Raw genomic sequence first — 57671 nt, forward strand, 5'->3', positions numbered from 1 at the left:
CGGTGAGGTTTTTTTATGTCTGTAAAACAGAATTGTGGCGGAAACCGGTAAACTATGAATATAATTTGCTCATTATTTAAGGAGTAAGTTATGTCTCAGAATATTTATGATAATCCGGATTTTTTTGCTGGTTATGCCACACTGCCCCGCTCAGCAGAAGGGCTGGACGGTGCGCCTGAGTGGGCCGCCATGCAGGCATTGCTGCCGCCTCTGGCCGGAAAATCAGTGATCGACCTGGGTTGCGGCTATGGCTGGTTCTGCCGCTGGGCAAAAGAGCAGGGTGCTGCCCGGGTGACCGGTTTTGATCTGTCAGAGAAAATGCTGGCGAAAGCCGCATCGATGACTACGGATCCGGATATTACCTGGCTGCGCGCCGATCTTGAGACACTGCAGATACCGGCAGCACAAAGCGATGTGATTTACAGCTCGCTGGCACTGCACTATATACGTGATATTCCGGCTCTCTTTGCCACATTGTATCAGGCGCTGGTCGCGGGCGGCAGTCTGGTTTTTTCCGCAGAACACCCGATCTATACGGCTCCTGTCATTCAGAACTGGTGTACGGACAGTGCGGGTAATAAAGCCTGGCCGGTCAATCAATATCAGCAGGAAGGCGTCAGGATCAGCAACTGGTTTACCGATGGTGTGGAAAAGCAGCACCGGAAATTATCCACCTGGATAAATGCGCTGATCACAGCCGGTTTTGACATCACCGCCATCGATGAGTGGGGGCCGTCAGCAGCACAGATTGCCGCCAATCCGGCGCTGGATGAAGAAAAAGAACGACCGATGATCTTTCTGCTCAGCGCCCGCAAGCCGGAATAATGGCTGACGGGCGGGTTTGCTCCGCAGTTTACAGCGTTAATTTATGCTTTCTTATCAGCACAAACAGACCGGCAACCGCCGCGAGGATAAGGAACCAGGCAAGATAAGTATGCAGCGGCAGGGCAAGGATTGCCGCGCTGACAAAATACCCCGCAGATACAATAATACTTCCCCATATGGCCCCGCCGAGAATATTCAGTACAAAAAATTTCAGCGGATTAATACCGGCGGCGCCGATAATAACGGGGCCGATAGTTCTTAATCCGTAAGCGAAACGTATTCCGATAATAATCAGGCTTTCACGGCGGTGAATAATCTGCTGCAGGCGGGCTATTTTATCAGTATGTTTATGAATACGGGGCAGGATCCGGTTTCCGGCAAAATAACCGGTAAAAAACAGAATATTGTCACTGATAATTCCGCCGAGGGCGGCCACCAGCATCACTTTCGGGTAGGATAATAACTGATGGTGTGCGGCAATGCCGGATAAAAATGCAGCGGTTTCCCCTTCTATCATGGTGCCGAAGAAGGTTGCCCAATAGCCGTATTCTGCAATCCAGTGTGTCAGTAATGCTTCCATCAGCCACTCCGTTTAAAATAAACCGGCAGAAATATTAATGCATAATCCCAGTATCGCCATATTAAAAATAAAAGAGACGACGGATTGCATTAATACGGCGCGGCGCATCGGGGAGGACGCAATTTCCACATCGGCAGTCTGCGAGGCGACGGCAATCGTAAATGAAAAATACATAAAATCAGAGTAACCGGGTTCCGCCGGTCTGTCAGGAAATAACAGCCATGGTTTTTCCTGTTGCGGGTTGGTGTAATAAAGGTGCGCATAGTGCATGGTAAATCCGGCCGGTAATAACAGCCAGGAGGACACTAATGTGGATGCGGTCAGAATATACTGGAAAGCTTTATCATTACCGGTCAGATTACCATGCCCGCCGAGGGCAAAAAAGAGCACCAGTAAACTGACACAACACCCGGCCAGCAGGAAAAACATCACCATGCGGGCGCTTTCATCCTCAATTTTAGTCAGCTTACGGATATCTTTTACTTTCTTATTAATGATCCGCTCAAAAAGACACAGCAGGTATACCCAGGAGAAGGCATTCCAGCTGAGGATCAGGCACATCAGTGTACTCTGTCCGGGCAACAGGGCAAAAAAAGTCACAAACGCGACCAGCAGGGAGATAATAAAACGCGGACGCGAGTGAAAAGCGTGCCGGAAAATATGCGTAATGCGAATACCATAGCGCAACATACCAGTATCCTGTTCAGAAAAATGACATTTTATTATACCAAATATCCGGCAGCAGGGGCGGTATCACTTTTTCGGATATGTACTTTTTATATACTGATTACCTCTGTCATTTAAAGTGTCTTTCCATGAGCATAACATTTCTTATTGTCATGTTTTTTGTCGCCGTGGCCGCCGGATTTATCAACGTGGTATCAGGCGGTGGTGGTTTTCTGTCGATTACCGCGCTGCTGATTTCCGGGTTACCGCCTGCTAACGCACTGGCAACAAATAAGATGCAGGCTCTGGGCAGTTCATTAACATCCGGTGTTTATTTTTTGCGCCAGGGGCGGATTGATTTAAAAAATAATAAATGGGTCTTTATTGCGACATTTTTCGGTGCCGCAGCCGGCACGATTTTTGTGCAGTTTATTGATCCGACTTTTCTGAAAAAATTACTGCCGGGATTAATTATCGGTGTCACGCTGTACTTTATTTTTGCGCCTGACATCACTAAATCCAAAGAAAAACAGCGTGTTTCCTTTTTTCTGTTTTCATTTATCTGCGGCGGCGGTGTCGGATTCTATGACGGATTTTTGGGTGCCGGCGCCGGGACATTTTATACCATCAGCTATATGCTGCTGTTAGGATACCGGATCGATAAAGCGCAGATTCATTCTAATTTTCTGAACCTGGCTTCCAATACCTCGTCGGTTATCTTTTTTATCGCGGGCGGTAAAATGATGTGGTCGCTGGGATTACTGATGTTTGCCGGACAGGCAATAGGTGCGCGGCTGGGCGCCGGTGTTGTACTGAGTTCCGGGCTGAAAGTAATAAAACCGATGATTATTCTGGTCTCTGCCGGGATCAGCACCAAAATGTTATTTGATATGTATTTTTAACAGGGACAGGACAATGTTGAATAAAGCTATTTTCAAAGCAGGGATGTTATTTTTTTCTTTTTCTTTTTTCTGTGCCGCGCAGACAGATACAGCCGCAGGGACAAAATCACCGGAAGAATACGACGCACTTCAGGCGATGATCATTAAAAATGAGAGTCAGTTACTGCCGATCCGGTTTGACCCTTTCACCCTTCTGACTGAGGTCACCCGGGAGAATAACGTGATTATCCTGAATTATCAGGTTAGCGGTCTGCCGCCGGAATTGTTCAGAGAAGAACAGGCGATAAATAAAATGCAGGGCATCCTGACAGCAAAATATTGTCAGGACTCGGCGATCATGCGGTTATGGCAGCTGGCATTTCCCGCCGGGCTGCAGCATAACTATTTTTCGGACGGTACCCGGGTGATGCAGATAAATATCAAACCATCAGATTGCGGGGTGTAAATTTGTCATTGTGCTTTTCTGTATCACTGTAGAATTTAATAATCATTCTGCGGTTATAACGGGGAGGAGCCGGCGGGCATCTTACTTTCCGCAAAATACGCACAGCATCCCGGGCATTGCATCTTTCATCACAGGTATTTTTCGTTATTTTTACCGGATAGGCTCTTCCCGTGGTGTCTGTCCGGTAAATAAGATGAATTTCACCGTCGCCGGATTGCCCGGCGATATCTTCAGGGATTAACTGCCCGCTGTATTTACACTGGCCGATAGCCGTAATATCTATTTTCGCCTGTGCGGCAGATATCATTACTAAAAGCAAAAGCAGGGAATATCTCAGCAAAATGATCTCCGTCAGCGGGTGATATAATCGTGATTACCGTAACATATTGCCATAATCTGTTCTTTTATCCACTGGTGTCCGGAGTGTTGCACGATAACGTCTTAATCCAAAGGCATGGTCTGTACAGGCATTGTGCTTTATACTGCGCGCTGTAATGACTCAGCAACAGATGATTAAGCAGGTGGTAACGGCGATGAACGGAACAATCACAACATGGTTTGAAGATAAAGGCTTTGGGTTTATCAAAGATGAGAACGGGGATAACCGTTATTTTCACGTGGTTAAGGTCGCCAATCCTGACCTGATTAAGAAAAATGCCGCCGTGACCTTTGAACCCGGTACCAATAACAAAGGGCTGTCAGCCTACGCGGTAAAAGTGGTACCGGAAAGTAAATACATTTTCATCGCCGGTGAACGTATTAAACTGACGGCCATTAAGTCCTTCGTGGTTTACAGTGAGGAAGAAGCGGCAGATACCGGGATTGATAAAGAGAATGTAGTACTGTCTGTCGGTGTGCTGATGAACAACATCAAACCAAAATCCGCCGGCCCGGCCGAAATGCGTACACTCAGAAAACTCGCGATTACCACACAGCACGGAAGTACTCTGAACTTCTCTGAAGATGAAATCGATATTGATGAAACGGTGAAAATGCTTAAGGTGTGATGGCTTGCGAATTACAGGCACAAAAAAACCAACCCTAACAGGTTGGTTTTCTTATAAAAAGACTGGTCGGCATGACAGGATTTGAACCTGCGACCCCCGACACCCCATGACGGTGCGCTACCAGGCTGCGCTACATGCCGAATACTACCTATACTACTGTTTTCTTTGATTAAAGCAAGACAGCACTGTGCCGGTTGCGTTTTTTTTGTCCGGGGATCAGTGAGTGTCGATAAAGCGTTTTTGTTCAGTCAGCACCTGAAGTAATTCAGCCATATCCGGTTTGGCATTGCGGATCTTTTCGTTATTCTCATCAAAGCGCTGATATTTACCCTGTGTTGTCAGCAGTGAGGCAGAGTCTGGTTTGATAATCACCAGATTGCTGTTATCGCCGGTAAATATCCGTGGTTTACGCCGTGTGGCGCTGAACAAATCATCACCCTGAGTGTATTCCCCCGGCGGATTGCTGACGTGCAGCAGGCGCTGCATCAGGGTTGCCATGATATCCGGATGTGCGGTCAGTTTGCTGATAGTCTGCGCCGGGGTATCCGGCCAGTGAATAATCAGCGGAACACGCAGCTGGTCACGGTTGAATTTGCCATCAGTGACCCAGTTGTCCTGCAGTTTTGCCATGCTGTCACCGGTACCGGCGGTGATGACAATAACGGTTTTATCCCACTCGCCGCGTACACGGATATCCTGAATCAGTGTGCCCAGCGTGTTATCAATATTCGTCATATCCGGGGCGGAATGACCATCCGGTAACGGGGTGCTGAGGTTAATCAGCGCAAACCACGGCTGATCTTTACGGGTCTGTTTCAGCCAGAGTGACCAGTGTTCTGCCACATCCGCAGAGGCGGTGGCTGTCCCGCGCTTGTCCTGCCCGTCACGCAGCGGCGGCAGGCTGTAATCCGCCAGCAGGGCATAGCGGAAGAGCGGGGAGGCAAAGTTTTCCGTTGAGAAGAATCCGGTCTGATAATTCTGAGCACTCAGTGCGGTCATCAGGGCAGACGGAACACGTCCGTTGAGGATGCCGTCATAATAAGTGCCGGAGATACCGTAATAGAGCCCGAACTGTGCCCGTTCCGGATTGATTTCACTGCTGTAGTGCTGTGTGAATTGTGTACTTTCCTGTGCAAACCGGTTCAGGTTCGGCATGGTCTTATCAATATCTTCCCGGCTCAGCGAGGTGAGGGTGATAAGCAGTAAATTATAGCCGCTGCCATTGTCTGCATAAGTCAGTTTATTGATCGGGTATTCAACGCCCTGGGCGGTCGGGTCGCCGTGCAGAAGCAGTTGCTGCTCATAACTGGTGCTGTCGAGCAGGCCGTGGCGCTCCAGGAATTTGCGGGCAGTCATCGGGTAAGATACCGGCAGATTATAGCGCTGCATGGTGACCGGACGGTAGAAATTGGCATCCGCCCAGATATACATAATATGAGAGGTAATAAAGGCGGTGATAAATACCACCGCAATGGGTTTACCGAATTTTTGCCGGTTCAGGCTGCGCAGTTTTTGCCAGCTCCAGGTGCCGAACAGCATCTCGACCAGAAAAATAACCGGGATCGCAATAAAGACAAACTGCCAGCGCCGCGCCATTTCCCCTTGTTCCGGGTTCACGACCAGATCCCACACCACCGGGTTTAAATGCAGGCGGAACTGTTCATAGATGCCGATATCAAACAGCAGCAGTGTCAGCCCCGCTGTACCCAGGGCGGCCGATAAAAAGCGCAGCAGCCGTTGCGACATCACCACAAAGGTGAGCGGGAACACGATCAGCAGATAGAGAGCAAACGCCAGGAAACTGAAATGTCCCAGCCAGCTGGTGATGGCGTAAATACGGCCAATCAGTGTATCCGGCCAGTCAGAAATAAACAGGTAACGGCTGCTGAGCGCGAGACTCAGCAGAATATTAAACAGGGTGAACCAGTGCCCCCAGCTTATCATCTGAGAGACTTTGTCACCGTATTTCGGACGATACGTTACCATAGAATTTCGTCGTCAGCCGGTATGCGGTCAGTGCGCTTTATCTTCACTGACGGAAGATTGCAGGGCACGGGCGAAGGATTCAGCAATATGAGCGCGTTGTGACGGCGCAACACTGGTATTGATGAGATTGGTCACCATATTTCCTAACACCATAAGAGACAGGTCAGTCGGTGTCCGGTTTTTTTCCAGCACACTGACCAGCTCAGCCAGTAATTTTTCAACGTGTTCATCACTGTAGCGGGATGATTGCGGCATAAACGTAGATATCCTGATTGTACAAAGCTCTATATCATAACTGATGAGCGTTCGTATTTCTGCTTTTTGCGGAAAATTATTTCAATTATGGATCCGGTTACGCAGGGAATACGTCATTTTCAGTATGCACGCCGCGGATTATCCTGTCTTGTCACATTCTCCTGTCATTGTGACTTGCGCACAGATTGCAACGGTGTTTGAATACGCGCAAACGAGGCCGAAGGAGTAAAAGATGAGTCTGGATATCATTCAGATTGCGTTACATCAGCTGATTAAACGCGACGAACAGACACTGGAAGTGGTGCTGCGGGACACACCACTGGAAAAGACCGCCATTGTTGAGGAAATGATGGCTGAACTGCACCGGGTCTACAGTGCGAAAAGCAAAGCGTACGGTGTGTTTAATGAAGAGAGTGAGCTGTCTGCCGCACTGCGCCTGCAGCGGCAGGGCGAGGAAGAATTTCACGCCTTTACCCGTGCGGCAACCGTCCGCCTGAAGGATGAACTGGCAAAATACCCGTTTGCCCAGGGCGGTGTGGTGTTGTTTGCCCATTACCGTTATCTGGCGGTGGAATATCTGCTGGTCGCGGTACTCGACAACTGCCAGAGCATGCTGGTCAATGAGAGCCTGGAACTTAACAGCACCCATTATCTGGATATCCCGCATGCGGATATTATCGCCCGTATTGACCTGACCGAATGGGAAACCAATCCGGAATCCAGCCGTTACCTGACGTTCCTCAAAGGCCGGGTCGGGCGCAAAGTGTCCGATTTCTTTATGGATTTCCTCGGTGCCGCAGAAGGCTTTAATGCCAAAATCCAGAACAAAGGCCTGCTACAGGCGCTGGATGATTACTGTGAGGAAGCACAGGCGGACAAACAGGCGCGTCAGTCTTACCGCAAACAGGTATTTGATTACTGCACGGAGCAGTTACAGAGCGGTGAAGAGATTCAGCTGACAGAGCTGTCTGCGGAACTGCCGCCGCTGGGTGAGCAGAGCTTTGCGCAGTTTACTCAGGAAAAAGAGTACGGGCTGGAGGATTCTTTCCCAGCCGATCGCAGCACATTGCGTCAGCTGACAAAATTTGCCGGCAGCGGCGGCGGGCTGACCATTAATTTTGATGCAATGTTACTGGGTGAGCGGATTTTCTGGGATGCGGCCACGGATACCCTGACGATTAAAGGGACACCGCCGAACCTGCGGGATCAGTTACAGCGCCGTGGTAATAAAGGATAGTGAGAGCAGAAATAAATAACGCCGCAAAAGCGGCGTTATTTACTCGGCGTCCCGATTAAAGCTCGATAGGTGGCGTAATTAAGCGCGCAGGAAATCGATGTGTGTCAGTTTTGGCTTGAACGGATGACGCTGTACAGCCTGTACTTTCACTTTGGTTTCTTTACCATCGATAACCAGGTTCAGAACTTCGTAAAATTCTGCTTTAGCTTCCTGGTTGATCAGGACGTCGTGGTCCAGTTCGATGGAAACAGGTTCCTGGTTGCCACCATAAACGATAGCAGGGAACTTGTTTGCGCGGCGCAGGCGGCGGCTCGCACCCTTACCCTGCTCTTTACGTAATTCAGCATTGATAGTTAACATAGCTTTTCTCTTTAACAAGAGTAAAAAAAATCTTTGCTACAGGCGACCCAGCAGCAAAGTCGGTATTTGGCTTCAGCAGGGTTACCCGTGATGAAGCGGCGTGCATTTTACCGAAAATGCGGACAAACGGCAAACGAAACCCGGCGTAAAACCTAAAAAGCAGCACGCCGGGTCAGGCCAGACTGTCGGATTTGCGGAATCGGCCCTGATAATCAAAGATTTTTTCGCGGATTTGCCAGTAGTTCTCTTTTTTGCGTGAGACAACAAAATCCGGGTAACGCAGCAGCATCTGCTGACGGATAACCGATTCCGCATCCTGCCACTGAAACGGCACGCCGGGGGCGCGCAAATGTTGTGCCAGAAACTGTTTTTCAAAGACAAAACGCTGTGCCGGGGTGGTCAGGCGGAAACGCTCACTGACGGTGGTGCCGTCTTCATCGTAATAATTGATGGTCAGCCATTCACCGCGATTATCCTGCCCGGCAGAAAGCGCCATACCACCACAGCGCAGCACCAGCGCATCTTTCAGGCGCAGCGCGGCTTTCAGCATATCATCCGGGTCACTGAGAACTTCATCACAGTGGCTGCAGCGCCGGGCGGCAATATCATTTTCCCCGTTACAGGACGGGCAGAGTTTAAAACGGAACCGGAAATCACACTGATGACGGGCGGATTTATCATCCGCATCAATAATTCCCTGACAGCGGCGGCCGTAGTGTTCGATGATATGTCCGTCGTCGGTACATAATCCCCAGAACAGGTTGGCAAAACCGCATAACGGGCAGAACACCTGCACCGGCTGGCTTTTGCTGTTCGGTTTATGATTGCCGACTTCCGGCATATAGAGGTCATGCGGGTTTCCGGCGTAATCGAGGATCAGACACTCCGTTTTCCCGGGAGACAGACGCAGGCCGCGCCCTGCAATTTGCTGGTAGAGGCTGACAGACTCTGTCGGGCGCAGAATGGCTATCACATCCACATGCGGGGCATCAAACCCGGTGGTGAGCACGGAAACGTTGACCAGATAATGCAGCTGCCGCGCTTTGAAATTGCGGATTATCGTTTCCCGCTCTGCGGACGGGGTATCCGCGCTGACCAGCGCCGCGTCGCCCGGCGGCAGCAGTGACACAATTTCCGCCGCGTGCTCCACGGTGGCGGCAAATATCATGCAACCCTGACGGGGCGCGGCATACTCAATGATCTGGCGGACAATACGCGGTGTGATCCGCTTTTGTTTTTTCACTTCCCGTGCCAGTACCTGCGAGTCAAACATCCCGGCGGCGCTGACCGGCACCTGTGAAAAATCATATTGCAGCACCGGCATATCCAGCCGCTGCGGCGGCACCAGATACTGATGGCTGACCATATAACGCAGCGGCAGTTCATAGATACAATCGCGGAAGAAGCATTCATGATCGCCGCGGATCATGCCATGATAGTGATACTGATAGATCCAGCCGCTGCCCAGCCGGTACGGTGTGGCAGTCAGGCCGAGAATGCGCAGGGCCGGATTATTTTTCTGCAGATGCTGTATCACCTGCTGATACTGGCTGTCTTCGCTGAGGCTGATCCGGTGGCACTCATCAATAATCAGCAGGGAAAATTTGCCGTCAAAATCGGCGGTATTACGGGCGACAGACTGCACACTGCCGAAAATGACTTTTTGCGAGGACTCTTTTTGTGATAATCCGGCTGAATAGATACCGGCTTCCAGGCCGTAAGCCTGATATTTACTGTGATTCTGCTCCACCAGCTCTTTGACATGTGCCAGCACCAGGACGCGACCGTGTGCCAGTCGTGCCAGTTCGGCGATCACCAGGCTTTTTCCCGCCCCGGTGGGCAGAACAATCACCGCAGGCGAGGTATGTTTGCGGAAATAGAGCAGGGTGGCATCAACAGCCTCCTGCTGATAAGGTCGCAGGGTAAACGTCACAGAAACTCCGGCGGAACAGACAAAATCAGGGTGTCAGCATATCACACTTTAGGCGCGACAATTGACTGCATGACGGCGGATAAACAGCGGAAGCGCCGTCAGAAAGGCGCTGTGATGTTGATAGTTTGTTGTTATAATGATTACCGTGGTTATTATCGAACCAAATTCTTTCATTTTATCTGCTTATCAGCCGGCAGGATGCTGCGGGCGCGTCAGGTTTAAGAGACATTCATGCGATTAGATAAATTTCTTGCCCATCAGATGGGCATTAGCCGGAACCTTGTGGCGAGAGAGCTGCGTGCGGGGAGGGTGACTGTGGATGGTGATGTCGTGAAAAACGGCGCACTGAAGGTCAGCGCGGAGAACGAAGTGGCCTATGACGGTAATGTGATGACACATGTGACCGGGCCGCGCTATTTTATGCTGAATAAACCGCAGGGCTATGTCTGCTCAACGGATGACCCGGTTAACCCGACGATTCTTTATTTTATCGATGAACCGGTTGCCCATAAACTGCATGCCGCCGGACGGCTGGATATTGATACCACCGGGCTTGTGCTGATGACTGATGACGGGCAGTGGTCGCACCGTATCACCTCACCGAAACATCATTGCGAGAAAACCTACCGTGTTACCCTGGCTGAGCAGGTGGCGGATACGACCGCCGCGCTGTTTGAGCAGGGTGTGATGCTTAACGGCGAACAGCACCCGACCAAACCGGCAACACTTGAGATTATCACTCCGCAGGATGTGCGGCTGACGATTTCCGAAGGGCGCTATCATCAGGTCAAACGTATGTTTGCCGCTGCCGGTAACCATGTGGATGCGCTGCACCGTGAGCGTATCGGCGGCATTGTGCTGGATGACAGCCTGGAACCGGGGGAATACCGCCCGCTGACTGATGAGGAAATTCAGTCGGTTCTCTGAACACCTTTTTACTGAATTTAATACGGAGTAACAGGCGTGCAAGTGCAACGTTCGGCCTATTTCGGCCTGATTTTTATCCTGGGGCTGTTATCGATGCTGATGCCGCTGGCTATCGATATGTATCTGCCAAGCATGCCGACCATCGCCCGTGACTTTGGTGTCACTGAAGGCGATGTCCAGATGACACTCAACAGCTACCTGATCGGGTTTGCCGCCGGGCAGCTGGTGTACGGCCCGATGGCGGATGCGCTCGGCCGCAAGCCGGTGATCCTCGGGGGAACGCTGATTTTCGCGCTGGCTTCCGCCGGGTGTGCAATGTCGCAGGATATCGGTACCTTTATCGGGATGCGCGGGCTGCATGGCTTTGCAGCGGCAGCGGCAAGTGTGGTGATCAACGCCCTGATGCGCGATATATTCACTAAAGATGAATTTTCCCGCAGTATGTCGTTTGTGGTGCTGGTGATGACCGTGGCACCGCTGCTGGCGCCGATCATGGGCGGCATGATGATGCTGTGGTTCAGCTGGCATGCGATTTTCTGGACTATCATGATTGCCGCGCTGATCGCCGCGCTGCTGGTGCTGTTCTTTATCCGCGAAACCCTGCCGAAAGCGCGGCGTCAGCCGTTCCGGCTGCGGATCATGCTTGGTCAGTTTGTCACACTCTTCCGTCAGAAGCGGGTGCTGTGTTATATGGTGGCATCTGGTTTTTCCTTTGCCGGGATGTTCTCGTTTTTATCCGCCGGGTCATTTGTTTACATTCAGCTTTACGGGCTGACGGAGCTGGAATTCGGTTACTGCTTTGCGCTGAATATTGTTTTCCTCTTTATTATGACCACCATTAACAGCCGTTATGTCCGCCGCTTCGGGGCACTGAATATGCTGCGCACCGGGCTGGTGGTGCAATTGCTGGCGGGATGCTGGCTGGTACTGGCGGCATCCGCCGATCTCGGTTTTGTGGCGGTAATGATAGGTGTGGCCTGCTATGTGGGAAATATCGCTATGATCACATCGAATGCCATGGCGGTGATTCTGGATGATTATCCGCATATGGCCGGAACGGCATCATCACTGGCCGGGGTGCTGCGGTTTGGTATCGGTGCTGGTGTCGGTGCGGTGGTGGCTTCGTTTAATATGACAACCGTCTGGCCGATGATTGGTGCAATGGCGCTTTGTATTCTGGTTGCTGCCTCACTGGTGCTGTACGCACGGCGTTTCGCCTGATTTCCTTTCTCTGCTGCCGGTCCGGATGTTTCCGGGCCGGTCATTTCGGCAATATCAGTAATAGTCGAATGATTATCCCGGATAACGATTCCGTCATCGTCTGGTTGATCTGAATCATGAAAAGTTACATTGATGTAAATTTTATTTCATGACAGAAAGTAATGCATAATACTGTACGTGTTCCTCTTAATTGTATAATCAGCTGATATTTCATCGTATTTAAGGGTAAGTCAGTTGTTGCAATACGGAATTATATCCTTATTCAGTCAATTTCAGCTATATGATATAAAATAAACCAGTTGAGAATCTTAACAAAACAGTATACAAATAGAGGCAATTGGATTGATGATGTTAACATCCGGCGAAAAAACACATTGTGTTTTATTACCGGATCGGGAGTAAATCACCGGTGTTTTATCATCCGTGAACACAGAATGTTCGTTAATTCCGAGGGATTGGGTCGGAAATTTTATTTCAGATGATTCACCGGCACAGTATGACAGGATAATAGTGTGAATAGTAATGCGCTTTCAGTAGTTTCCCGCCTGCCACAGCATTACCGGCTTGCCGGTCATGATAACGGCCGCCGGTTAGAGGCGTTACCTGAATCGTTGCAGAGCAGGGAAGACAGCCTGACCGGTTTGAAATTACTGAGTCACGGCCACCACTCAACATATGATGCATTGTGCGCCATCCGGTCGCACCTGGAAGGGTTGCAGATTGACAGCCTGATCCTGACCTGGGAAGGGGAGCCGTGCCTGTTTTTACACAGTGATGATGAAAGTACCGCACTGTGTGCCCTGAAAATGGCCGGGGCGGCCATTGCAGAGAATATTTCTGCCCGTTACCCGTTCTGATGTGCTGCTTAACCGGTTTGCATAACGGGCGCTGAGAAAATTCAGAGATAAAAAAAGCTTCCTGAAAGGGAAGCTTTTTCTTTTTAAATAATACACTGCAAGGGAGTGAATGTATTATTTAATTAAACGGCGTCCGTCGTAATAACGGTTGTTCCAGTATTTATCCGTCATGTTTGAGACGATAACACCGTTTGATGTGGATGCGTGGACAAATTTGTCATTACCGACATAGATACCGACATGGCGCTGACGTTTTCCGGTTTTAAATAACACCAGGTCGCCGGCCTGTAATTTAGCGCGTTTTACGCTGGTGCCGACAGTCTGCTGTTCAGCGGTTGAACGCGGCAGTTCCATACCGAACTGGTCGAGGAAAGTCTGACGGACAAACGCGGAGCAATCAATACCCGTGCGGGTAGTGCCGCCGAGACGGTAAGCAACGCCTTTCCAACTGGCATACTGAGACATCAGTCTGGATTTTACATCGGCATTATTGACTAACTGTTCGAATTCATCCTGAGACGCTTGCAAGATAAAACCGTTTGTACGGGTTTCAGATTGAACTTGACGGGCTGAATTTGGAGATGTGCTGCATGCTGACAATGTCGCCGCGATAATCAATGCCGGAACAATCCGGGTGATATATCTCAGAATAGGTTGAGATGTGACCATGTGTGAGTTTTCCCTTGCAGTCCTTATGTGACAAGCGTCACTTTAAAAAAAACAAAACATATCAACACTAATTAAATCTGCGTATATGCACAATATGTTTATTCTGAAAACGTGCGGAACAACACGTTTAATATCCATGAACAATTACTGAGGAAAGGTTAATCCGCCACCCGTAAAGGCCTTATTATCGGTGAAATTAATCAATTCCTAATAATCGGACGGATTGATACTACATAAAGGTGTAGGAAATGGCGAGGGAAAAAGCCGGTTATTTACAAAACCTTAAATACACCGGCAAAACCATCAGAATGTGATGTCAAATATGTTTCACTAATGTGAATTTTTCTTTGTCATATCGGCCGGACGGGGCATACGGCGTACCAGAAAATTGACACACCAATCACTCAGCGGTGTCAGTAAAATCCAGGGGACTGTAATGAGTGCCAGTGACAGTGAACCGGCCATGATATCGCTGAACCAATGTGCACCGGCCATTATCCTGGGTAAGGAAAAGATAATGATCAGTAAAACCGCCGCCGCAAAATAACGCAATCCGGCATAACGCCAGACAAAAGCGGCAAAAATGATCAGCATCAGTCCGTGGTCGCCCGGAAAGCTGCTTTTTGAGGCATCTTTTGTAAAGATCCCGGTAATCTCGCTGACACGGTGAACAGAATCCAGTGCCAGTGTCGGGCTGAGGCGGTTAAAAGGAATTGCCTGTCCGGCCTGATTAATCAGTACCGCACTTATTACCATGACAACACCCGCCATCACCAGACGGCGTTTCCCGGCGCGGTCCTGCCTGCGGAAAGCCGCGTAATAAACCAGTCCCATCAGAAGAAGTGCAGCGGTATCAAACGCCCGATTATTGATGACGGCAATAAAGACAGCCAGTGAATGCTGATCGGCGAGCGGATCATTGAAAAAACGGAAGATGGCGTGATCAGGCTCTGCCCACAAACCGTGGTCAACCGGAAGGTACCAGGAAAGGAACAGCAGGGTACCGGCGAGACTGATAAAAAGCGGATATAGAATACGTTGCACGATGGTGATTTAACCTGTTTATAACATATGTAAAGCAGCCATAAGCTGTCTTTTATAGTCTGTCAGGAAAACAGACACCGTGTTTTACAAAAAAAGGGGAAAATAGGTATTAATTTTATGTGTAATTTGCCGTATAGAATAGGCAGGCTATAATTTTTCTAAAGAAGAATTTTAAGATAATAAGAACGTGTAAGTGTCATCATATGGGATAACCGGGAATATAATACTTGATGATATGATCTGAGCACGTCGTTTATTATGTCGCAGTTAAAGATTACTGACTTATTGTCGATAAAGAATAAGCGAATATTTTTCATCCCGGCGGTAAAACGGACTGCCTCCGGGAATACTTATCCGAAGAGGTATGTTATGAAAAAGTTACAATTCTTTGTCGCTGCCGCAGGTTTATTGATGAGCAGTTTCGCTGTTGCAGCTGAAAGCAAAGGCCAGTCTGCATCCGGTGTGATTATTTTCCACGGTGCGATTGTTGAAGGCCCCTGCACAATGGACTTTCAGACGAATGACATCAGTTCCCGTTGCTACCGTTCCGGAATGAAAAAAGAACGGCTGAATACCCAGACCATTACCCGTGATACCCGGTCAGTGTCCGATCTGATACCGGCTAATATGGGCGATGCAAAACTCCACTGGCTGGATGATAGTAAGCAGCTCGCTATGGTTGTTGTCAGTTATCTGTAATACAGACAGAGAATCACCATTCATGCATGCAGAGGAAACCGGAAAAATCGTGTGATGCATCACACCACGATATCGGTTTCCTCTTCTTTTTTTGTGCCGGGCGCGTTATAACAGGTACAGCGGTAACGTTAACACGCTGGTCGTCAATCCGACGAAACAACAGTGAGGTGCCTGTGATGAATCATCTTAAGGCTATTTTCAGCGGTATGTTGTTAAGCTTGTCAGTTATCATGCCGGGTGCGGCATCCGGTGTCAGTGAAGGAACGATTCTGTTGTCCGGCAGTGTGGTGAATGCCGCCTGTGAAGTCAGTGTCCTGACAGCGGAAAAACCGCAGAACAGTCAGCCGTCGTTTGAATACCGTTGTCTGCGCAACGGTGAACCCGCGAGTATGCAGGATAATACCGCCGAAGGTGAACTTGCCCGGGGGCGTCTGCCGCAGTCAATGGGGCGCACGTCTTACTCGGTGCTGAATGAAGAGCGTCGTGAAGCGTATCTGCGGGTGGATTATTTCTGAAAGGCGGGAAAAGGACGGCGGGTCAGCCGGTCTCCGCAATGTGCAGAAAACCGGTAACCCGGTAACAGGCAGTTTTTACCGGCTGCGGGAATTAATCCGCGCGGCCCATATAACGGCGTTCCGCGATATGAATGCGGATTTTTTCACCGTTACTCAGGTATTCCGGTACCTGAATCACCAGCCCGGTCGCCATGGTTGCCGGTTTGGTCCGTGCACTGGCGGATGCCCCTTTGATGCCGGGGGTGGTTTCAACTATTTCCATATCGACAGTCTGCGGTAACTCCAGCGCCAGCACCTGGCCATCCATTGTCAGTACCTGCATACCCGGCAGGCCTTCCTCAGGAATAAACAGCAGTTCTTCTTCGATCTGATCTTTTTTCAGCGGATACGGCGTGAAGTCTTCATCATCCATAAAGACATACTCATCACCGTCAACATAAGAGAGCTGAACAGCGCGGCGGGTTAAGGTAATGGTCTCGATAATATCATCGCCTTTAAAACGCTCTTCCACTTTCTGACCGGTGCGGACATCAGTAAAACGCATTTTATACAGGGTGCTGGCCCCGCGGGCACTTGGCGTCTGGACATCGATATCTTTGACCATCAGCAGTTTGCCATTATAGCTCACTGCGGTTCCGCGTTTAATTTCATTGGCTTTTGCCATAATTTGTCCCGTTACATAATAAATATCAATAGTAAAGCAGGCCTTAAAGCCTGCGGATTGGCGACAAAATTACTCGCAGTTTTTCCAATGTGCAAGCCCAAATTATCACACCCGCCTGCAGAAATGCAGCGGGTGTGATATCAGGGTGAAATCAGCGGTAAACCGGCAGGAGATCCATCATGGATAAAATATGTGTGACGGCATTGAGAAGTCCGAACAGGATGATAAAGATGATCATCGCATTGCCGCCCGGCACCCGGTAGGCTGCCTGCGGGAAGCGGCGGCGGGTGGCTTTTGCCATCAGCGCCGGGACAATCACCGCCCAGATAGTTGCTGCCAGCCCGGCATAGCCGATGGCATACAGGAACCCGTTCGGGTACAGCACGGCCAGAATCGCCGGCGGAACAAAGGTAAATACGGCGGATTTCAGGCGACCGGTGCCGTTATCCTTAAACTTAAAGAAATCTGCGATATAGTCAAACAGCCCCAGTGACACCCCCAGGAAGGAACTGGCCAGCGCCATATAACTGAAGGCATTGAGTAACTGCACGGTGGTGTCACTGTTGATGGCCGCTTTCATCTGGTTTAACAGCGCGGTGATATTGCCGCCTTCCGCGATAACCTGCTTAAAGTTTTCGCGCGGGACGTTACCCTGAGCGGCCAGCTGCCATAAGATATAGATCACCAGTGAAATCAGGGAGCCGATAAGCAGGCTGCGTACCACGGATTTCGCGTCATTACGGTAATATTTCACCAGACCCGGCACGTTACCGTGGAAGCCGAATGACGTCAGCAGGAACGGCAGCGCCACCAGCGCATACGGCAGATAGCGGGCTTCCGGCTCCTGCGTGTTAAATAACACCGCGGTTTTCACTTCCGTGATCATACCGCCGGCGGACATCACAAATGCAATTACCATCCCGCCGATAAGAATGGTACACAGGCGGTCAACGGCTTTGGTGGAAATCCAGACAATCACCGCCACCACGGCGGCAAAGAAAATTCCGCTCATTGCCGGGGTGATATTGAGCCCGCGTGCTGCCAGGTTCTCCTGTAACATCGAGCCACCCGCCGAGATATACGCATAGGTCAGAATATAGAGCACAAAAGCAATGGAGAGCCCGTTAATCACTGACCAGCCGTTACCCAGCAGATCTTTGGTAATGGTGTGAAAACTGGAGCCTGACGGATAATTGAGGTTTGCCTCGAGGATCATCAGCCCGGAGGTATACATACAAAACCAGGTGTAAATCAGCAGCAGAACGGAGCCGGTAAACCAGACACCCGCTGTCATCACAGGGATGGAAAACATGCCTGCACCAACAGCGGTACCGGCGATAATCATGGCACCGCCCAGGACGGAAGGGCGTTTGGTTTGTGTTATTGCGTCGCTGCTCATTAAATAAATCCTCCGGTTACTCAGCTCCGTGTACTAGCTTGATGATACGGCGGCAAAAAAAGGTTGTAAAGCAGATAAATTGATAAATCCGCGTAATTGTGTGTGATTGGGTGATAAATGCGCAATTGCCGCCCCGGTATTCAGGTGCGGCATGTAACGGATTATTTTGTCAGATAAAACTGACCGGTCTGCCACAGATGAATGGCGTTGCGGCTGGCTTCAAAATGCGGTTCCGGCAGATTGTCCGGAGAGCACCAGATAATGCCGTCAAATTTATCCGGCTCCTGAATCACCGGCAGCGTATCGCTGTCATAGTGTGCCAGCAGGCAGACAGACACCGTATGCTTGCCTTCTGCCCGGTATGTTTCCAGGTTATTGCACAGCCCGATAACGTTAGGGTCAGTAAGGGTAATGCCGATCTCTTCCTGAATTTCACGGATGGCGCAGGCTTCAAAGGTTTCACCGGGATCAACATGTCCCCCGAAAATGGACCAGTATGGCGCATGCTTGCCGCTGCGTTTACCCAGCAGCACTTCACCTTTGCTGTTGACAATAACCACCCCGGTACCGACGACGACTGACATTATTTTTTCCTTCTTTTTAATCAGATTGCGGGCGCTATGGTACACTGCTGCCCGCCGGAGTGACAGCCTGTCTGTTTTTGACAATATCTTCCTGCAAAATGAATGATTCAGAGCATAGAATATCTGCCTGTCTGTGTTATAACTGAAACGATTCAAAAGCAGCTGTTGTATCATGCTGCATAATATTACTAATGATTATAACCCGTTAGCCAAAAATAACAGAGGGAGCACCCGGCTGATGACCCGTCGAGTCGCCACAATTACCTTAAATCCGGCCTATGACCTTGTGGGGATGTGCCCGTCCCTTGTCCCGGGCGAGGTGAACCGTGTCAGAACGGTAGGGTTACATCCTGCGGGAAAAGGCATTAATGTCGCCAAAGTCCTGAGAGATCTCGGGGTGGATGTGACTGTCAGCGGTTTTCTGGGAAAAGATAATCAGGAAGAATTCCAGCATTTTTTCAGTGAAAACGGGCTGGCAAACCGTTTTCATGTGATCCCGGGACGCACCCGGATCAACGTGAAACTGACCGAAAACAGCGGCGCGGTGACGGATCTGAATTTCTCCGGTTTCCGTATCACCGAAAGCGAATGGCAGAAATTTATGGCGGATTCGCTGACCTGGCTCGGGCAGTTCGATATGGTGGTGGTCAGCGGCAGTTTGCCGGAAGGTGTGGATCCGGCGTGGTTTACCACCTGGATGAGCCGTCTGCGCCAGTTGTGCCCGTGCATTATTTTTGACAGCAGCCGTGAGGCGCTGGTGGCTGGTCTGAAAGCCACGCCGTGGCTGGTGAAGCCCAACCGTCATGAGCTTGAGGTCTGGGCGGGGAAACCGCTGCCGGAACTGAAAGATGTCATTAACGCCGCCCACGCCCTGCGTGATAAAGGCATTGCTCATGTGGTCATTTCGCTGGGACAGGAAGGCGCGCTGTGGGTGAATGCGTCCGGTGCCTGGCGGGCGCTGCCGCCGCATTGTGAGGTGGTGAGTACTGTCGGGGCAGGTGATTCGATGGTCGGCGGCCTCGTATACGGCCTGCTGATGAGTCAGAGCAGCGAACACACGCTGCGGATGGCGACAGCGGTGTCTGCACTGGCCGTGAGCCAGCCCGGCGTCGGTGTCCGTGACCGCGCCGAACTGGCGGCAATGATGGCAAAAATTAAACTCAGCCCGGTGGTATAATCCGGGTTATTTCTCCAGCGATTTCAGCCAGGCGATTTCCTGTGCCCAGATATCGGGATTTACGGTTTCCAGCACCATCGGGATACCGTCGAACCGGTTATCCTTCATAATAAATTCAAACGGCGCGTTGCCGATTTTACCCTGACCGAGACTGTCGTGACGGTCAACGCGGCTGGCGAACTCACTTTTTGCATCATTCAGGTGCATGCCCTTCAGATACTCAAACCCGACAATGCGTTCAAAATCCGCAAATGTGGTTTTGCAGGTTTCCGCTGTCCGCAGATCATAGCCGGCAGCAAACGCATGACAGGTATCGATACAGACACCAACGCGGGATTTATCTTCAACACCCTCAATAATGGCGGCCAGCTGCTCAAAGCGGAAGCCGAGGTTGCTGCCCTGTCCGGCGGTGTTTTCAATCACGGCAATCACATCGCGGGTTTTATCCAGCGCAATATTAATGGATTCCGCGATCCGCGCCAGACAGGCCTTTTCCTCAATCTTATTGAGGTGGCTGCCGGGATGAAAATTCAGACGGTCGATACCGAGCTGTTCGCAGCGCTGCAATTCATCAAGAAATGCCTCGCGTGATTTTTCCAGTGCTTCCGTTTCCGGATGACCGAGGTTAATCAGATAGCTGTCGTGGGGCAGGATCTGCCCGTGACCGTAGCCGTATTTTTTGCAGTTAGCCTTAAAGGCGGCGATGACGTTTTCAGACAGAGGGGCGGCTTTCCACTGGCGCTGGTTTTTGGTGAACAGGGCAAATGCGGTTGCCCCCAGTTCATGCGCCCGGATAACCGCCTGATCAACACCACCGGCGGCGCTGACGTGTGCTCCGACATATTTCATTGGTTTTTCTCCTTCTTTGTACCGATTATGGCATAAGGAACCGGAGAATGCAGTGACAGGATATCCCGGTCGCACAACCGGGATATCACTGAAAGAAAGGGAGGGATGATCAGCCGGTGATCAGCGGGATAAGCAGGTTAATCGCGGCACCGCCGCCAATCAGCCAGACGAACAGCACCAGCGCCATCAGCATCGGTTTGATACCGGCCTGACGGATAGCACTGACGTGAGTGGTCAGACCGAGTGCCACCATGGCCATGGCCAGCAGAATGGTATCGAGCACAATAATCTGGCGGACAATAATTTCCGGGATCAGATGGAAGGAGTTAAATCCGGCCACCAGAATAAAGAAGACGGCAAACCACGGAATGGTAATTTTGGATTTTTCCTTCGCCGCGCCCCCGGCACTGCTTTTCTGACGGCTCAGATACTGAGACAGGATCAGCAGGAACGGTGCCAGCATCATCACACGGATCATTTTACTGATCACGGCGCTGTTTTCCGCATCCGGGCTGATGGCATGACCAATCGCCACCACCTGGGCCACTTCATGCACGGAAGACCCGGCATACACCCCGAAGCTCATGTCGTTGAACGGCAGCCAGCCCAGCGCGGCATTGAGATGGAACAGCCACGGGTACAGGAAGATGCCGATGGTACCGAAAATCACCACCGTAGAGACCGCAACTGCTACTTTACTTGCCGGGGCTTTCACCACCGGCTCGGTTGCCATCACCGCTGCCGCACCGCAGATACTGCTGCCGGCACCAATCAGAATGACGGTTTCTCTGTCCAGCCCGAACCATTTACGGCCGATATACATGGCGATCAGAAAAGTACTGGTCAGCATCACGGCATCAATAATCACACCGCTGATCCCGACATCAGCAATCTGCTGAAATGTCAGACGGAAGCCGTACAGGATGATCCCCGCCCGTAAAAAATAGTGTTTGGCAAAACCGACCCCGGCTTCACACTGCGGTTTGATATGCGGGTAAACGGTATTACCGGCAATAATCCCCAGCAGAATAGCCAGTGTCAGTGCGCCCAGCCCGAGGTTGATAAACCAGGGCATTTCCCCGAGCAGCATCGCCGCGGTGGTCAGAATCCCTGCCAGGACAAAGCCCGGAAGCAGTCTCAGCCACTTCGGTTTTGCTGTATGGCAGGCTTTTTCAGATTTGATATGACTTTCAGACATAAGTAACTCACAAAAAGGAATAACGATGGGCAAAGCATAGCGGAAAGCGTAATATTTTTAAAATTGATAATAATTCTATAATTAATCTAAAAATCAGGTTAGCGGTAATGGCAATGTTAAATTATAAGTATAATGTTAATATGATGATAATAATCGGAATGAAATAAGGGAGCGCTTTGCCATGCGCATCACACTGAGACAGCTCGAAGTCTTTACAGAAGTTCAGAAGTCCGGTTCGACGACACAAGCTTCCCAGCAGTTAGCGCTTTCACAGTCCGCCGTGAGTGCCTCTCTGACAGATCTGGAAAATCAGCTGAATGTTCAGTTATTTGACCGGGTCGGTAAACGTCTGGTGACCAATGAGCACGGGCGGCTGCTGTATCCGAAGGCCATTGCTCTGCTTGAGCAGGCCGGTGAAATTGAACAGCTGTTTAAATCCGATGCGGGGGCATTGCGTTTTGCGGCCAGTACCACCATCGGCAACTATATGCTGCCGGAAATGCTGGGGGCATACCGCGCGGTGCATGAAAATACACAGGTTGAATTATTTATCGCCAATACGGAGGAAGTGATTAAAGCCGTGCTGGAGTTCCGTGCGGATATGGGGCTTATCGAAGGGGTCTGCCATTCCCCGGAACTGATTACCGAACCCTGGCTGGAAGATGAACTGGTGATTTTCTGCAGTCCGGATAACCCGCTCAGTCAGAAAAACAATCTCACTCTGTCTGATCTGAACGATGTGGCCTGGGTTCTGCGTGAGCGCGGCTCGGGTACGCGGGAAGTGCTGGATCAGATCCTCTTTAACCGTCTGCCCGGTTTCCGCGTGGAAATGGAGCTGGGGAATTCCGAGGCCGTCAAACACGCGGTACGCTTCGGGCGCGGGGTCAGTTGTCTGTCGCGGCGGGTGATTGCCGAACAGTTGAGTAACGGGCTGCTGTCAGAGGTGAAAATTACCGGGCTTACTCTCAACCGCACACTTTTCCGGATTTATCACCGCCAGAAGCATATCTCCAACGCCCTCAATACCTTCCTGACCTATTGCCGCTGACGCGGCATCTGTTTCTTCTGCCGCCGGTTTCCGGCGGGCAGCTGAGGCAATTATAAGCCGGGTGCTTATAATTCCGCAGCGATTATGCAGGTATCTTATAATGCCGCATATTTGCTGGGTACAGTCCCGGGATTTCGCTACAATCACGCTCAGTGGATGAAAAATAACTACATGAAACAGGATTGTAATGTCTCAGCAAGCAAATCAAAGCGCGGGTGAACAACCGCAGTCACTGCGCCGTGAATTAAAGGCGCGCCATCTGGCGATGATCGCCATCGGCGGATCTATCGGTACGGGGCTGTTTGTCGCTTCCGGTGCCACCGTTGCCCAGGCCGGTCCCGGCGGGGCGCTGCTAACCTATGCCATTATCGGTCTGATGGTTTATTTCCTGATGACCAGCCTCGGCGAACTCGCGGCTTATATGCCGGTATCGGGTTCATTTGCCACTTACGGTGCCAAATATGTGGATGAAGGCTTCGGTTTCGCACTGGGCTGGAACTACTGGTACAACTGGGCGGTGACTATCGCGGTTGACCTGGTGGCGGCACAGCTGGTGATGACCTACTGGTTCCCGGCGGATCAGATCCCGGGCTGGGTCTGGAGTGCGGCGTTCCTCGCCATCATGTTCCTGCTTAACTTTATTTCCGTAAAAGGATTCGGTGAGGCGGAATACTGGTTCTCCTTAATTAAGGTCAGTACCGTTATCCTGTTTATTGTTGTCGGCGTGATGATGATCACCGGCATTATGAAAGGCGGGGAAGGTGCGGGCTGGCATAACTGGACTGTCGGTGAGGCACCGTTCAAAGGCGGGTTTGCCGCAATGATCGGGGTGGCCATGATTGTCGGCTTCTCCTTCCAGGGAACTGAACTTATCGGTATCGCTGCCGGTGAATCCAAAGATCCGGCCAAAAATATTCCGAAAGCGGTGCGTAAAGTGTTCTGGCGTATCCTGCTGTTCTATGTGCTGGCGATTCTGGTGATCAGCCTGATTATCCCGTACACCGACCCGAACCTGCTGCGTAATGATGAAACCGATATCAGCGTCAGCCCGTTCACCCTGGTCTTTGAACGCGCCGGTCTGCTCTCTGCGGCAGCGGTGATGAACGCCGTTATCCTGACAGCAGTACTGTCTGCGGGTAACTCCGGGATGTATGCCTCCACCCGTATGCTGTACACCCTGGCGAAATCCGGCAAAGCACCGAAACTGTTTGCCAAACTGTCCAAAGGCGGTGTGCCGCGTAATGCGCTGATTGCCACGACGGTGATCGCCGCTCTCTGCTTCCTGACATCGATGTTCGGCAACCAGTCTGTATACCTGTGGCTGCTGAATGCCTCGGGGATGACCGGCTTTATCGCCTGGCTGGGGATTGCCATCAGCCACTACCGTTTCCGCAGAGGCTACATTAAGCAGGGCTATGACCTGAACGATCTGCCGTACCGCTCCGGTTTCTTCCCGGTCGGCCCGATCTTCGCCTTTATTCTGTGTCTGACCATCACGCTCGGCCAGAATTACGAAGCCTTCCTGCAGGATCAGATTGACTGGGTGGGGGTGGTCGCGACGTATATCGGTCTGCCGCTGTTCTTCGCCATCTGGTTTGGTTATAAAATTGTTAAGCGTACTAAGTTTGTCCGCTATGGTGAAATGGACTTTCCGGCCAGCCATAAATAAGGCTGTGTGACCCGGTTTTGTGACATATCACGTAAATTGATAAAAAACCTGACGATATTGGTCAGGTTTTTTTTATGTTTGTCGTTACCGATTTTGCGGGGGTATCCTCGGGTTGAAACTGCATTTATCCGTTAAGTCAGTTGTTTTAACTATCAATAACAGACATTGCTTGCTGATTATATTTCGATATATCGTTACAACCCGATGATAACGAATATTGTAATGAGGAAGATAATTATTCCATATTGATAAGAGTTCTTATTTGCTTTATTGTTAACGCCAATTTCTGACAGATAACAGGAGTCGGTAACGTGAAATTAGTATCTGTAGCAAAAGGGCTGACCATGAGCCTGGCAGCAGGGGCTGTTCTGATGAGCAGCGCAGCATGGGCGGAAACAGTGGTTGATGCCGCAGGGCGTACGGTGGAAGTACCGGAAAAAGTGGAGCGCATCCTGTTAGGGGAAGGGCGTATGATCCACGCAGTGGCTCTGCTGGAAGGGGACAAACCGCTGGCACGTATTGCCGGCTGGCAAGGGGATTTCCGCAAACTCGACCCGCAGTCTTATGCTGTCTACAAAGCTAAATTCCCGGAAATCGACAAGATCCCGCTGATCGGTAACACGACAGAGGACAGCGTCAGTGCAGAAAAAGTATTAACCCTCAATCCGGATGTGGCTATTTTCGGCCTGGCCGGTCACGGACCGGGTAAAAACAGCGAACTGGTCGGTCAGCTGGAAAAAGCCGGTATCCCGGTTGTGTTTGTGGATTTCCGCAACGAACCGCTGAAAAACACCCTGCCGGGTATGCGTGTGCTGGGTAAAGTGCTGCACCGCGAAGAAAAAGCCAAAGCCTTTGAAGATTTTTATCAGAAGCAGATGAAGTTAGTCACTGACGTGACAGACAACATCCCGGAAGATAAAAAACCGACCGTGTTTATCGATCTGCGCGCGGGGTCTTTCCCTGACTGCTGCGGTACTACCGGTAACGGTAACCTCGGTAACTTTATCGATGTGGCGGGCGGTAAAAATATCGCCAAAGACGTTCTGCCGACCCCGCTGGGCACCATGAACCTGGAAAAAGTGATTGCGGTTGATCCGGATATTTATCTGGTCAGCGGCGCGAAAGCCCCGGGCAGCACCGATGCGGGTGTTCAGCTGGGTGCGCAGGCCACAGAAGCGGATGCCAAAACCAGCCTGAAAGCCATTACTGAGCGTAAGGGCATCAATACCCTGACCGCAGTGAAAGAAGGGCGTGACTATGCTATCTGGCACAACTATTATAACTCACCTTATAACGTGATTGCCGCGCAGGTCTTTGCCAAGTGGTTCTATCCGGAGCAGTTTAACGATCTGGATCCGAAGAAAACCATGGATGACATGTACAGTCAGTTCCTGGCTGTCGAACCAACCGGTACATACTGGGTCAGCGGTAAATAATTTTAAGTAGTCAGCAGGTATTTGAATAATGAGTATTACCACAGAAGCAATGCTACAGACGAAGCCGGAACAGGCAGGCAGTGAATTAAGCTGTGATGTGAAATCACATTACCGGCGTGTACTGCGCAGGCGGCTGATGTGGATGTGTGCGGTGGTGGCGGTAATACTCTGTACCGTGGTGCTCGATTTCACCATGGGGCCGTCCGGGCTGACCCTTGATGCCCTCTGGCAGACCCTGGTGTCGCCGGAAAGTGTGTCGGCGAGCACCCGTGTGATTGTCTGGGAAATCCGTCTGCCGTATGCCCTGATGGCGGTGGTGGTCGGTATGTCCCTCGGCCTTGCCGGGGCAGAAATGCAGACCATCCTCAATAACCCGCTGGCAAGTCCGTTTACCCTCGGCGTCTCCAACGCCGCATCGTTTGGTGCGGCGCTGGCGATAGTCCTCGGGATTGGTATTCCGGGTGTGCCGGATCAATGGTTTGTTTCCGCGAACGCCTTTATTTTTGCCCTGTTTTCCGCGCTGATGCTCGACGGCATCACCCGCTGGACACGTGTCGCAACCTCCGGTGTGGTGTTATTCGGTATCGCAATGGTCTTTACCTTTAACGCGCTGGTGTCCATGATGCAGTTTATTGCCACGGAAGACACTTTACAGGGTCTGGTTTTCTGGACGATGGGCAGCCTGGCGCGTGCCACCTGGGTGAAACTGGGTGTGATGACACTGGCCTTTGCTATTCTGCTGCCGATCTCTATGAGTAACTCGTGGAGGCTGACCGCACTGCGTCTCGGTGAGGATCGCGCTGTCAGTTTCGGTATTAACGTGCGCCGTCTGCGTCTCGGTACGTTACTGCGCATCAGTATTCTGACTGCACTGGCGGTGGCTTTTGTCGGTCCGATTGCCTTTATCGGCCTGGTCGCGCCGCACATTGCCCGCATGATGTTTGGTGAGGATCACCGTTTCTATCTGCCGGCGAGTGCATTAATCGGGGCGCTGGTACTGTCGATGGCGTCCATTGCCTCGAAAAACCTGATTCCCGGCGTGATTATTCCGGTCGGTATTGTGACATCACTGGTAGGTGTGCCGTTCTTCCTGAGCATGATCCTGCGTCATAAGGGGAGCATGTAAGATGGATTTGAATGCAATGTCAGCGCAGAGCGGGTTAGAGATTAAACACTTCAATGCCGGTTATCCGAAACGGAAAATCATTGAAGACCTGAATGTTGAGCCTTTGCCGCGCGGTAAAATCACCGTGCTGCTCGGGCCGAACGGCAGCGGAAAATCAACCCTGCTGCGCTCCCTGGCCGGACTGAATAAGGCGGAGGGGCAGTTACTGCTCGACGGGCACGACCTGATGCGGATGAATTTTGCCGAACGCGCGAAGCAGGTGGTTTATCTGCCGCAGACCCTGCCAGCAGGTGTGCATCTGCATGTGCTGGAATCCGTGATTGTGGCACAACGGGCATCCGGCGGTGTTTCTGACCGTGACAGTGAGCAGGAAGTGATGTCTCTGCTGTCACAATTAGGGATTGAACATCTGGCGCTGAATTATCTGGATCAGTTATCCGGCGGTCAAAAACAATTAGTCGGGCTGGCGCAATCCTTAATCCGTCAGCCGACCCTGTTATTACTGGATGAGCCGTTAAGTGCGCTGGATTTAAATTATCAGTACCACGTAATGGATTTGGTGCGCCGTGAAACGCAGCGCCGGAATATTATTACGGTCGTGGTCGTTCATGATATTAATATCGCACTGCGTCACGGTGATCATATATTAATGCTGAAAGACGGGCATTTAATTGCGGAAGGGGATCCGGAAGCGGTTATTACCCCGGAGAGCCTGGCAACCGTTTATGGTGTACGCGGCCGTATTGAGCACTGCTCACAGTCTGTGCCGCATGTTGTGATTGATGGCCTGGTGCCGCGCGCGGTTGCGGCACTGGCATAATAGAACCGGTTTATATTACGTATTCTTTTTTATTCTCTGCGGAATATATTTCCGCAGAGGGTGATTATCTGCATGCCGTATAGAACCACTGCACTGATAATCTACTGTTTTCTGTATAGTTTTATTTATAAAAACAAATAGCCTTATAAAAGGCAATACTAAAATAATGACGGATGCCTGCAATGGCAGGGTCATTATTATTTAAAAAAAAGGGATATAAATCCCTGAGAGCGAATGTCGATTGTCCATAAATATATTATCTCTTGGAGAATCAAAAGAATGGTTATTTTTTCAAAACGAAAAGTGGCGGTATGTGTTATGGCAGCACTCGCCGCTCAGGTGATGGCTGCTCAGGCTGCAAATAAAGAAGACGTGATTGTGGTTACCACCGCATCCGGCTTCCAGCAGAAAATTGAGGATGCTGCGGCGACTATCTCCGTTGTTTCACGCGAACAGCTGGAAGATAAAGCGTACCGCGATGTGACCGATGCCCTGAAAGATGTGCCGGGTGTTGTGGTCACCGGCGGCGGCAGCTCGTCTGATATCAGTATCCGCGGGATGGATCCGAAATACACCATGATCCTCGTGGACGGGAAACGGGTCGCCAGCCGCGAAACGCGCCCTAATAGTGATAACTCCGGTATTGAACAGGGATGGTTGCCGCCGCTGACAGCGATTGAACGCATTGAAGTGGTGCGCGGGCCGATGTCGTCACTGTATGGTTCGGATGCCATGGGCGGGGTTATCAATATTATCACGCGGAAAGCGCAGGGTGAGTGGCACGCGAGTGTCCGTACCGATGCCACTATCACCGAACGTAAAGACAGCGGTAACACCGGGCAGGGCAGTTTCTTCGCCGCCGGTCCGCTGGTGGATAACCTGCTGAGCATGAAAGTGAACGGTCAGTATTCTCATCGCGGGGAAGATAACTTCACGGATGGTTTTAACCGTCAGATCATGACCAGCGGCGGCGGCACACTGACGCTGACACCGGATGAGCAGAACAGTATTGATTTCGATTTCAAAAAAGATAATCAGCACCGTGATTCCCGCTGGGAAAAAAGTGCGTCAGAATCCAGTAAAAAGAAAAAATCCAGCGGTTTCAGTAAGTATGAAATGACGCAATATGCACTGACCCACGACGGTAACTACGACTGGGGCAGCATGAACAGCTATGTTCAGCGTAATGAAACCAAAAACCCGGGGCGTAATATGGAGTATTACGACACCATCGCCCGTAACCAGACCGTTCTGCCGCTCGGCGATCATATGCTGAGCCTCGGTGGTCAGTACCGATTCGAAGAGCTGAAAGATAAAGGCAACAAACTGGATGGTAATAAACTCGATCGCTACAGCTGGGCGCTGTTCGCGGAAGATGACTGGGCACTGACCAATGATTTCACTCTGACCGGCGGCCTGCGTATGGATAAGGATGAAAACTACGGAACACACTGGACACCGCGTGTCTACGGTGTATGGCATCTGGATGAGAGCTGGACGGTGAAAGGGGGGGTGTCCACCGGTTATCGTTCACCGGATCTGCGTCAGGCAACGGCATCATGGGGACAGGCAACCGGTGGTGGTAACTCAAATGCGGTTATTTTCGGTAATCCGGATCTGAAGCCAGAGAAAAGTGTTACCGAAGAGATCAGTGTGCTGTGGAACAATCAGGATGATCTCAATATGAGCCTGACAGTCTTTAACACTGACTTTAAAGATAAGATCACTGAAACCCGCCTTTGCGGCACAGGTGCAGAAAGAAAATGTACATTAGCTGATGGACGCGGCGAGTTATATGACTTTGTGAGCGAACGTGAAAACGTTGATAAAGCCAATATGCGCGGTGTTGAAGCGATTATGAACTGGCAGATTGTTGAGTCTGTTGATTTAACGGCTAACTATACCTTTACTGATTCTGAACAGAAGAGCGGTAAATTTAAAGGTAAACCGCTGAATAAGACACCAAAACATATGGCTAACGCCACACTGAACTGGGATACCACGCAGGATATCAAAACCTGGAGCCGGGTAAACTTCCGCGGTAAAACGTCGGATTACCTGTCCCGCACCAATATGGCAACAGGAACCGGTTCTTATGCCACCGTGGATATCGGCGGTAGTTATCAGCTGAATAAAGACCTGAACGTTGTGGCGGGTGTGTATAACGTGCTGGATCGCCGTATTGATACTGAAAATTACGGTGCCACACTGGATGGCCGCCGTTACAACATCGGTCTGAACTATAATTTCTGATGTAACTATCATTCATTATTATGTGTCGGAACACGGCGTCCTTTTCCGGGCGCCGTGTTTTTTTATGGCAGGCAGAGTGACTGTAAAATATACAAACAACGGGATTTTTTAACGTTCCGGCTATAAATATTCAAAGTTTCGTCACGGAAATTCTGTCGCTAAACAGGTATAGAAAAAAATTACCGGTTCAGGGCGAACAAAGCTTGAAATTTATGACTGAGGGGTGCAGAATGCGCCATCCAAAAAAATAACTGATGCATTTATACGCATCGGTTTTTTTTTGCACTAAAATATTGTCACCGACAAAAAAAGGGGCCGATAGGCCGGATAACTGTTTACTGAATGACACCGGACGATAAACACCGGTATGAGGATGCGATAAATGGCGCAATTTTTCACTTTTGCACCTGTGCCAATCGGCGCTGGCTGCTGCAACGATGACTACGGAGCACGGCGCTCCTGCTCAGCACCCCAAACCTCTTCTTACTTCACTGCCTACAGGCAGATGCGAAGTCTTCCCGGTAACACGCCATCTGATAGTAGTATCAGTATGATTGTCGGTGTTACGGGAGGATTCGCTCATGTCGGATAATACCGCCCTCGATATTGGCCTGAACCGTACAGCTGCCAATAACCGCGTACAACTCGCAAAAACACTGACTCTCGTCCAGGTTGTCATGATGGGGCTTGCTTACCTGCAGCCGATGACTATCTTTGATACCTTCGGGATTGTGTCCGAAATTACCAGCGGTCATGTTGCGACTTCTTATGCTATCGCACTGACAGCCATTCTTTTTACTGCGCTGAGCTACGGAAAACTGGTTAAACGGTTCCCGTCTGCCGGCTCGGCGTATACCTATGCCCAGAAATCCATGAGCCCGCATATCGGCTTTATGGTCGGCTGGTCATCACTGCTGGACTACCTGTTCATGCCGATGATCAACATTCTGCTGGCAAAAATTTATCTTCAGGCCATCTTCCCCGACTGTCCGGCATGGATTTTCGTCGCGGGTCTGGTTTTCCTGATGACATTATTTAATCTGCGCGGCATCAATGTCGTGGCAAACCTCAATACCGGGATTGTACTGGTACAGGTTGCGGTGATGATTGTGTTTGTCGGTCTGCTGGTCCGTGGTGTGTCTGCGGGTGAAGGGGCGGGTACGCTGCTCTCTTTCCGTCCGTTTGCCTCCATTGATGCGGAACTGATCCCGATGATAAGCGGGGCGACCATACTGTGCTTCTCCTTCTTAGGATTTGACGGTATCAGCTCACTGTCAGAAGAAACACCGAATGCCGGGAAAGTGATCCCGAAAGCGATTTTCCTGACCGCTCTGATTGGGGGGCTGATCTTTATCGCGGTGTCTTATTTCCTGCAGCTCTATTTCCCGGATGTGTCCCGTTTCAATAATCCGGAAGAGTCACAGCCTGAAATTATGTACATGGTGGCAGGTGCCTTCTTCCAGTCCATCATTCTGGTGTTCTCCTGCGTCACCGTACTGGCTTCCGGTATGGCGGCACAGGCAGGGGTATCCCGTCTGATGTATGTGATGGGCCGTGACGGTGTGTTCCCGGAGCAATTCTTCGGCTACGTACACCCGAAATGGCGCACCCCGGCACTGAACGTGCTGCTGGTCGGTGTGCTGGCACTGAGTGCAGTCTGGTTTGATCTGGTTACCGCAACCGCGCTGATTAACTTCGGGGCACTGGTGGCGTTCACCTTCGTCAACCTGTCTGTGATTTCACAGTTCTATATCCGCGAGCGCCGCAACAAGACGCTGGGCGACCAGATCAACTATCTGCTGCTGCCGGTTATCGGTGCCGCGACAGTGACCGTGCTCTGGTTCAACCTCGATGCGAAATCGATGGAACTGGGATTGAGCTGGGGCGCACTGGGTCTGATCTATATGCTGTTTCTGACCCGTCGTTTCCGCCGCCCGATGCCGCAGATGCCGGAAAAGTAAGTCTTTAAGCAGTTATGTCGTGAAAACGGCGCACAGTTTGATGCTGTGCGCCGTTTTTTTATAGGTAATCGCGTATAGTAACCTTATGAAAGTATAGAAAATGATAATAATTAAGGGATAGGGATGTATATTGAACACAGCCTGATGGCGGATTATTTTTATGCGGGACTGGCACTGCTGGTGATCGCCTCTTTTGTCGCCGGGTATATTGATTCTATTGCAGGCGGCGCGGGGCTGATTCTGATCCCGGCCTTTATGCTGACCGGTTTGCCACCGCATATGGCACTGGGTCAGGAAAAACTGGTGAGTTCTGTCGGGACACTGGCGGCCATTTCTAATTTCATCAAAAACAAATCGGTTTACTGGCAGATAATTCCTGCCGGGATTATTTCATCGTTCTTCGGGGCCTGGGTGGGTGCGAAAGCGATTATATATCTGCCGTCTGAAACGATTACCTATATTATTATCTGTATGCTGCCGATCGGCCTGCTGGCCGCCTTCTTTAAGGGGAAACTGGGTGGTGCCCGACAAGGCAGCGCCGTGCGCAAATCAGTGTGGCTGGTCTTTTTCACCTGCTTTATTGTTGGTTTCTATGACGGCTTTTTCGGGCCGGGCACCGGCAGTATCTTTATACTCTGTCTGTTTCTGATCAATAACCTCGATTTACTGAAATCCTCCGCCACCTCAAAAATCTTTAACCTGGCGTCGAACGTCGGCGGGCTGGTCGCCTTTATTATGGCCGGACATATCGCGTTTCTGCTCAGTATCCCGATGATCGCCGCCAGTCTGCTCGGGAATCACTTCGGCAGTCAGCATGCTATTCGCACTAACGGTGAAATCGTCCGTAAAATCCTGATCCTGACAGTCGGCATCATGATGATGACGCTGCTGATCAACCTGTTCAGGTAAGCCGGCGTCGTGGTTAATCTGTTAAATTTGTTAAAAATAGTATTTGTATTATAAATAAAATAAGGGGCATAATGATTATTTAGCGAACTATAAGTAACCTGAGCGGGGGAATGTATGATCAACAGTCAGCAACCTGACGGCGCACGTCTTATTCAGACACTGACAGATATTGTCAGCCACAAACACATTTTAACAGAACCGCGTAAGACGGAGCGCTACCGCAAGGGGTTCCGTTCCGGTGAAGGCAGCGCGCTGGCGGTGGTGTTCCCGGGGACACTGTATGAATTGTGGCAGGTGTTTAAAGCCGCCGTTGAGGCTGACAGAATTGTGATCATGCAGGCAGCCAATACCGGTCTGACGGAAGGCTCCACCCCGAGCGGGGATGATTATGACCGCGAAATTATCATTATCAGCACGCTGCGCCTGGATAAAATTCAGGTTCTGACAAAACAGCAGCAGGTGGTGGCACTGCCCGGCAGCACGCTGTGGCATCTGGAAAAAGTCCTGAAACCGCTGGGTCGTGAACCGCATTCCGTCATTGGTTCTTCCTGTATCGGGGCTTCCGTGGTCGGCGGGATTTGTAATAACTCCGGCGGTTCGCTGGTGCAGCGCGGTCCTGCTTATACCGAACTGGCGCTGTACGGTCGTGTTAATGCGGACGGCACCGCAGAACTGGTCAACCATCTGGGGATTGATTTGGGCTCCACCCCGGAAGAGATTCTGAATTGCCTGGAATACCGGCAGTATCAGGATGCGGATATTGAGGATACGGATAAGCCGGCTTCTGACCATGATTATCATCAGCGTATCCGTGATGTGGATGCGGATACCCCGTCCCGCTTTAACGCCGATGAACGCCGTCTGTTTGAAGCCTCCGGTTGTGCCGGTAAGCTGGTGGTGTTTGCGGTGCGCCTGGATACGTTCCCGTCACAGGGCGAAAACAAAGTCTTCTATATCGGCACCAATACCCCATCGGTACTGGAAGATATCCGCCGCCATATTCTCGCCAACTTTAAGCATCTGCCGGTGGCCGGGGAATATATGCACCGCGAGTGTTATGACATCGCAAAAGTGTACGGTAAAGACAGCTTCCTGACGATCGACAAGCTCGGCACCGAAAAAATGCCGAAACTGTTCACCATCAAAGGACGGATGGATGCCATCTTCAATAAAATTCCGCTGCTGCCGAAAAATCTGATCGACCGCACAATGCAGTTATTCAGCCATTTATGGCCGAACCATCTGCCGCGCCGGATGGAAGAGTACCGCGATAAATATGAACATCACCTGATGCTGAAAATGGCCGGTGAAGGCATTGATGAAGCCCGCAGCTGGCTGAGCAGTTTCTTTGAAAATGCAGAAGGTGGCTTCTTTGAGTGTGATGCCAAAGAGGGGGCAGATGCCTTCCTGCACCGTTTTGTGGCTGCCGGTGCCGCCATCCGTTATCATGCGGTTAACAGCAGTAAAGTCGAGGATATTCTTGCGCTGGATATTGCACTGCGCCGTAATGATCAGGCGTGGCTGGAAGTCCTGCCGCCGGAAATTGAGAGCAAACTGGTGCATAAACTCTACTACGGACATTTTTTATGCCACGTTTTCCATCAGGATTATATTGTGAAGAAAGGCGTGGATCCGCATGCGCTGAAAGAGGAGATGCTGCAAATCCTCAACACGCGCGGGGCGGAATATCCGGCAGAGCATAATGTGGGTCATCTGTATAAAGCCAAACCACAACTGAAAGCTTTCTATAAAGCCACCGATCCGACCAATACCCTGAATCCGGGGCTGGGCAAAACCAGTAAATTAAAATACTGGGGGGAAAGACATGAAGGGTGCAGTTGCAGTCAGCATCAGAAATGATCTTTCAGAAGCACAGAAAATCAGTATAAACCATGAATGTTAATAAGGGATTAAATTCACTATAATCAGCTTTTCTTCCTGATTACTGATGATTATGTTTAAAAGACTCAAAAATGCCTTCGGCAAAGCAGTTCAGGTCAAGTGCCATAAAGCAGAGGTTCTGCATAACCTCAGCACCGATGAGCGGGCGCTGATTGTCTATATCCTGAATGCCCGTGATGAAAATGTCAGTATCGGCATCAAGCACAGCAGTGCAGATTCGCTGATCACCAAAGGGGTGCTGAAAGAACTGGGACGGGATACAGAGAGCCGCACGCGGATGGTCTCTGTTTGTCCGAAGTACAGGGAATCCCTGTGCAGGGTATTTTATACCGTTAATAAAGCGGGGTAATTTTACCGCCGGGAGTGCTGCTCCCGGCGGTCTGTCTGCTTATTCTGCTAGGTGCTGCGCGTACTGCACCAGCTTCTTCAGTAATTCTGTCTTGTTTGCATCATGCTGATATTCCTGCATCATTTCACCAATCTGTCCGAAATAACGGGTCAAATTATCCTGACTGAACACCTCACGGCGATGGGCTAGCCAGCGCTGCTGCTCATGTTCGTCCAGTGTGCCGGGGAAATTCCGGGCGCGGTAGCGGAACAGTAATTCCGGCAGACGGGCATCCTGATAACTCAGTGCCAGTGCAGGCAGATTTTTCGGATCTGTTTCGCGGATAATGGTCATGGCTGCTTTATCTGACTCACTGAAAAAACCCTGGTAAATCATGCGATCGACATCATTCTGCACCGGGAATTCACGCGGTTGTGCGAAAACCGCCACCACTTTCTCGCGGATCTCCGGATGCTGATGCAGCAACTCTGCATTACGGGCACACAGGTCTTTATCCAATCCGATACGCTGTGCATCCTGCGGGCGCAGGGTATTTTCCGGTGCCAGGATCGGGCATTTATTGATATGCACCAGTTTGAGCGGTACCGGAGATGCGCCTTCCGGCAGGTCATCACGGCGGGTGTACAGGTGCTCACGCAGGGTATCCGCGTCCAGCGTCAGCAGCGGGGTCAGGTCACCGGCGAGGTCACACATAATCACAGCATTGCGGTTATCCGGGTGCCACGCCAGCGGTGCCACCAGGCTGGTATTGGCACGGACAGCCCCGAACATGCCGGAGACATGTACCAGCGGTTTCATGGCCGGAATATCAATCAGTGCCGCGAGTTTGCGCTTATCGCGCAGACTGAAGAAATAATCGAACAGACGCGGTTGTGCGCCGCGCAGCTGTTTTGCCATGGCAATGGTGGCATACACATCCGCCATTGCATCGTGGGCGTTTTCATGGGCGATACCGTTGGCAGCGGTCAGATGCTCCAGCTTAAAGCTCGGCAGTCCTTCGTCATTCTCCGGCCAGTTTGTACCGTCCGGACGCAGCGCATAACAGGCGCGGGTGATATCGATCAGATCCCAGCGGGAATTGCGGTTCATCCAGCTGTAGGCATACGGGTCGTAAAAATTCCGGTAGAAAATATTACGGGTGACTTCATCATCAAAACGAATGCTGTTATAGCCGAGAATACAGGTGTCCGGCTGTGTAAAGGTGTCATGAATCAGCCTGGCAAATTGCGCCTCATTAACGCCTTTCTGCAGAGCTTCCTGCGGTGTGATGCCGGTTATCATCACCGCCGCGGGCTGCGGCAGATAGTCATCCGCCGGGGCGCAGTAGGCTATCACCGGGTCGGCGATAATCGTGAATTCGCTGTCCGTGCGGACACCGGCAAACTGCGCCGGGCGGTCACCGGCAGGATCCTGCCCGAAGGTTTCGTAATCGTGAAAGAAAAATTGTGCTGAAGACACCGTATGGCCCGTTTTTTGATAAAGGATGGGCTACAGGGTAACAAATCGCGGACAAAATACCAATTTCAGTCCTGATTATTCCCGTAATGCGATTTGATGGCAGATCTCACAAAATGACGGTAATTTGTATGAAATTTATATCAGCTGAAACAATTCCGCACAGAAATACGCTACACTGAATAAAACTGATGAAAACCGGCGGAAGTGCTTGTCGGCAGTCATGGTTAACCTGTATTGTTTAATGAATCACATTTCAGATATGACTAAGGGTAGAATAATGGACAACACAACCAAGCCTTCCTTTCACAATGTCCTGGAGTTCGTTCGTATGTTTCGCCGTAAAAACAAAATACTGCGTGAAATAACTGACAACGAAAAGAAAATTCGTGATAACCAGAAACGTGTACTTCTGCTTGATAACCTGAGTGATTACATCAAGCCGGGTATGTCCATTGAGGATATCCAGGCCATCATTGCTAATATGCGCAGTGACTATGAAGATCGTGTGGATGAGTACATTATCAAGAATGCGGATCTGTCAAAAGAGCGCCGCGAAATCTCCAGAGAACTCAAGGCAATGGGCGATATCAAAGATATCAAGTAATCGCATAACCTGAACAGCAGAAACCGTGAATTGAATATTCACGGTTTTTTTTATCTTTTGTCATAAAAAAATGGCTCCCGGGGGGAGCCATTTTCAGTTCAGTGCGGATTATCAGAGCAGGGTTTTTGACGGCTCTGATGCTGCATGGTTAGTGGCAGCATGACCACCGGCACCGTGCAGCGCATAGGCTTCGCGGGCTTCGCGCTGATATTCGGTGATAACAAAGGCTTCGCCGGTGGTTGCCGGAGCAGGGGCTTTGGTCATCGGTGAATAAGCATGGCGACCGGCCACAACGACGGTTGTTTCAGTAACCGTTGCCGCAACCGGTGCGGTAACAGGCTCTGCCACAACAACCGGTTCAGGCTCTGCAATCACTTCCGGTTCTGCAACAACAACCGGTGCAACAGGTTCTGTGACAGCAACAGGCTCATCAGCGATAACGTCAGCCGTTTCCTGTACAGGCTCTTCTGCCGGTACAGATTCAGTGACAGTATCCGCAACCGGTGTTTCTTCCGGCACCGTGGTCTGAGGTGCTTCAGACTCGACAGTCAGAGAGCACTGTTCTGCCGCAACAGTGGCTTCTGCCGCTTCAGTCATCACCTGAGCAACAACGGTGGTTTCTGTTATCACCGCGGTTGTTTCGGTGATTTCCGGTGTCTCAGCGGCGATTTCCTGTTCTGCCTGTGCAGCCGGTGTTACAACCGGGTACTGGATCCACACTTTACCGGAAGCCAGTTCAGGTGAGAACACAGCCATTTCCAGCGGAACCGGAGATTGCGTCAGCTGACGGTCTTCACGGTAACGGCGGCGGCGCTGACCACTCACCCGCAGATGACGTGGTGAACGGCGGGAGCGGCGCGGCAGGATGTTGTCGCTGTGTGCTTCATCACCATTGCTTTCAGCCGCTGCCGGTGCCACGGTATCCGCAGGAACTGCCGCAGGGGCATCATCAATAACAACCGGAACCGGTGCTGCAACAGCCGGTTTAGTCTGCGTTTCACCGTCAGTGACGCGGACAGAGCCGTTCAGCTGGCGGCGGGTACGGCGCTGACGAACCGGCGTCGGTGCATCATCATCTTCCGTATTTCCGTCACTGTTCAGGGCATCCTGCTCGTCCTGCTGGGCGCGCAGTTTTTTCGCATCCTGCTGGGCACGTTTTTCGTCCTGACGGCGGCGCTGACGCTCTGCACGCTGTTCACGGCGTAACTGCTGCTGTGCTTCGCGGGCGGCCAGCTCTTCCGGTGTCAGATCGTCATTCGGTGTATTCTGATTACGGCCTTTACGCGGCTCATTCACCGTATCGCGATCGCGTTTGTTACGCGATTCGTTATCACTGCGCTCAGGACGGTCAGCACGCTCGGTACGTTCGCCGTTGCGATCATTACGATCACGGCGGTTACGGCGCTGTTTATTACGATCATTCCCGCCGCGGCGGTTGTTGTCGTTAGTCTGTTTTTTCTCTTTCTGTTCAGTTTCTTCCGGCACAGCAGGTGCGGAGCCGAACAGTTTTTTGATGAAACGGCTAAAGAAGCCACCTTCAGAAGCCGCAGGTGCCTGTTTGTCCTGACGGTTATCGCGTTTGCTTTCCGGTTTGCGGGTTGCGGCAGTCTGTGCCGGTACCGGTGCATCGGAGGTGATAGCAAAGGCATTGATAGCCGGTTGTTCCGGCGCACGGCGTTCCTGAGTTTCCTCTTCTTCACCGGCAGCGGATTCCGCTTCGTATTTCTCCGGCAGACGGTAGCTCAGGGTACCGATTTCATCACCTTTACGGACACGGACCACACGGAAGTGCGGGGTTTCCATCTGGTTGTTCGGCACGATAATCACGCTGACACCGGCCTGGCGTGCTTCAATCGCACTGACCGCCTGGCGTTTTTCGTTCAGCAGATAAGAGGCGACCGGCACCGGCACAATCGCATGTACCTGATGGGTGTTCTCTTTCAGCGCTTCTTCTTCAATCAGACGCAGAATGGAGAGCGCCAGCGATTCGTTATCACGCACAGTCCCGGTACCGCTGCATCGCGGACACACATGATGGCTTGATTCACCCAGTGACGGGCTCAGACGCTGACGGGACATCTCCAGCAGACCAAAGCGGGAAATGCGGCCAATCTGGATACGGGCGCGATCCTGACGGACGGCCTCGCGCATGCGGTTTTCCACTTCGCGCTGATGACGGACCGGGGTCATATCGATAAAGTCGATAACAATCAGGCCGCCGAGGTCACGCAGGCGCAGCTGACGGGCGATTTCATCCGCCGCTTCCAGGTTGGTGTTAAACGCGGTTTCTTCGATATCACCGCCGCGCGTTGAGCGGGAGGAGTTGATATCGATAGCGGTCAGGGCTTCGGTGGTGTCGATAACAATCGCACCGCCGGACGGCAGACGGACTTCGCGCTGGAAAGCGGATTCAATCTGCGATTCGATCTGATAATGACTGAACAGCGGCACTTCGCCCTGATACAGCTTGATTTTGCTGGCAAAATCGGCACGACCGATAGCGGTGATGTGCTTGCGTGCCAGTTCCAGAATTTTCGGGTTATCGATGAGGATTTCACCGATGTCCGGGCGCAGATAATCACGGAACGCACGGACGATAACATTACTTTCCTGATGGATCAGGAACGGAGCAGGGCGGCCTTCAGCAACTTTTTTGATGGCTTCCCAGTGCTTGATACGGTATTCGAGATCCCAGCGCAGGGCATCAGCCGATTTACCGACACCGGCGGTGCGGACAATCAGACCCATACCCTCCGGGATATCCAGCGCGGACAGGGCTTCTTTCAGCTCGGTGCGGTCATCCCCTTCGATACGGCGGGAAATACCCCCGGCACGCGGGTTATTCGGCATCAGAACCAGATAGCTGCCGGCCAGGCTGATAAAGGTGGTGAGTGCCGCGCCTTTATTCCCGCGCTCTTCTTTGTCCACCTGTACAATGACTTCCTGACCTTCTCTCAGGACATCTTTGATATTCGGGCGGCCGGAAGCGTGGTAATTAGCGGGGAAATACTCGCGGGCAATTTCTTTGACGGGAAGGAAACCGTGACGTTCTGCGCCATAGTCAACAAAAGCAGCTTCTAAACTCGGTTCAATACGGGTGATTTTCCCTTTATAGATGTTTGCTTTTTTTTGTTCGTGACCGGGGCTTTCGATATCCAGATCATACAAGCGCTGCCCGTCAACAAGGGCAACACGCAACTCTTCCTGCTGAGTTGCGTTGATTAACATTCTTTTCATTATAAGTTACTCAATTTTTTTCATTTAGTTAGTGCGCTGCGGGCAATTTCGTTGCTACCGGAACCGATGACCTCGTGGCTTTTACCGCACCGTCAGCCTCCCGGCTGTCGATCGTATAGAGGTGCAAATTGTGTCGGTGAGGTTCAGTCTTGTCTGAATCCCCGTTGCCGGCTGAAAATCACGTTTATACGCGATACCGGCCCGGTAAGCTGCAACCCGCAGCCCGCTGATTATCTGACCGGAAATAACGTCTTACGCCATTGCTGCGTTGTCATCGGTCAGACAAAGATAAAATATCTGTTTTGCCAAAATCGGCGCATGCATTATTCCATTGCCGGTGTGGTTATAGCAAGGTGACATTGCATGTTTCGGTGAAATTTGTGCAGAAATTTGTTAATGACGTTAATCCTTGGTCTTTTTCCGGAAAAAATGGGAAAATAGCCGCGTAAAACATTGATGCACATTTGCCGCCTGTTTCACCGGGAAAATATCCCGGTTTACGGAGCAACGGTTCAGAGGATAGCCCCCCGTTTCATGAAAACTGATAATCAGACAGTTCAATTTGTTGTTGTGTCCGGCGATGAAGCCGGCCAGCGTATTGATAATTTCCTGCTCGCGCGTCTCAAAGGGGTGCCGAAGAGCATGATTTACCGCATCATCCGTAAAGGGGAAGTGCGTGTCAATAAAGGCCGGATTAAGCCGGAATACAAAATCGCGGACGGGGACAGCATCCGTATCCCGCCGGTGCGTGTGGCTGAGAAAAACGATGCCCCGGTGTCGGCGAAACTGGATAAAGTGTCCGCACTCGCAGAGTGTGTATTGTATGAGGATGATCATATTCTGGTGATTAATAAACCGGCGGGTACAGCGGTACACGGCGGCAGCGGTCTGAGTTTCGGTGTGATTGAGGCAATGCGCGCACTGCGCCCGGAGGCACGCTTCCTGGAGCTGGTACACCGGCTTGACCGCGATACCTCCGGCATTTTATTGATCGCCAAAAAACGTTCCGCGCTGCGGGCACTGCATGAGCAGCTGCGCCTGAAACAGATGCAGAAAGATTATCTGGCACTGGTACGCGGTCAGTGGCAGTCTTCGGTAAAAGTAGTGCAGGCACCGCTGCTGAAAAATATTCTCCAGAGCGGCGAGCGCGTGGTGAAAGTCAGCCCGGAAGGCAAACCGTCGGAAACACGGTTTAAAGTAGAGGAACGGTTTGAGGCGGCTACGCTGGTCAAAGCCAGTCCGGTCACCGGCCGTACACATCAGATCCGTGTTCACACGCTGCATGCGGGCCATCCTATCGCGTTTGATAACCGTTACGGTGATGCGCAGTTTGATGCTCAGCTGAAAGGCACGGGACTTAACCGGTTGTTTTTACATGCGGCGGCACTTGCCTTTACCCATCCGTCTACCGGTGAGGCAATGCGCCTTCAGGCACCGTTGGATGAAAAACTGCGCAATTGCCTGACGGTACTGCGGTCGAAACAGGCAAAATAAGCAGAGAGCAGAAATAAAGAACCCGCGCAGAACGCGGGTTTTTGCTTATACAGAGGGTATTCTGCGGTTACTTCGTCTGCACACCGATAATCTTTGTGGTGCAGCTTTGTGCAATCTCACCGATTGCCTGAGAGTCCTGTTCGGTCAGTGCCTGACCTTTGCGGATCCGATCATCCAGTTTTTCCAGTCCGTCTTTGCCGAATTTCGCCAGCGAGTTGTCATACACACACTCACAGACCGCCGGAACTTTACTGCGGTTCTCCGGGTTTTTCAGGTTGGTCACAGCGCCTTTTGTACAGTCGGCAACAAAGGTTGTCTTATCCGCCAGTGACGGGGCCGCCAGACCGGCAGCACTGAACAGCAGCGTTGCGGCAGCGATCATTTTCAGCTTCATGTCAGTTCCTCAGAATCATCGGATGCCCCGGAGCGTGTCAGCGGGGGATCCGCAGTGGGTTGTATCCGGCCTGAATCAGTAATTCTGTCAGTCGGATAAGCGGTAAACCTATCAGTGTATTAGGGTCATCTCCCTGCAGTTTTTTAAATAAGGCGATTCCTAAACCTTCAGATTTAAAGCTTCCGGCACACTGATACGGCATTTCCGCCAGCAGATAGGCACGGATTTCGTCATCATCCAGTGTACGGAAATATACGTGGTAAGGTTCACATATCGTGTGATCTTCCCCGGTGGCACTGTTATACAGGCTCAGCCCGGTATAAAAGGTGATGCACTGACCGGAGGCTTTGCGCAATTGTGCAAAGGCCGCGTCATAATGATGCGGTTTGCCGGTAATTTCCCCGTCCAGCACACAAACCTGATCAGAGCCGATAATCAGGCTGTCAGGGTACTGTTGTGTTAATGAACGGGCTTTTTCGCGTGCCAGGCGCATGACCAGCGACTGCGCATCTTCTGCCGGATGCGGGGTTTCATCGGTATCCGGGGCGGCGGATACAAACGGGATGCCGAGTTTTTCCAGCAACGCTTTGCGGTACAGGGAGGTGGAGGCGAGAACCAGTGAGATCATAAATATTCCGAAAGTCATGGTAAAAAGAATAAACTCATTCTAAACTATGCGCCGCTTATTGAGTGTATTTTTAGCGGGAAGGCAGGTTACCGCCCTCTTTGCTGTCTATATTTTCTTTGACTATATCGTCTTACGAATATAAGATGCGCGCCTTATGCAAAAGATAAAATTACCTCTGACTATTGATGCAAAGCGCGCCGCGCAGAAGCGTCTGGATTACCGGGGGTGCTATGCACCTGAGCAGGTTACGCGGTTAGCCGAATCGGTAGTCAGTGTGGACAGCGATGTTGATGTTGATTTGACGTTTGAAATCGATCCGCAGCGTCTGACAGTCATTAAGGGAACAGCAGAAACTGATGTTTCACTTGAGTGTCAGCGGTGTGGTAATATCTTCCCGCTTCATGTCCGCGCAACGTATTGTTTCAGCCCGGTTGTCAGCGATGAACAGGCTGAGGCATTACCGGAAGAGTATGAGCCAATTGACGTAAATGATTTTGGTGAGACAGATTTACTGGCAATGATTGAAGATGAATTAATTCTTTCTCTGCCTGTGGTTCCGGTACATGATTCTGAACACTGTGAAGTGTCCGACGCGGTGAAAGTCTTTGGTGAGCTTCCTCCGGAAGCAGAAAAACCAAATCCGTTTGCCGCATTAGCCAGTTTAAAGAAAAGTACTTAAGGAGTAAGGTCAATGGCCGTACAACAAAATAAACCAACTCGTTCCAAACGTGGTATGCGTCGCTCTCATGACGCACTGTCAGCAACTCTGGTTTCTGTTGACAAAACCTCTGGTGAAACTCATCTGCGCCACCATGTGACCGCTGATGGTTACTACCGTGGTCGTAAGGTAATCAACAAGTAATCTGCTGCTTTTTAAGCACGTTGATATCTTGACTAATCTAACCATCGCGTTAGATGCCATGGGTGGGGATATCGGCCCCCATGTCACAGTGCCTGCCTCGCTGCAGGCACTGGCATCTAATCCAAAGCTCACCTTGTTGCTGGTCGGGCACCCTGATTCCATTTCTCCTCTGCTTGCAAACCAGAATGCTGAGCTGCTCAGTCGTCTGCGGGTGATCCCTGCCTATGAGACGATTGCCGGTGATGCCAAACCTTCTCAGGCTATCCGCCAGAGCAAAGGCACATCCATGCGTATCGCGCTGGAACTGGTGAAAGAGGGGGAGGCACAGGCGTGCGTCAGTGCCGGAAACACCGGGGCGCTGATGGGGCTGGCGAAACTGATGCTGAAATCGATTGAAGGCATCGAGCGTCCCGCGCTGATGACCGTGGTGCCGAATCAGAAGAAAGGCAAAACGGTGCTGCTTGATCTGGGCGCAAATGCGGAGTGCAGCAGTGAGATGCTGGTGCAGTTTGCTGTCATGGGCGCGGTGATGGCAGAAGATGTGGCCGGGATCCCGCATCCGCGTGTGGCATTACTGAACATCGGTGAAGAAGAAACCAAGGGACTCGACAATATCCGCGAAGCAGCCACGGTGCTGAAATCGATACCGGACATCAATTATATCGGCTATGCAGAAGGTAACGAACTGCTGACCGGTAAAACGGATGTGCTGGTCTGTGACGGCTTCGCGGGTAACGTTACCCTGAAAACCATGGAAGGGGTGATTCGTGTGATCCTTTCTATGTTTAAATCACAAAATGAAGGCAAATCTTCATCCCTTCTGTACAAACTTGTGAAGAAAGTGGTGACAAAATGGCTGAATAAACGCTTCAGCCACCTGAACCCCGACCAGTATAACGGTGCTTCTCTGTTAGGATTACGCGGCATTGTGATTAAAAGTCACGGTGCGGCGAATGTAAGTGCATTCAACGCTGCCATAACGCAGGCGGTTCAGACTGTTGAAAAGCAGGTGCCTGAACGAATCGCATCCCGCCTCGCTATGGTATTACCCAAGAGTAACTAACTAATATGTATACAAAAATTTTAGGAACCGGGAGCTATCTTCCTGCACAAATCCGCACAAATGCTGATCTGGAAAAAATGGTCGACACAACCGATGAGTGGATTGTTACTCGTACGGGGATCCGTGAGCGCCGTCTGGCCGGTGATGATGAAACCGTTGTTACGATGGGGCACCAGGCAGCTCTGAACGCACTGGATATGGCGGGTATTCCTGCCGGTGATATCGATCTGATCGTTGTGGGTACCACTTCTTCCACGCACGGTTTCCCGAGCGCGGCCTGTGAAATCCAGAAACTGCTGGGCATTGACAGCTGCATCTCCTTTGATGTGGCGGCGGCATGTGCCGGTTTCAGCTACGCTATCAGCGTGGTGGATCAATTCATTAAAACCGGTATGGCGAAAAAAGCGCTGGTGATCGGTTCGGATGTGCTGGCGAAAACGCTGGACCCTGAAGATCGCGGTACTGTTATCCTGTTTGGTGACGGCGCGGGTGCTTTTGTGGTTGAAGCCTCAGAAGAGCCGGGCATTCTCTCCACCCATTTACATGCGGACGGTCGTTACGGCGATCTGCTGACATTACCGAATAAAGATCGTAAAGACAGCGAAAAACCGGCATACCTGACGATGGCAGGTAACGAGGTGTTCCGCGTGGCGGTCCGTGAATTAGCCAACGTCGTTGAAGAAGCGCTGGTGGCGAACAATATTGATAAATCAGAACTCGACTGGCTGGTGCCGCATCAGGCAAACCTGCGCATTATCAGTGCCACAGCAAAAAAATTAAATATGGGCATGGATAAAGTGGTGGTAACGCTTGATCGTCACGGCAACACCTCTGCGGCCTCTGTACCGACGGCATTCGACGAAGCGGTTCGTGACGGGCGCATCAAACGCGGTCAGCTGATTCTGATTGAAGCCTTCGGCGGTGGTTTTGCCTGGGGTTCAGCATTAATTCGTTTTTAATTTTTCAGGAAGCTAAATCATGTCTGCATATGCAATGGTATTTCCGGGACAGGGTTCTCAGTCAGTCGGTATGCTGGCGGACCTCGCGGCAAATTTTCCGGTCGTTGAGGCAACCTTTGCCGAAGCATCCGCTGAACTGGGCTACGATTTATGGGCACTCGTTCAGAACGGGCCGGAAGACGAACTGAATAAAACCTGGCAGACCCAGCCTGCACTGCTGGCGGCCTCTGTGGCTATCTGGCGTGTCTGGCAGGAAAAAAACGGCGCCATGCCTGCCATGATGGCGGGTCACAGCCTGGGGGAATACTCCGCGCTGGTGTGTGCCGGTGTGATGGATTTTAAAGAAGCCATCAAACTGGTGGAATTACGCGGCCGCCTGATGCAGGAAGCGGTTCCGGCCGGAACCGGTGCGATGTACGCGATCATCGGTCTGGAAAATGACGCTATCGCCAAAGCCTGTGAAGAAGCAGCCCGGGGGCAGGTCGTATCACCGGTTAACTTTAACTCGCCGGGCCAGGTGGTTATCGCCGGTGAGAAAGATGCCGTTGAGCGTGCCGGGGCATTATGTAAGGAAGCCGGGGCAAAACGTGCGCTGCCGTTGTCGGTCAGTGTGCCGTCACATTGTGCATTAATGAAGCCGGCTGCTGATAAATTAGCCGTTGCGCTAAAAAATATCACATTTAATACACCAATCTTTTCTGTTGTGAACAATGTTGATGTTAAGATAGAGACTTCCGCCGATGCAATTCGTGATGCATTAGTCCGTCAGCTTTATAATCCGGTACGCTGGACCGAAACTGTTGAGTTTATGGCCGCGCAGGGTATTGAAGAACTGCTGGAAGCAGGGCCGGGCAAAGTACTGACCGGGCTGACTAAGCGTATTGTGAAAACATTAACATCATCTGCTGTCAATGATATGTCATCATTGGAAACAGCACTTGAAAATCGCTGAGGTTGAGATGAGCTTTGAAGGCAAAATTGCCCTTGTCACCGGTGCGAGCCGCGGAATCGGCCGTGCAATTGCTGAGAAATTAGCAGCCCGCGGTGCAACTGTCATTGGTACTGCAACCAGCGAAAGCGGTGCGGCAGCTATCAGTGAATATTTAGGCGCGAAGGGTAAAGGCCTTGCGCTGAACGTGACCGACAGCGCATCCATTGACCATGTATTAGAAAATATTCGCGCTGAGTTTGGCGAAATTGATATTTTGGTTAATAATGCAGGTATCACACGTGACAACTTACTGATGCGTATGAAAGACGATGAGTGGCAGGATATCCTCGACACGAACCTTTCATCCGTATTTCGTCTGTCCAAAGCGGTTATGCGCGCCATGATGAAAAAACGTTGCGGGCGCATCATCACCATCGGTTCCGTTGTCGGGACGATGGGGAACGCCGGACAGGCTAACTATGCGGCGGCGAAAGCCGGGCTGATTGGTTTCAGTAAATCACTCGCCCGTGAAGTCGCGTCGCGCGGCATCACTGTCAACGTCGTTGCTCCGGGTTTTATCGAAACTGATATGACTCGCGCATTGACAGACGACCAGCGTGCAGGCATTTTATCTCAGGTTCCTGCTAACCGTTTGGGTGATGCTGAAGAGATTGCCAGTGCTGTAGCCTTCTTAGCTTCTGATGAAGCGGCTTACATCACAGGCGAGACATTGCATGTCAATGGTGGCATGTACATGATTTAATGTTTGAGCTGACCATTTGCCGTTTTTGTGTAAACACACGCAAAAGTGAGTATTTATATGGTTAGACCAGCCGGGATTGGGTTGCATCTTTTCCTGTATTTTATAAACTACGAAAACCATCGCATATAGCGAGTTTTGATAGGAAATTTAATAGTATGAGCGCTATCGAAGAACGTGTTAAGAAAATCATCGTTGAACAACTGGGTGTTAAAGAGGAAGAAGTAAAAAACGAAGCTTCATTCGTTGATGACTTAGGCGCTGATTCTCTTGACACAGTTGAGCTGGTGATGGCTCTGGAAGAAGAGTTCGACATCGAAATCCCAGACGAAGAAGCAGAAAAAATCACAACTGTACAGGCTGCTATTGACTACGTTGAGAACGCAGGCAAGTAAGCATCCCTCATGTCCAGGCGGTCACCCGACCGCCTTGTTTCTTTTATTTTCCCCCCCGGAGGATAAGCGTGTCTGAGCGTCGTGTAGTCGTGACCGGACTTGGCATGTTATCTCCTGTCGGTAATACAGTCGATTCATCCTGGAAAGCTGTGTGTGCCGGGCAGAGTGGTATCAGCCTGATTGATCATTTTGACACCTCTAACCATGCGACCAAATTCGCAGGTATGGTAAAAGATTTCAATCACGAAGATTTTAATATTTCGCGCAAAGATGCCCGGAAGATGGATCTCTTCATTCAATACGGTATTGCAGCCGGTATCCAGGCAATTGCGGATTCCGGACTTGAAGTAACAGAAGCCAATGCAACCCGCATCGGAGCTGCGATTGGTTCTGGTATTGGTGGTCTCGGACTGATTGAAGAAAACTGCAGCGCTCTGGCTGCCGGCGGCCCGCGTAAAGTGAGCCCGTTCTTTGTTCCCTCAACTATCATCAATATGGTTGCCGGACATTTAAGTATTATGTACGGCCTGCGCGGACCAAGCATTTCCATTGCCACTGCCTGTACATCCGGCGTGCATAACATTGGTCATGCTGCCCGGATCATCGCTTACGGTGATGCGGATGTGATGGTTGCCGGTGGTACTGAAAAAGCCAGCACACCATTAGGTGTTGCCGGGTTCGGTGCTGCGCGTGCCTTATCCACCAATAATGACAATCCTCAGGGCGCAAGCCGTCCGTGGGATAAAGATCGTGACGGGTTTGTGCTGGGTGACGGCGCCGGTATGCTGGTGCTGGAAGAGTACGAACACGCGAAAAACCGCGGTGCGAAAATCTACGCGGAGCTGGTCGGTTTCGGGATGAGCAGCGATGCTTATCACATGACATCACCACCGGAAAACGGTGACGGTGCCGCACTGGCCATGGCAAACGCGATTCAGGATGCGGGTATTCCTGCTGACAGCATCGGCTATATCAATGCTCACGGTACATCCACCTCTGCGGGTGATGTGGCGGAAGCAAAAGCCGTTGAAACGGTATTTGGTGAAGGAACCAACGTTCTGGTCAGTTCCACCAAATCCATGACCGGTCACCTGCTGGGTGCCGCCGGTGCAGTGGAATCCATTTTCACCATTCTGGCACTGCGTGATCAGATCATACCGCCGACCATCAACCTGGATAATCAGGATGAAGCGGTCTGCAAACTCGACTTTGTACCGGGCAAAGCCCGCAAAGTGGAAGGTATGGAATACGCACTCTGTAACTCTTTCGGCTTCGGCGGCACCAACGGTTCCCTGATTTTCCGTAAGATCTGAGTCTGTTTTCTGAGAAAAAAGCGCCTGACGGCGCTTTTTTTTTACCTGACGGGTGACGTTATCGCAGTTTTGCACAAAAATCACAGCTGTACTATTATACAGGTCTGTCCGCATACTGAATGACGGTTAAATAATAACCGTTAAAACAATGAGTTGGCTATGACGCAACAGACGCATTACTGGGTCAATGGTGTAGCGCAGCACACTATTGCGATTTCTGATCGCAGTGTGCAGTTTGGTGACGGCTGTTTTACCACGATGCGCATTGTTAACAGCAAACCGTCTCTGCTGTCACGCCATCTGCACCGGCTCCGCAGTGGTTGTGCCGGGCTGGGGCTGACGCCGCCGGATGATGCAAGGCTGACTCAGTGGATAATGCAGGCCGCAGAGGGTGCAGCGGATGGTGTGCTGAAAGTGATTATTTCTGCCGGTGAGCAGGGGCGCGGTTACCTGCGTGCGGATGTACCGCCGGTAGTGATCCTGATCCGCTCCGCATATCCGGAAAGCTATCCGGCATTGCAGGATCGCGGGTTATCGGTGGTGAAAAGCCCGGTACCGTTGTCCGTCAATCCATATCTGGCGGGTATCAAACACCTGAACCGGCTGGAGCAGGTGCTGATCCGCCGTTATACGGCAGAACAGCAGGCCGATGAAGCCATTGTCTGTGATACTGACGGCATTCTGACCGAAGGATGCAGCGCCAATTTGTTCTGGCGCTGTGGTGATGACGTATTTACCCCGTCACTGAGAAAATGCGGCGTGGCAGGTGTGATGCGCGCACATATCATGGATGTGCTGAAAGGCAGCCGTTACCGCTGTTATGAAGCCGAACGTTTTCCGCAGGTGCTGGCAAAAGCGGATGAAGTGATTATGTGCAACGCGCTGATGCCGGTCATGCCGGTCAATGATATCCGTGCGGATGCCCGTCATCACTGGCATTATACCTCCCGCTCACTCTTTACCTGGCTTTTGCCGCACTGTCCGGCAGCAATACCCTGATTGAACAGAGTTAATGACTGATGAAAAAAACACGGATTTTCCTTGTGACATTTTTGGTGCTGCTTGCGGTTGCGGGCGGCGTGGCGTACTGGCTTTATCATCAGGTGAACGCATTTTCCGGGCAAAAAATTTCTGTCACTGAAGAGACCATTTTCACCATTCCGCCGGGTACCGGTCGTGTGGCGCTGGAGAAAAAACTGGCGGAAAGCGGGATTATCCCGGAATCACATAATTATGACTGGCTGCTGCAACTGGAGCCGGAACTGGCAAAAATCAAAGCCGGTACTTACCGTCTGACACCGGATATGACGGTCAAAAGCATGCTGCAACTGTTTGTCAGCGGTAAAGAGGCGCAATTCAGTATCCGTTTTGTGGAAGGCAGTAAATTAGCGGACTGGCAGAAGATTCTGTCGGAAGCGCCTTACCTGAAACAGACCCTCGCGGATTTACCGGCGGATAAACTGACAGAAATGCTCGGCCTGCCTGCCGGGAGTCACCTGGAAGGGCGTTTTTATCCGGATACCTATCTTTATACCGCCGGAACGGAAGATACTCAAATCCTGAAACGGGCGCATCAGCAGATGGAAACCAAACTGGCGGCGGCATGGAAGACCCGTAACACCGACTTACCGTATGCCGATCCGTATGAAATGCTGATCATGGCCTCGCTGATTGAAAAAGAGACCGGCGTGGACGGCGAACGCAAAAAAGTGGCCTCGGTCTTTATGAACCGGCTGAAACTGAAAATGCGCCTGCAAACCGACCCGACGGTGATTTACGGCATGGGTGAGCGTTATCAGGGCACGATTTACCGCAGCGACCTGGCACGGGTAACGCCGTATAATACCTATCAGATTGACGGCATGCCGCCGACGCCAATCGCCATGCCGGGCAGTGCTTCGCTGGAAGCGGCAGCCAGACCGGACACCACCGGTTACCTTTACTTTGTCGCAGACGGCAAAGGCGGACATGTATTTACCACGAATCTGCGGGATCACAACCGGGCGGTTGCAGATTACCGTAGCGGATTAAAAAAACAATGACAGGCAAATTTATAGTAATTGAAGGACTTGAAGGTGCCGGAAAAACCACGGCACGTCAGGTGATTGTTGATACACTGCATGAAAACGGCATCACAGATCTGATCTATACCCGTGAGCCGGGTGGCACGCCGCTGGCAGAAAAACTGCGTACGCTGATTAAAGACGGGATCGACGGCGAAACGGTTACTGATAAAGCAGAAGTGCTGATGTTATACGCTGCCCGTATTCAGCTGGTCGATAATGTGATCAAACCGGCACTGGCGCGCGGACAATGGGTGATCGGCGATCGCCATGATCTCTCCTCTCAGGCTTATCAGGGCGGCGGACGCGGTATTGATCGCCAACTGATGGCGTCACTGCGTGATACCGTACTGGGGGATTTTTATCCTGATTTTACCCTGTATCTTGATCTGCCGCCGGAAACCGGCCTGGCCCGTGCCCGCAGCCGGGGCGAACTGGACAGAATCGAACAGGAATCACTGGATTTCTTCCGCCGCACCCGATCCCGTTATCTGGAGCTGGCAGAGTCTGATCCGCGCATTGTGACCATTGATGCTTCGCAATCAATGGATAATGTTCATCAATCAATCCGCTCTGCCATACTGAACTGGCTGGCACAGCAGAAAGAGGCGTAATGAACTGGTATCCGTGGCTTAATCCTGTTTACCGTCAGCTGGCAACCGCGTGGTTGTCCGGTCAGGGACACCATGCTCTGCTGCTGTACGGCATTTCCGGCACCGGTACCGACGAGCTGGCCTATGCCCTGACACGTCTGCGGATGTGTCAGCAGCCACAGGGCATCAAAAGCTGCGGGGAGTGCCACAGCTGTAAACTGATGCTGGCAGGCACTCATCCGGATTTTTATCTGCTGCAGCCGGAAAAAGGCAAATCCGCCATCGGGATTGATGCGGTGCGGGCCGTGACAGAAAAATTGTACGACCATGCCCAGCAAGGGGGAGCCAAACTGGTGCATATTCCGCAGGCGGAACTGCTGACCGAAGCGGCTGCCAACGCCTTGCTGAAAACCCTGGAAGAGCCGACAGAGAATACCTGGTTTGTGTTACAAAGCCGGGGGGCGGAGCAGTTGCTGCCGACACTGCGCAGCCGTTGTTTTGCTTATCATCTGGCTCCGCCGTCAGCGGATACCGGGGGGCAGTGGTTGCAGCGCGAATATCCGCAGTCTGATGCGGTGTCGCGGCAGACGGCGCTGAATCTTTGTCACAATGCCCCGGCGGCGGCATTGTCACTGCTGACCACCGCTGACTGGCAGAATCGCCTGAACCTGTTTACGCAACTGGCCGCGTCCGTACGCAGCGGAGACTTTTTATCGCTGTTATCTGAACTGAATCATCAGGATGCGGAAAAACGCATCAGCTGGCTGACGACTCTGTTTATGGATGCGGTAAAATATCAGCAGAATATGGCACCTGCCTGTCTGAATCAGGATCAGTCTGCGCTTGTTGCACAACTGGCGACGCATTACAGCAGCGCACACTTACTGAATGCAGCGGAAAGCTGGCTGACCTGCCGCCACCGGCTGATGACCATCACCGGTGTGAATCAGGAACTGCTGCTGACAGAACAATTATTACACCAGGAAACCCTGTTTTCTGCATCACCTAATTTAAGATAATGAGTTAATTATGTTTTTAGTCGATTCCCATTGCCACCTCGATTGCCTGGATTATGAAAAAAAGCATGAAAGTGTGGACGATGTTATGCAAAAGGCCGCGCAGCGTGATGTGAAATACGCGCTGGCGGTGGCGACCACCCTGCCGGGTTACACCAAAATGCGTGAGCTGATTGGCGAGCGCCCGGATGTGGCCTTTTCCTGCGGTATTCATCCGCTGAATCTGGATGAACCGTATGATTTCACTCAGCTGCGCGCAATGGCAGCGGACAGCCGCGTGGTGGCACTCGGTGAAACCGGGCTGGATTACTACTACCAGAAAGAAAATGCCGCGCTTCAGCGTGATGTTTTCCGCGAGCATATCCGTATCGGACGTGAGCTGAATAAACCGGTGATTGTCCATACCCGCGATGCCCGTGAAGATACCCTGGCGATTATCCGTGAAGAGCAGGCCGGGGAGTGCGGCGGCGTGTTACACTGCTTTACCGAAGACAAAGAGACGGCCTCAGCGCTGCTGGATGAAGGTTTTTATATCTCCTTTTCCGGTATTCTGACTTTCCGCAATGCCGAGCAGATCCGCGAAGCCGCCCGTATTGTACCGCTGGATCGCATTCTGGTGGAAACCGACTCGCCGTATCTGGCCCCGGTACCGTTTCGCGGTAAAGAGAACCAGCCCGCGTATGTGCGTGATGTGGCGGAGTATATGGCGGTATTAAAAGGGGTGAGCGTTGAGGCGCTTGCTGAGATCACCACTGACAATTTCTGCCGTCTGTTTCAGGTGTCTGTCCGGTAAATCCGCACACATCTGTCAGGCTGATTAATTACAGGAGCAGGTTATGGCCGAAGAAACTATTTTTAGTAAAATTATTCGTCGTGAAATTCCGTCTGATATCGTCTATCAGGATGACAGCGTGACAGCGTTCCGGGATATTTCCCCGCAGGCACCGACACATATTCTGATTATTCCTAACCATCTTATTCCTACCGTGAATGATGTCACACCGGAAGATGAACAGGTTCTGGGTCATATGATCACGGTTGCGGCTAAAATCGCACAGCAGGAAGGTATTGCTGATGACGGCTACCGCCTGATCATGAACTGCAACCGCCATGGCGGACAGGAAGTGTTCCATATTCATATGCATCTGGTCGGCGGCCATCATCTGGGGCCGATGCTGGCGAAATAACCGGCGGACAGGAGAACAGTGATGAAACGTCTTTTATGTGTGATAGCGTCAGTCTGGCTGCTCGCCGGGTGTCCTTCAACGGCGCCGGTAACACCTCCGGTACCGGTGGGTACCGTAACGCCGCCGCCGGATACCACACTGCCGCCGCTGCCGCCGCCGGATACGGTACCGGTTCCGCCGAAAATGAAAAAAATCGAGTGGGAACAGAGTATTACACCACTGGTTAATCAGATGGTTCACAGCGACGGCGTGAATCAGGGCAGCACGCTGCTGGTGAATAAAGTCGGTAATAAAACCAACAGCAGTCTGCAAACCAGCGTTGCGACCGGTGCGCTGATGAATACCATCGGAAAAACCGGGGTACTGAATGTGATCCCGGCCGGTGCGGTCAGCAGTGCTATGTCGGTGCTGGGCATGGGGGATAACGACACACTGACCCTGCGCAGTAAAGCGATTGGTCTGGCGCGTTATCTGAATGCCGACTATGTACTGTACAGTGTGGTGACCGGTACCCGTGAGGCCCGTCAGATGGAGATGCAGCTGATGTCTGTCAGCAGCGGTGAAATCATCTGGTCCGGTAAGGGCGCGGTGCTTGAGCAGTAACCGCGCGTTACTGTTATGCCTCGCTGAACACTTTCCCGCACTGCCTGCCGGCGGCTGGACAATCCGTCCGCTGAACGGGCTGACGCGGGAAAGTGTCAGTATTGAACAAAAAGGTGTGTCTCTGATTGGCAGAGCACAGACCATGCACAGTGCGGATATCGGTGTCAGCCGTCAGAAAGAGGCGCGGATCCTGTACCGTCTGCGTGACAGCGGCCTTGCCCCGCGCGTGGCCGGGTTCAGCCACGGCTGGCTGCTTTTGTACCGGGTGGCGGGGGAGACTCTGCCGCCGGAACGGATGCAGCAACCGCGCTTTATCCCGCAACTGGCGGCGCTGGTCAGCAATCTGCATAACCAGCCGCTTACCGGGTATCGTCTGCCGCTCAAAGCGCAGGCAGATCGCCATTTTCACCTGACCGACAAACGCCGCCGCACCCCGCAGCTGTTGCGTATCCATCGTCACTTTATGCGCGAAGCAGAGCCTCAGCCGCTGAAACTGGCACCCGCGCATATGGATATCCACCCCGGTAATATCGTGGCGGCAGCGGGGGAGCTGCATCTGATTGACTGGGAATATGCCGCTGACACGGATATCGGTCTGTCTCTCGCCACACTTTTTCGTGCCAATCACTGGTCATTGACGTTAATTCACACTTTTCTGCGTTATTATTCTGCTTATCACTGTCCGCAGCGCGTACTGGCGCAGACCTGCCGCTGGCAGGCACGGGCAGATTATATGATGGTTATGTGGTTTGAGAGCCGCTGGGGACAAACCGGCGACCCGCAGTTTCTGCAATACCCGGCCGCGCTGAAAGCCGCCGCCGGGCTCAGGTAAATATAACGAGGTGTCACCATGGGTCCTGTAATGTTAGATGTCGAAGGGTATGAGCTGGACAGCGAAGAGCGCGAGATCCTGCGCCACCCTTCAGTCGGGGGAGTGATTCTCTTTACCCGTAATTTCCATGACACGGCACAGCTGCGCGAACTGACGCGGCAGATCCGTGAAGCTACCCGCGACAACCGGGTTGTGATTGCGGTTGACCAGGAGGGCGGTCGTGTCCAGCGCTTTAAAGACGGCTTTACCCGTCTGCCGGCGGCACAGTCTTTTGCCCTGTTTAATGACCTGCTCACCGGCTCTGCGCTGGCGGAAGAGGCGGGCTGGCTGATGGCGGCGGAAATGATCGCCATGGATATTGATATCAGTTTCGCGCCGGTGCTGGATCTGGGACACGGCAGTGCGGCTATCGGCTCACGCGCTTTCCACGAGGACGGCGACATTGCGGCGCAGATGGCGGAGCGCTTTGTGCGCGGTATGCGCAGCGCCGGGATGTCGAGCACCGGTAAACACTTCCCGGGACACGGCGCGGTCAGTGCGGATTCCCATAAAGAAACGCCGCGTGATGAGCGCGACCCGGCGGTGATCCGCGGTAAAGACATGGCGATTTTCCGCGAATTTATCCAGCGTGGTCTGCTTGATGCAGTGATGCCTGCACATGTGATTTACACGCAGATTGATGATCGTCCGGCGAGCGGTTCTTCTTACTGGCTGAAATCGGTACTGCGTCAGCAGCTCGGGTTTGACGGGGTGATTTTCTCCGATGACCTGTCAATGGAAGGCGCGGCGGTGATGGGCGGCTATGCGGAGCGTGGTCAGGCATCACTGGATGCGGGCTGCGATATGATCCTGGTCTGTAATAACCGTAAAGGTGCTGTGACTATCCTTGATAATTTGCCTGTTATCACGGCACAACGTATTGATAAGTTGTATCATCGGGGTAAAGGTTATGATCTGGCTGAACTGCAGCGCAGTGAGCGCTGGCAGCAGGCGAACAAAACCCTATCCGTATTACACGAACAATGGCAGGAGCGAGCATGATTATTTATCTTCATGGATTTGATTCAACCAGCCCGGGCAATCATGAAAAAGTGATGCAGCTGAAATTTGCGGATCCCGATGTCCGTTTTATCAGTTACAGCACACTGCATCCGCGTTATGACATGAAATATCTGCTGACTGAAGTGGATAAAGCGGTAAAACAGAGCGAAGGACCGGCCATTGTGCTGGGCGTGGGTCTGGGGGGCTTCTGGGCTGAACGTGTCGGCTATCTGTGCGGGATCCGCCAGGTGATGGTGAACCCGAACCTGTTCCCGTATGAAAATATGGAAGGTAAAATCGACCGCCCTGAAGAGTATCTGGATATCATGACCAAGTGTATCTCGGATTTCCGCGAACTGAACCGGCAGAACTGCCTGGTGCTGTTGTCCCGCAATGATGAGGCGCTGGATAACCAGCGTGCGCATGACACGCTGTCGCCGTACTATCAGGTCATCTGGGATGAAGAACAGACCCATAAGTTTAAGGATCTGTCCCGTCATCTGCAGGAAATCAAAGGGTTTAAAACCGCGTTTAAAAAAGCCTGATAACACCGCCTCTCTGTAAAACAGCCGCGCCTGCTGAAGGCGCGGTATTTTTCCCCTGCAACTGAAGCGATTCCTGTCTCAAATCTGCCTTTCCTGTGATCCTTCTCTTACGTATCGTTCCGGTCATTGCGTTATATCAATAACTTTCCTTTGCTGAATCAGCAAGATAACTGGCTTTTATTATCCGCTGCGCTGAGAAGTTAATCCGGTGATTAAAGAAA

At 51.5% G+C, this 57671-nt stretch carries 58 protein-coding genes and 1 tRNA gene; 41 read left to right on the top strand and 18 right to left on the bottom strand.

Going from position 1 to position 57671, the window contains the following annotated elements:
- The first annotated feature begins 90 nt into the window (after nucleotides 1-90).
- Nucleotides 91-825, top strand: a complete 735-nt coding sequence (locus N7387_RS09360) for a class I SAM-dependent methyltransferase (RefSeq protein WP_279798436.1) — start codon at nucleotides 91-93, stop codon at nucleotides 823-825.
- A 28-nt stretch (nucleotides 826-853) separates the two neighbouring features.
- Here the strand turns inward: N7387_RS09360 and N7387_RS09365 are convergent, their stop codons facing one another.
- Together N7387_RS09365 and N7387_RS09370 are read right to left on the bottom strand one after the other, a co-directional pair.
- Entirely contained in the window at nucleotides 854-1405 is a 552-nt protein-coding gene (locus tag N7387_RS09365; protein WP_279798439.1) for a DedA family protein, read from the bottom strand.
- A gap of 12 nt (nucleotides 1406-1417) precedes the next feature.
- Nucleotides 1418-2095, bottom strand: a complete 678-nt coding sequence (locus N7387_RS09370) for a DUF1345 domain-containing protein (RefSeq protein WP_025152939.1) — start codon at nucleotides 2093-2095, stop codon at nucleotides 1418-1420.
- Nucleotides 2096-2220: 125 nt separating this feature from the next.
- Between N7387_RS09370 and N7387_RS09375 the strand changes: the two genes are divergently transcribed.
- The 3 genes from N7387_RS09375 to N7387_RS09385 all read left to right on the top strand — a co-directional run bounded on the left by N7387_RS09375 (nucleotide 2221) and on the right by N7387_RS09385 (nucleotide 4425).
- The gene (locus tag N7387_RS09375) at nucleotides 2221-2973 is read left to right on the top strand and encodes a TSUP family transporter (RefSeq protein WP_279798444.1); all 753 of its coding nucleotides are present in this window, start codon (nucleotides 2221-2223) and stop codon (nucleotides 2971-2973) included.
- A gap of 13 nt (nucleotides 2974-2986) precedes the next feature.
- Nucleotides 2987-3418 (top strand): hypothetical protein, encoded by a 432-nt coding sequence (locus tag N7387_RS09380; RefSeq protein ID WP_279798446.1) that lies wholly within the window; start codon nucleotides 2987-2989, stop codon nucleotides 3416-3418.
- A 533-nt stretch (nucleotides 3419-3951) separates the two neighbouring features.
- Nucleotides 3952-4425 (top strand): cold shock domain-containing protein, encoded by a 474-nt coding sequence (locus N7387_RS09385; RefSeq protein WP_279798616.1) that lies wholly within the window; start codon nucleotides 3952-3954, stop codon nucleotides 4423-4425.
- A gap of 63 nt (nucleotides 4426-4488) precedes the next feature.
- On the opposite strand, the gene N7387_RS09390 is transcribed toward N7387_RS09385, so the two are convergent.
- From N7387_RS09390 to N7387_RS09400, 3 genes are all read right to left on the bottom strand, one after another.
- A tRNA-Pro gene (locus N7387_RS09390) sits at nucleotides 4489-4565 on the bottom strand.
- 76 nt (nucleotides 4566-4641) lie between these two features.
- Nucleotides 4642-6411, bottom strand: coding sequence for an LPS biosynthesis-modulating metalloenzyme YejM (gene yejM / locus N7387_RS09395; protein WP_279798449.1), 1770 nt, complete (start codon nucleotides 6409-6411; stop codon nucleotides 4642-4644).
- Nucleotides 6412-6438: 27 nt separating this feature from the next.
- Complete coding sequence (locus N7387_RS09400) at nucleotides 6439-6666, bottom strand: YejL family protein (protein WP_004238019.1); 228 nt, start codon at nucleotides 6664-6666, stop codon at nucleotides 6439-6441.
- Between the two features lie 232 nt (nucleotides 6667-6898).
- Between N7387_RS09400 and yejK the strand changes: the two genes are divergently transcribed.
- Nucleotides 6899-7903 carry a nucleoid-associated protein YejK gene (yejK, locus tag N7387_RS09405; protein ID WP_262859770.1) on the top strand — a complete coding sequence of 335 codons (1005 nt, stop codon included), beginning with the start codon at nucleotides 6899-6901 and terminating at the stop codon, nucleotides 7901-7903.
- A 78-nt stretch (nucleotides 7904-7981) separates the two neighbouring features.
- On the opposite strand, the gene rplY is transcribed toward yejK, so the two are convergent.
- Both rplY and N7387_RS09415 read right to left on the bottom strand, forming a co-directional pair.
- Nucleotides 7982-8263 carry a 50S ribosomal protein L25 gene (gene rplY / locus N7387_RS09410; RefSeq protein WP_049240257.1) on the bottom strand — a complete coding sequence of 94 codons (282 nt, stop codon included), beginning with the start codon at nucleotides 8261-8263 and terminating at the stop codon, nucleotides 7982-7984.
- Nucleotides 8264-8435: 172 nt separating this feature from the next.
- Nucleotides 8436-10196, bottom strand: a complete 1761-nt coding sequence (locus tag N7387_RS09415) for a DEAD/DEAH box helicase (RefSeq protein ID WP_279798456.1) — start codon at nucleotides 10194-10196, stop codon at nucleotides 8436-8438.
- 231 nt (nucleotides 10197-10427) lie between these two features.
- On the opposite strand from N7387_RS09415, the gene rsuA reads away from it, so the two are divergent.
- The 3 genes from rsuA to N7387_RS09430 all read left to right on the top strand — a co-directional run bounded on the left by rsuA (nucleotide 10428) and on the right by N7387_RS09430 (nucleotide 13201).
- The gene (rsuA, locus tag N7387_RS09420) at nucleotides 10428-11123 is read left to right on the top strand and encodes a 16S rRNA pseudouridine(516) synthase RsuA (RefSeq protein WP_279798459.1); all 696 of its coding nucleotides are present in this window, start codon (nucleotides 10428-10430) and stop codon (nucleotides 11121-11123) included.
- Between the two features lie 36 nt (nucleotides 11124-11159).
- A complete protein-coding gene (locus N7387_RS09425; RefSeq protein WP_279798462.1) occupies nucleotides 11160-12344 on the top strand; it encodes a Bcr/CflA family multidrug efflux MFS transporter in 1185 nt (394 codons plus the stop codon).
- A 512-nt stretch (nucleotides 12345-12856) separates the two neighbouring features.
- Nucleotides 12857-13201, top strand: coding sequence for a hypothetical protein (locus N7387_RS09430; RefSeq protein WP_262859774.1), 345 nt, complete (start codon nucleotides 12857-12859; stop codon nucleotides 13199-13201).
- 114 nt (nucleotides 13202-13315) lie between these two features.
- Here N7387_RS09430 and mepS read toward each other — a convergent pair whose 3' ends face one another.
- On the bottom strand, nucleotides 13316-13870 hold the full coding sequence (mepS, locus tag N7387_RS09435) for a bifunctional murein DD-endopeptidase/murein LD-carboxypeptidase (RefSeq protein WP_262859775.1): 555 nt from the start codon (nucleotides 13868-13870) through the stop codon (nucleotides 13316-13318).
- A 330-nt stretch (nucleotides 13871-14200) separates the two neighbouring features.
- Complete coding sequence (locus N7387_RS09440; protein WP_279798467.1) at nucleotides 14201-14914, bottom strand: phosphatase PAP2 family protein; 714 nt, start codon at nucleotides 14912-14914, stop codon at nucleotides 14201-14203.
- 369 nt (nucleotides 14915-15283) lie between these two features.
- Between N7387_RS09440 and N7387_RS09445 the strand changes: the two genes are divergently transcribed.
- On the top strand, nucleotides 15284-15613 hold the full coding sequence (locus N7387_RS09445) for a type 1 fimbrial protein (protein WP_279798470.1): 330 nt from the start codon (nucleotides 15284-15286) through the stop codon (nucleotides 15611-15613).
- 176 nt (nucleotides 15614-15789) lie between these two features.
- A complete protein-coding gene (locus N7387_RS09450) occupies nucleotides 15790-16128 on the top strand; it encodes a type 1 fimbrial protein (RefSeq protein WP_279798473.1) in 339 nt (112 codons plus the stop codon).
- 91 nt (nucleotides 16129-16219) lie between these two features.
- On the opposite strand, the gene yeiP is transcribed toward N7387_RS09450, so the two are convergent.
- The 3 genes from yeiP to N7387_RS09465 form a co-directional block, all read right to left on the bottom strand.
- Nucleotides 16220-16792, bottom strand: coding sequence for an elongation factor P-like protein YeiP (gene yeiP / locus N7387_RS09455; RefSeq protein ID WP_262859778.1), 573 nt, complete (start codon nucleotides 16790-16792; stop codon nucleotides 16220-16222).
- 151 nt (nucleotides 16793-16943) lie between these two features.
- Nucleotides 16944-18191, bottom strand: a complete 1248-nt coding sequence (gene mtr / locus N7387_RS09460; RefSeq protein WP_262864721.1) for a tryptophan permease — start codon at nucleotides 18189-18191, stop codon at nucleotides 16944-16946.
- A gap of 161 nt (nucleotides 18192-18352) precedes the next feature.
- Nucleotides 18353-18775: an NUDIX domain-containing protein gene (locus tag N7387_RS09465; RefSeq protein ID WP_279798476.1), complete on the bottom strand. Its 423-nt coding sequence runs from the start codon at nucleotides 18773-18775 to the stop codon at nucleotides 18353-18355.
- Between the two features lie 238 nt (nucleotides 18776-19013).
- Between N7387_RS09465 and fruK the strand changes: the two genes are divergently transcribed.
- Complete coding sequence (gene fruK / locus N7387_RS09470) at nucleotides 19014-19952, top strand: 1-phosphofructokinase (protein ID WP_024473447.1); 939 nt, start codon at nucleotides 19014-19016, stop codon at nucleotides 19950-19952.
- 6 nt (nucleotides 19953-19958) lie between these two features.
- Here fruK and nfo read toward each other — a convergent pair whose 3' ends face one another.
- Nucleotides 19959-20801 (bottom strand): deoxyribonuclease IV, encoded by an 843-nt coding sequence (gene nfo / locus N7387_RS09475; RefSeq protein ID WP_279798479.1) that lies wholly within the window; start codon nucleotides 20799-20801, stop codon nucleotides 19959-19961.
- Between the two features lie 109 nt (nucleotides 20802-20910).
- Nucleotides 20911-21999, bottom strand: coding sequence for a YeiH family protein (locus N7387_RS09480; protein ID WP_279798481.1), 1089 nt, complete (start codon nucleotides 21997-21999; stop codon nucleotides 20911-20913).
- A 181-nt stretch (nucleotides 22000-22180) separates the two neighbouring features.
- Between N7387_RS09480 and yieE the strand changes: the two genes are divergently transcribed.
- The 10 genes from yieE (at nucleotide 22181) to N7387_RS09530 (ending at nucleotide 35472) form a co-directional block, all read left to right on the top strand.
- Nucleotides 22181-23047: a DNA-binding transcriptional regulator YeiE gene (yieE, locus tag N7387_RS09485; protein WP_262882453.1), complete on the top strand. Its 867-nt coding sequence runs from the start codon at nucleotides 22181-22183 to the stop codon at nucleotides 23045-23047.
- A 187-nt stretch (nucleotides 23048-23234) separates the two neighbouring features.
- Nucleotides 23235-24716 carry an amino acid permease gene (locus tag N7387_RS09490; RefSeq protein ID WP_279798483.1) on the top strand — a complete coding sequence of 494 codons (1482 nt, stop codon included), beginning with the start codon at nucleotides 23235-23237 and terminating at the stop codon, nucleotides 24714-24716.
- 311 nt (nucleotides 24717-25027) lie between these two features.
- The gene (locus N7387_RS09495; RefSeq protein WP_279798485.1) at nucleotides 25028-26152 is read left to right on the top strand and encodes an ABC transporter substrate-binding protein; all 1125 of its coding nucleotides are present in this window, start codon (nucleotides 25028-25030) and stop codon (nucleotides 26150-26152) included.
- A gap of 28 nt (nucleotides 26153-26180) precedes the next feature.
- Nucleotides 26181-27278, top strand: a complete 1098-nt coding sequence (locus tag N7387_RS09500; RefSeq protein WP_279798488.1) for an iron ABC transporter permease — start codon at nucleotides 26181-26183, stop codon at nucleotides 27276-27278.
- A 1-nt stretch (nucleotide 27279) separates the two neighbouring features.
- The gene (locus N7387_RS09505; RefSeq protein WP_279798490.1) at nucleotides 27280-28098 is read left to right on the top strand and encodes an ABC transporter ATP-binding protein; all 819 of its coding nucleotides are present in this window, start codon (nucleotides 27280-27282) and stop codon (nucleotides 28096-28098) included.
- Between the two features lie 279 nt (nucleotides 28099-28377).
- Entirely contained in the window at nucleotides 28378-30351 is a 1974-nt protein-coding gene (locus N7387_RS09510; RefSeq protein WP_279798491.1) for a ligand-gated channel protein, read from the top strand.
- A gap of 581 nt (nucleotides 30352-30932) precedes the next feature.
- Nucleotides 30933-32312: an APC family permease gene (locus N7387_RS09515; protein ID WP_025152654.1), complete on the top strand. Its 1380-nt coding sequence runs from the start codon at nucleotides 30933-30935 to the stop codon at nucleotides 32310-32312.
- A gap of 123 nt (nucleotides 32313-32435) precedes the next feature.
- Complete coding sequence (locus N7387_RS09520; RefSeq protein ID WP_262868279.1) at nucleotides 32436-33221, top strand: TSUP family transporter; 786 nt, start codon at nucleotides 32436-32438, stop codon at nucleotides 33219-33221.
- A gap of 114 nt (nucleotides 33222-33335) precedes the next feature.
- On the top strand, nucleotides 33336-35081 hold the full coding sequence (gene dld / locus N7387_RS09525; RefSeq protein WP_279798494.1) for a D-lactate dehydrogenase: 1746 nt from the start codon (nucleotides 33336-33338) through the stop codon (nucleotides 35079-35081).
- Between the two features lie 88 nt (nucleotides 35082-35169).
- Nucleotides 35170-35472, top strand: a complete 303-nt coding sequence (locus N7387_RS09530; protein ID WP_025154526.1) for a hypothetical protein — start codon at nucleotides 35170-35172, stop codon at nucleotides 35470-35472.
- Nucleotides 35473-35511: 39 nt separating this feature from the next.
- Here N7387_RS09530 and sbcB read toward each other — a convergent pair whose 3' ends face one another.
- Complete coding sequence (gene sbcB, locus N7387_RS09535) at nucleotides 35512-36930, bottom strand: exodeoxyribonuclease I (protein WP_279798496.1); 1419 nt, start codon at nucleotides 36928-36930, stop codon at nucleotides 35512-35514.
- 277 nt (nucleotides 36931-37207) lie between these two features.
- On the opposite strand from sbcB, the gene tmaR reads away from it, so the two are divergent.
- A complete protein-coding gene (gene tmaR / locus N7387_RS09540) occupies nucleotides 37208-37534 on the top strand; it encodes a PTS system regulator TmaR (protein WP_025154524.1) in 327 nt (108 codons plus the stop codon).
- Between the two features lie 111 nt (nucleotides 37535-37645).
- Here the strand turns inward: tmaR and rne are convergent, their stop codons facing one another.
- The gene (gene rne, locus N7387_RS09545; RefSeq protein ID WP_279798499.1) at nucleotides 37646-40771 is read right to left on the bottom strand and encodes a ribonuclease E; all 3126 of its coding nucleotides are present in this window, start codon (nucleotides 40769-40771) and stop codon (nucleotides 37646-37648) included.
- Nucleotides 40772-41305: 534 nt separating this feature from the next.
- Between rne and rluC the strand changes: the two genes are divergently transcribed.
- The gene (rluC, locus tag N7387_RS09550) at nucleotides 41306-42265 is read left to right on the top strand and encodes a 23S rRNA pseudouridine(955/2504/2580) synthase RluC (RefSeq protein ID WP_279798500.1); all 960 of its coding nucleotides are present in this window, start codon (nucleotides 41306-41308) and stop codon (nucleotides 42263-42265) included.
- Between the two features lie 67 nt (nucleotides 42266-42332).
- Here rluC and N7387_RS09555 read toward each other — a convergent pair whose 3' ends face one another.
- Nucleotides 42333-42659 (bottom strand): hypothetical protein, encoded by a 327-nt coding sequence (locus N7387_RS09555; RefSeq protein ID WP_262859792.1) that lies wholly within the window; start codon nucleotides 42657-42659, stop codon nucleotides 42333-42335.
- 37 nt (nucleotides 42660-42696) lie between these two features.
- Nucleotides 42697-43287 carry a nucleoside triphosphate pyrophosphatase gene (locus N7387_RS09560; RefSeq protein WP_262868278.1) on the bottom strand — a complete coding sequence of 197 codons (591 nt, stop codon included), beginning with the start codon at nucleotides 43285-43287 and terminating at the stop codon, nucleotides 42697-42699.
- A 154-nt stretch (nucleotides 43288-43441) separates the two neighbouring features.
- Here N7387_RS09560 and yceD point away from each other — a divergent pair, with 154 nt between their 5' ends.
- The 18 genes from yceD to ycfP all read left to right on the top strand — a co-directional run bounded on the left by yceD (nucleotide 43442) and on the right by ycfP (nucleotide 57450).
- Entirely contained in the window at nucleotides 43442-43966 is a 525-nt protein-coding gene (gene yceD, locus N7387_RS09565; protein WP_004238065.1) for a 23S rRNA accumulation protein YceD, read from the top strand.
- A gap of 12 nt (nucleotides 43967-43978) precedes the next feature.
- Nucleotides 43979-44149, top strand: coding sequence for a 50S ribosomal protein L32 (rpmF, locus tag N7387_RS09570; protein ID WP_004240653.1), 171 nt, complete (start codon nucleotides 43979-43981; stop codon nucleotides 44147-44149).
- 28 nt (nucleotides 44150-44177) lie between these two features.
- Nucleotides 44178-45212: a phosphate acyltransferase PlsX gene (gene plsX / locus N7387_RS09575; RefSeq protein WP_071592728.1), complete on the top strand. Its 1035-nt coding sequence runs from the start codon at nucleotides 44178-44180 to the stop codon at nucleotides 45210-45212.
- A 5-nt stretch (nucleotides 45213-45217) separates the two neighbouring features.
- On the top strand, nucleotides 45218-46171 hold the full coding sequence (locus N7387_RS09580) for a beta-ketoacyl-ACP synthase III (protein ID WP_049241106.1): 954 nt from the start codon (nucleotides 45218-45220) through the stop codon (nucleotides 46169-46171).
- Between the two features lie 19 nt (nucleotides 46172-46190).
- Entirely contained in the window at nucleotides 46191-47123 is a 933-nt protein-coding gene (gene fabD, locus N7387_RS09585) for an ACP S-malonyltransferase (RefSeq protein ID WP_279798504.1), read from the top strand.
- Between the two features lie 7 nt (nucleotides 47124-47130).
- Nucleotides 47131-47865: a 3-oxoacyl-ACP reductase FabG gene (gene fabG, locus N7387_RS09590; protein ID WP_004240650.1), complete on the top strand. Its 735-nt coding sequence runs from the start codon at nucleotides 47131-47133 to the stop codon at nucleotides 47863-47865.
- 155 nt (nucleotides 47866-48020) lie between these two features.
- The gene (acpP, locus tag N7387_RS09595) at nucleotides 48021-48257 is read left to right on the top strand and encodes an acyl carrier protein (protein ID WP_004238075.1); all 237 of its coding nucleotides are present in this window, start codon (nucleotides 48021-48023) and stop codon (nucleotides 48255-48257) included.
- Between the two features lie 68 nt (nucleotides 48258-48325).
- Nucleotides 48326-49570: a beta-ketoacyl-ACP synthase II gene (gene fabF / locus N7387_RS09600; RefSeq protein ID WP_279798506.1), complete on the top strand. Its 1245-nt coding sequence runs from the start codon at nucleotides 48326-48328 to the stop codon at nucleotides 49568-49570.
- 159 nt (nucleotides 49571-49729) lie between these two features.
- Nucleotides 49730-50569, top strand: a complete 840-nt coding sequence (gene pabC, locus N7387_RS09605) for an aminodeoxychorismate lyase (RefSeq protein ID WP_279798508.1) — start codon at nucleotides 49730-49732, stop codon at nucleotides 50567-50569.
- Nucleotides 50570-50589: 20 nt separating this feature from the next.
- Entirely contained in the window at nucleotides 50590-51612 is a 1023-nt protein-coding gene (gene mltG, locus N7387_RS09610) for an endolytic transglycosylase MltG (protein WP_262862109.1), read from the top strand.
- Nucleotides 51609-52247 carry a dTMP kinase gene (gene tmk, locus N7387_RS09615; RefSeq protein WP_274370797.1) on the top strand — a complete coding sequence of 213 codons (639 nt, stop codon included), beginning with the start codon at nucleotides 51609-51611 and terminating at the stop codon, nucleotides 52245-52247. Before mltG ends, tmk begins: the two co-directional genes overlap by 4 nt.
- On the top strand, nucleotides 52247-53245 hold the full coding sequence (gene holB, locus N7387_RS09620) for a DNA polymerase III subunit delta' (protein ID WP_279798510.1): 999 nt from the start codon (nucleotides 52247-52249) through the stop codon (nucleotides 53243-53245). The genes tmk and holB overlap by 1 nt, the downstream gene beginning before the upstream one ends.
- A gap of 10 nt (nucleotides 53246-53255) precedes the next feature.
- Nucleotides 53256-54035, top strand: a complete 780-nt coding sequence (locus N7387_RS09625; RefSeq protein WP_279798512.1) for a metal-dependent hydrolase — start codon at nucleotides 53256-53258, stop codon at nucleotides 54033-54035.
- A 43-nt stretch (nucleotides 54036-54078) separates the two neighbouring features.
- The gene (hinT, locus tag N7387_RS09630; protein WP_004238084.1) at nucleotides 54079-54429 is read left to right on the top strand and encodes a purine nucleoside phosphoramidase; all 351 of its coding nucleotides are present in this window, start codon (nucleotides 54079-54081) and stop codon (nucleotides 54427-54429) included.
- Nucleotides 54430-54450: 21 nt separating this feature from the next.
- Nucleotides 54451-55032: a penicillin-binding protein activator LpoB gene (gene lpoB / locus N7387_RS09635; protein ID WP_279798515.1), complete on the top strand. Its 582-nt coding sequence runs from the start codon at nucleotides 54451-54453 to the stop codon at nucleotides 55030-55032.
- Nucleotides 55022-55864: a hypothetical protein gene (locus tag N7387_RS09640; RefSeq protein ID WP_279798517.1), complete on the top strand. Its 843-nt coding sequence runs from the start codon at nucleotides 55022-55024 to the stop codon at nucleotides 55862-55864. Before lpoB ends, N7387_RS09640 begins: the two co-directional genes overlap by 11 nt.
- Before the next feature lie 18 nt (nucleotides 55865-55882).
- Nucleotides 55883-56905, top strand: a complete 1023-nt coding sequence (gene nagZ / locus N7387_RS09645; protein WP_262882438.1) for a beta-N-acetylhexosaminidase — start codon at nucleotides 55883-55885, stop codon at nucleotides 56903-56905.
- Nucleotides 56902-57450 (top strand): alpha/beta hydrolase YcfP, encoded by a 549-nt coding sequence (gene ycfP, locus N7387_RS09650; protein ID WP_004238088.1) that lies wholly within the window; start codon nucleotides 56902-56904, stop codon nucleotides 57448-57450. The genes nagZ and ycfP overlap by 4 nt, the downstream gene beginning before the upstream one ends.
- The last annotated feature ends 221 nt before the right edge of the window (nucleotides 57451-57671 follow it).

This window comes from Morganella sp. GD04133, assembly GCF_029835375.1.
Lineage (GTDB): Bacteria > Pseudomonadota > Gammaproteobacteria > Enterobacterales > Enterobacteriaceae > Morganella > Morganella morganii_B.

Excerpts from the sequence above, each read along its gene's own strand:
- N7387_RS09625 (WP_279798512.1), top strand. The coding sequence starts at position 53,256 with ATGTTTTTAGTCGATTCCCATTGCCACCTCGATTGCCTGGATTATGAA.
- ycfP (WP_004238088.1), top strand. The coding sequence starts at position 56,902 with ATGATTATTTATCTTCATGGATTTGATTCAACCAGCCCGGGCAATCAT.
- N7387_RS09400 (WP_004238019.1), bottom strand. The coding sequence starts at position 6,666 with ATGCCGCAATCATCCCGCTACAGTGATGAACACGTTGAAAAATTACTG.
- acpP (WP_004238075.1), top strand. The coding sequence starts at position 48,021 with ATGAGCGCTATCGAAGAACGTGTTAAGAAAATCATCGTTGAACAACTG.
- yejK (WP_262859770.1), top strand. The coding sequence starts at position 6,899 with ATGAGTCTGGATATCATTCAGATTGCGTTACATCAGCTGATTAAACGC.
- fabD (WP_279798504.1), top strand. The coding sequence starts at position 46,191 with ATGTCTGCATATGCAATGGTATTTCCGGGACAGGGTTCTCAGTCAGTC.
- N7387_RS09465 (WP_279798476.1), bottom strand. The coding sequence starts at position 18,775 with ATGTCAGTCGTCGTCGGTACCGGGGTGGTTATTGTCAACAGCAAAGGT.
- rpmF (WP_004240653.1), top strand. The coding sequence starts at position 43,979 with ATGGCCGTACAACAAAATAAACCAACTCGTTCCAAACGTGGTATGCGT.
- N7387_RS09360 (WP_279798436.1), top strand. The coding sequence starts at position 91 with ATGTCTCAGAATATTTATGATAATCCGGATTTTTTTGCTGGTTATGCC.
- dld (WP_279798494.1), top strand. The coding sequence starts at position 33,336 with ATGATCAACAGTCAGCAACCTGACGGCGCACGTCTTATTCAGACACTG.
- mepS (WP_262859775.1), bottom strand. The coding sequence starts at position 13,870 with ATGGTCACATCTCAACCTATTCTGAGATATATCACCCGGATTGTTCCG.
- nfo (WP_279798479.1), bottom strand. The coding sequence starts at position 20,801 with ATGAAATATGTCGGAGCACACGTCAGCGCCGCCGGTGGTGTTGATCAG.
- N7387_RS09375 (WP_279798444.1), top strand. The coding sequence starts at position 2,221 with ATGAGCATAACATTTCTTATTGTCATGTTTTTTGTCGCCGTGGCCGCC.
- yieE (WP_262882453.1), top strand. The coding sequence starts at position 22,181 with ATGCGCATCACACTGAGACAGCTCGAAGTCTTTACAGAAGTTCAGAAG.
- tmk (WP_274370797.1), top strand. The coding sequence starts at position 51,609 with ATGACAGGCAAATTTATAGTAATTGAAGGACTTGAAGGTGCCGGAAAA.
- rsuA (WP_279798459.1), top strand. The coding sequence starts at position 10,428 with ATGCGATTAGATAAATTTCTTGCCCATCAGATGGGCATTAGCCGGAAC.
- yeiP (WP_262859778.1), bottom strand. The coding sequence starts at position 16,792 with ATGGCAAAAGCCAATGAAATTAAACGCGGAACCGCAGTGAGCTATAAT.
- N7387_RS09555 (WP_262859792.1), bottom strand. The coding sequence starts at position 42,659 with ATGAAGCTGAAAATGATCGCTGCCGCAACGCTGCTGTTCAGTGCTGCC.
- N7387_RS09445 (WP_279798470.1), top strand. The coding sequence starts at position 15,284 with ATGAAAAAGTTACAATTCTTTGTCGCTGCCGCAGGTTTATTGATGAGC.
- tmaR (WP_025154524.1), top strand. The coding sequence starts at position 37,208 with ATGGACAACACAACCAAGCCTTCCTTTCACAATGTCCTGGAGTTCGTT.
- fabG (WP_004240650.1), top strand. The coding sequence starts at position 47,131 with ATGAGCTTTGAAGGCAAAATTGCCCTTGTCACCGGTGCGAGCCGCGGA.
- rne (WP_279798499.1), bottom strand. The coding sequence starts at position 40,771 with ATGAAAAGAATGTTAATCAACGCAACTCAGCAGGAAGAGTTGCGTGTT.
- N7387_RS09560 (WP_262868278.1), bottom strand. The coding sequence starts at position 43,287 with ATGATCTCACTGGTTCTCGCCTCCACCTCCCTGTACCGCAAAGCGTTG.
- N7387_RS09510 (WP_279798491.1), top strand. The coding sequence starts at position 28,378 with ATGGTTATTTTTTCAAAACGAAAAGTGGCGGTATGTGTTATGGCAGCA.
- N7387_RS09505 (WP_279798490.1), top strand. The coding sequence starts at position 27,280 with ATGGATTTGAATGCAATGTCAGCGCAGAGCGGGTTAGAGATTAAACAC.
- N7387_RS09380 (WP_279798446.1), top strand. The coding sequence starts at position 2,987 with ATGTTGAATAAAGCTATTTTCAAAGCAGGGATGTTATTTTTTTCTTTT.
- N7387_RS09480 (WP_279798481.1), bottom strand. The coding sequence starts at position 21,999 with ATGTCTGAAAGTCATATCAAATCTGAAAAAGCCTGCCATACAGCAAAA.
- rplY (WP_049240257.1), bottom strand. The coding sequence starts at position 8,263 with ATGTTAACTATCAATGCTGAATTACGTAAAGAGCAGGGTAAGGGTGCG.
- yceD (WP_004238065.1), top strand. The coding sequence starts at position 43,442 with ATGCAAAAGATAAAATTACCTCTGACTATTGATGCAAAGCGCGCCGCG.
- mltG (WP_262862109.1), top strand. The coding sequence starts at position 50,590 with ATGAAAAAAACACGGATTTTCCTTGTGACATTTTTGGTGCTGCTTGCG.
- N7387_RS09370 (WP_025152939.1), bottom strand. The coding sequence starts at position 2,095 with ATGTTGCGCTATGGTATTCGCATTACGCATATTTTCCGGCACGCTTTT.
- hinT (WP_004238084.1), top strand. The coding sequence starts at position 54,079 with ATGGCCGAAGAAACTATTTTTAGTAAAATTATTCGTCGTGAAATTCCG.
- N7387_RS09385 (WP_279798616.1), top strand. The coding sequence starts at position 3,952 with ATGAACGGAACAATCACAACATGGTTTGAAGATAAAGGCTTTGGGTTT.
- yejM (WP_279798449.1), bottom strand. The coding sequence starts at position 6,411 with ATGGTAACGTATCGTCCGAAATACGGTGACAAAGTCTCTCAGATGATA.
- N7387_RS09515 (WP_025152654.1), top strand. The coding sequence starts at position 30,933 with ATGTCGGATAATACCGCCCTCGATATTGGCCTGAACCGTACAGCTGCC.
- lpoB (WP_279798515.1), top strand. The coding sequence starts at position 54,451 with ATGAAACGTCTTTTATGTGTGATAGCGTCAGTCTGGCTGCTCGCCGGG.
- nagZ (WP_262882438.1), top strand. The coding sequence starts at position 55,883 with ATGGGTCCTGTAATGTTAGATGTCGAAGGGTATGAGCTGGACAGCGAA.
- N7387_RS09580 (WP_049241106.1), top strand. The coding sequence starts at position 45,218 with ATGTATACAAAAATTTTAGGAACCGGGAGCTATCTTCCTGCACAAATC.
- fruK (WP_024473447.1), top strand. The coding sequence starts at position 19,014 with ATGACCCGTCGAGTCGCCACAATTACCTTAAATCCGGCCTATGACCTT.
- mtr (WP_262864721.1), bottom strand. The coding sequence starts at position 18,191 with ATGAGCAGCGACGCAATAACACAAACCAAACGCCCTTCCGTCCTGGGC.
- pabC (WP_279798508.1), top strand. The coding sequence starts at position 49,730 with ATGACGCAACAGACGCATTACTGGGTCAATGGTGTAGCGCAGCACACT.
- N7387_RS09490 (WP_279798483.1), top strand. The coding sequence starts at position 23,235 with ATGTCTCAGCAAGCAAATCAAAGCGCGGGTGAACAACCGCAGTCACTG.
- rluC (WP_279798500.1), top strand. The coding sequence starts at position 41,306 with ATGAAAACTGATAATCAGACAGTTCAATTTGTTGTTGTGTCCGGCGAT.
- N7387_RS09450 (WP_279798473.1), top strand. The coding sequence starts at position 15,790 with ATGAATCATCTTAAGGCTATTTTCAGCGGTATGTTGTTAAGCTTGTCA.
- holB (WP_279798510.1), top strand. The coding sequence starts at position 52,247 with ATGAACTGGTATCCGTGGCTTAATCCTGTTTACCGTCAGCTGGCAACC.
- N7387_RS09520 (WP_262868279.1), top strand. The coding sequence starts at position 32,436 with ATGTATATTGAACACAGCCTGATGGCGGATTATTTTTATGCGGGACTG.
- N7387_RS09500 (WP_279798488.1), top strand. The coding sequence starts at position 26,181 with ATGAGTATTACCACAGAAGCAATGCTACAGACGAAGCCGGAACAGGCA.
- N7387_RS09530 (WP_025154526.1), top strand. The coding sequence starts at position 35,170 with ATGATTATGTTTAAAAGACTCAAAAATGCCTTCGGCAAAGCAGTTCAG.
- N7387_RS09365 (WP_279798439.1), bottom strand. The coding sequence starts at position 1,405 with ATGGAAGCATTACTGACACACTGGATTGCAGAATACGGCTATTGGGCA.